Source organism: Actinosynnema sp. NPDC023587 (assembly GCF_040640215.1).
Classification (GTDB): Bacteria; Actinomycetota; Actinomycetes; order Mycobacteriales; family Pseudonocardiaceae; genus Actinosynnema.
On record NZ_JBFABG010000021.1, the window covers coordinates 38,202 to 82,641 of the forward strand.

Consider the following 44,440-nt stretch of genomic DNA (forward strand, 5'->3'; position numbering starts at 1 on the left):
GCACGGCCTGGAGCAACACCGGCGACACCGCGAACCCGTGCCGCCGGTACGCCGCCACCGCCCTCGTGCTGGAGTGCACGGTCACCCGTTCCGCTGGGCCAGGCTAACCAAGGTCAGGTCCGCCCGCCTCACGCCGAACCGAACGACCCTCGTTTCCCGGCACACCCGGCACGGCCTGGAGCAACACCGGCGACACCGCGAACCCGTGCCGCCGGTACGCCGCCACCGCCCTCGTGCTGGAGTGCACGGTCACCCGTTCCGCTGCGATCTCGGTCGCCTTCGCGAGCACGGCGTCGATCAACCGACCTCCGATCCCACCGGAGCGCTCCTCCGGCACCACGTACACGCACTGCACGTCCGCCGACGTCCGCTCGAACGCCAGGGGATGCGGCACCCGAGGCAGAACCGCGAGCCACGCCATCCCCACCGCCCGCCCGTCCCGCACCGCCACGGCGCAGCGGTGCGAATCGACGTGCTCCGCGGCCCACGTCGTGAACCGGTTCACGAACTCGTCCAACGCCATCGGCGGCGGTCCGTGCACCTCTTCCGCCCAATGCCACCGCAGCTCGGCCACGGCGCGCATCCAGTCCGGTCCGGCAGTCACGATCTCGACGGAGTCCACATCCCGATGATGCCGACGCGCCGGTTCCCGGGTCGGTCGCGTGCGCGGATACGACGTGCTGGACGCGTTCACGGACCGCGCCGCTGTCGGCGACTGCCTTCGCCCCGGCTCCGCTGACGGACGCGCTGGGTCGCCGAAAGCCGGATCAGGGCTCCTTGACGGCCAACAACCGCGCCACCGACTCGCAGAACTCCGCTGTCCCGGTCTCGCCGGCCTCCGTGCACCACAACCAGTTGTCGACGGCCCGGTACAACGTCCACAGCCGGGCGCGCTCGGCGTCCAGCTCGCCGAGGTCGCACAACGCCGCCAGCCGCTCCAGCACGCCGCGCTCACCGTCCAGCTCGGCGGACCGGTTCCACAGCAACGGGATCACGCCGAACTCGCGGTCTCCGGCGATCGGTTTCGGGTCGATCATCAGCCACGGCTCGCGGTCGGCGCGGAGCACGTTCTCGTAGTGCAGGTCCTGGTTGGCCAGCGTGTTCCCGGCGGTGGCGGCGAGCTCGCGGCCCAGTTCGCCGGCCAGGCGGATGAACCGCTCCGGGACGACGCCGCCCAGGTTCGCGTTCCCCTCGGCGAGGTCCGCCACCTCGACGCGGCGGAACTCCGGCCCGGCGGGCAGCCGCAGCCGCCGCAGCAGGCCGCCGGTGACCTCCAACGCCTCCTCGATGCACGTGTCCCGCAACGACCGGCGGTGGTCGAGGCGTTCCAGCAGCAGCGCACCGTGCTCGTCGTCGCTGTCCAGCAGGCGCACCACGCCGTCGCCGTCCCACGCCCTGAGCGCCAACGGTTCCTGCCGCGTCTCGTCGTCCAGCCAGGTCAGCTTGAGCACCGCGCCGCTGCCGTCCGCGCGGCGCACCGGGAGCACCACGGCGACGTAGCCGTTCATCAGGTCGCCGTCCGGGGCCAATTCCCAGCGGGCGCAGAACTTCGTGGCCAGTGCGGGCAGGGTGTCCCGCCACGCCAGCACGTCGTCGCCGTGGTCGACGGCGAAGTCCGGGGGAACCGTGATCACGTGAACTCCAAGCGGTAGACCGAATCCCAGGCCGGTGTCGCGTTCAACCGGGCGGTGCGCAGCGCGGCGGCGGTGTCGTCGTCGGGGGTGGTCAAACGGGCGGTGGTGGCCACGGTGACCAGGTGGGAGTGGGTCGACGGCGAGCGCACGGTGAGCGTGCAGCGCGCGCCGTCGGCGAGGCCGGGCACCTGTTGCTCGGTGCCGCCGACCGCGATCAGCACGGTGTCGTCCCGCCACAGCGCCCACACCAGGCGCGCGCCGTGCCCGGCCGGCTCGACCCACACCGCCGCCGCCTTCCGCAGGGCGTTGTCCAGCAGTCGCGTGATCTCCACCGGTTCAGCGTGCCACGGCCTGTGAGCCGGGACTCACGAAATAGCGGCCGATCACCCCGCGTGCCACCCTTCGCGGACGAGAGTCACCGGTCGGTACGAGGAGGTACCCCCAGTGGTCGACCAGCAGCGTCCCCGTCGCTCGTGCCTCGCCGTGCCCGGGTCGAGCCAGAAGATGATCGACAAGGCCCGCACGCTGCCCGCCGACCAGGTGTTCCTGGACCTGGAGGACGCCTGCGCGCCGCTGGCCAAGCCCGGTGCCCGCAAGACCGTCGTGGCGTCGCTGAACGAGGGCGGCTGGGGATCTCGGACCAGGGTCGTCCGGGTCAACGACTGGACCACCGAGTGGACCTACCGCGACGTCACCGAGGTCGTGGAGGGCGCGGGCGCGAACCTGGACTGCGTCATGCTGCCCAAGGTGCAGACCGCGGAGCAGGTGCACGCGCTGGACCTGCTGCTGACCCAGATCGAGAAGACCATGGGCTTCGAGGTCGGCCGGATCGGCATCGAGGCGCAGATCGAGAACGCGCTGGGCCTGGTCAACGTCAACGCGATCGCCACCGCGTCGCCGCGCGTCGAGACCATCGTCTTCGGCCCGGCCGACTTCATGGCGTCGATCAACATGAAGTCCCTGGTGGTCGGCGAGCAGCCGCCCGGCTACGACGTCGGCGACGCCTACCACTACATCCTCATGCAGATCCTGATGGCGGCCCGCGCCCACGACAAGCAGGCCATCGACGGCCCGTACCTCCAGATCCGCGACGTGGACGGCTTCAAGCGGGTCGCGGGCCGGTCGGCCGCGCTGGGCTTCGACGGCAAGTGGGTGCTGCACCCCGGTCAGATCGGCGCGGCGAACGAGGTGTTCAGCCCCAAGCAGGAGGACTACGACCACGCCGAGAACATCCTCGACGCGTACGACCACTACACGTCCGAGGCGGGTGGGCGGCGCGGCGCGGTCATGCTCGGCGACGAGATGATCGACGAGGCGTCGCGGAAGATGGCGCTGGTGATCTCGTCCAAGGGACGGGCGGCCGGCCTGGCGCGCACCGACGTCTGGACACCGCCCGAAGCGTGACCTCCGGTGCCGGGGAAGTCACGGTGAGGTGACCTCCCCGGTGAGCATTCTGACAAATCGCCGGTGGGAGTGGCGATCAAGGGGTGCGGCCGGTGCATGGTGAGCCCATGTCACGTTCCCGTCACGCGAGGCCCCGGATGCGGCTGTTCCGCCGGCGGTCGGCCGACGACCTGCTCCAGCGCAGCTTCCGGACCTGCCCCGGCTGCGCGGCCGACGTCCACGTGTTCGCGGAGGTCTGCCGGCACTGCGGCGGGGCGCTGGAGCTGCTCCGGGCGTGACCGGCGCTGCTCGTCCGGGCTCGGACTCGGTCGCGCCGGATCGCGCCGGGTCGGGTCAGGTGGTGAACGTGATCGTCGAGACGATGTCGTTGCCGTTCTTCACGAGCCAGTAGAAGGCCGCGACCCACAGGATCACCGCGATCACGCCGAGCACCGTGAACACCACCCCGAGGACGAGGCCCGCGGTGGCCAGGCCGCGTCCGTCCTCGCCGGTCCGCTTGATCTGGTTCCGGGCGATGACGCCCAGCGCGATCCCGGCGGGTGCGAAGACGAACGCGCAGATCAGCGCCGCGATCGCCATCCCGTTGGTACGTCTGGGCGGCGGGTGGTAGCCACCCTGCGGGTAGTAGGCCATGGAGCTTCCCCCTCTGGGCAGTGGGCGCACACGGTAACCCGCTGTTTCGGTTCAGCGCGTGGTGGTGAGCACCTTCGTGACGTGAACGCTCGTCAACCGTCCCATACTCGCCGGTAACCTCGGGAGCTGCGAAGGGATCGTGCCATGGCGCGCCTGGCCCGGACCGCCGGACTCACCGACGTCCAGGAGGAGATCCTCTCCACGGTCCGCTCCTTCGTGGACAAGGAGATCATCCCGCACGCGCGGGCGCTGGAGCACGGCGACACCTACCCGCAGGACATCGTCGACGGCATGAAGGAGATGGGCCTGTTCGGGCTCACCGTCCCCGAGGAGTTCGGCGGTCTCGGCGAGTCGCCGCTGACCTGCGCGCTGGTGGTCGAGCAGATCGCGCGCGGCTGGATGTCGGTGTCGGGCGTGATCAACACCCACTTCATCGTCGCCCACACGCTCGCGCGGCACGGGACGCCCGAGGAGAAGTGGGAGTACCTGCCGCGCATGGCCACCGGCGAGGTGCGCGGGTCGTTCTCCCTGTCCGAGCCGGAGCTGGGGTCGGACGTCGCGGCGATCCGGACGCGCGCGACGCGCCCCAGGTCCGGGTACCTGATCGACGGCCAGACGATGTGGCTGACCAACGGCGGCACGTCCAACCTCACCGCGGTCCTGGTGAAGACGGACGAGAGGGTGGAGAAGGCCCACCGGAACCTGACGGCGTTCCTGGTCGAGAAGCCCGAGGGGTACGGGGAGGTCCTGCCGGCCTCACCATCCCGGGCAAGATCGACCTGGCGATCGAGTCCGGATCAACGGCGGGTACGGGTACTCGAAGGAGTACGAGATCGAGCGGCTGATGCGCGAGGCCCCGTTCCTGCTGATCGGCGAGGGGACCGGCGAGATCCAGAAGACCGCCATCAGCCGGGGGCTGCTGCGCGACTACCGGTCGCGGGGCTGACCTGCCGGCTCGTGCTGGTTCCAGCTTGAGGGGTTCAAGAGCGTGGGGTGGGCCGCGCGTCGGGGCGGGGCTGGTGGGGGCCTGGCGGGCGCGTCTCTTCCGACCTGGGTGTTCCGGGGGCCTTTGAGGGGTGTTTTGGCTGGTCGACGCGCTACTGGGTGATCGTTCGAGGGCGGTGGTGGGCCGATCGAGGTCACGGAAGCGTGGAGTTCCTGGTCACCCGTTTCGCGCTGTTCGCCCGCCCTTGGCAGGATGGGGGTGATCAGCAGAAGAGGTGGTCTCCGTGACGAGTTCCTTCTCCGGTCAGAGCCGGCCAGGTGTGCCGCCGCGACTGCCGACGCCGCCCACCGGGTGGCCGATCGGCTCCTACGGCACCTACGAGGAGGCCCAGCGGGCGGTCGACTTCCTCGCCGACGGTGACTTCCCCGTGCAGGAGGTGACCATCGTGGGCGTGGACCTGATGCTCGTCGAGCGGGTCACCGGGCGTCTCACGTGGGGGCGGGTGCTGGGTACCGGTGCTGCCTCCGGGGCCTGGTTCGGGTTGTTCGTCGGCGTGTTGCTGTCCTTGTTCAACACGAACACCGGGGCGAGCTTCGGGCCGATCCTCGTCGGGCTGGTCGTCGGCATCGGGTTCGGGTTGATCTTCGCCGCCGTCGGGTACGGGTCCGCCCGGGGCAAGCGCGACTTCCAGTCCGCCAGCCAGTTGGTGGCCGGGCGCTACGACGTGCTGTGCCAGCCCCGCAGCGCCGAGCGCGGGCGGGACCAGCTCGCCAAGCTGGCCATGCGTCCGGGCGACGCGCCGAAGGAGTAGAGGTTTCACCCCGTTGATCACCGGGTAGTGCCCTTCCGGGCTCCGGTGGTTGCGGCACCTGATCACCGGGCCTACGTTCGTTCCACCGGTCGGCCTCGCGGCCCGCCGGTGGGGCACGACGAGGTGCCGGGCGCTGCGGTCTGGCTCCTCCGCTGTCAAGAAGGAGGCTGGGCCGATGACACGACATCGGTTGGCCGCCGTCGGGTGCGCCGCGCTGGTCGCGGCGTCCGGGCTGGCGGGGTGTGGCTCGGGTGACGGCGGGATCACCATCAACGTCTACAAGTACCCGCAGGAGAGCTTCCAGAAGATCGTCGACCGGTGCAACGAGACCGCGAACGGCTACCGGATCGTCTACCACAAGCTCCCGCGCGAGGCCGACGGCCAGCGGGAGCAGCTCGTCCGCCGGCTCGCCGCCGAGGACGACGGGATGGACGTCCTCGGGCTGGACGTGACGTGGACCGCCGAGCTGGCCAAGGCCGGCTGGATCAAGGAGTTCACCGGCTCCGCCAAGTCCGAGGTCGAGAAGGGCACGCTGTCGACCCCGCTGGAGACCGCCCGCTACGAGGGCAAGCTGTACGGCGCTCCGGACAACACCAACGTCCAGCTCCTCTGGTACCGCAGTGACCTCGTCCCCACTCCGCCCAAGACCTGGGACGAGATGATCGAGATGGGTTCCCGGCTCAAGGCCGAGAACAAGCCCGGCCTGGTCGAGGCGCAGGGCAAGCAGTACGAGGGCCTGGTCGTCCTGTTCAACACGCTGGTCAGCTCCGCGGGCGGCGAGATCCTGAACGAGAACGGCACCAAGGCCGTGGTGGACGACAAGTCCGTCAAAGCGCTCGAAGTCCTGAAGAAGTTCGCCACCTCGGACGTGGCAGACCCGTCGTTCTCGAACTTCGCCGAGGACGACGCGCGCCTGGCCATGGAGGGCGGCAAAGCCGCGTTCATGCTGAACTGGCCCTACGTCTACGCCGCCGCGCAGAAGCTGCCCGACTTCGCGGCGAACTTCAAGTGGGCCCCGTTCCCGTCCATCGACGGCCAGGACGCCAAGGTCACGGTCGGCGGCGTCAACTACGCGGTGAGCGCCTTCACCCCGCACGCCGAGCAGTCCTTCGACGCGGTGACGTGCCTGCGCAGCGCCGAGAACCAGAAGTTCGCGGCCATCAACGACGGTGTGCCACCGACCATCGAAGCGGTCTACGACGACCCGGAGATGGCCAAGCCGTACCCCATGAAGGAAGCCATCCTGGACACGCTGAAGAACGCGAGCGTCCGCCCGCGCACCCCGGCGTACCAGAACGTGTCGACGGTGATCTCCACGATCCTGTCGCCGCCCGGCGCGATCGACCCCCAGGCCACGGCGGACCGGTTGCGCACCGAGTTGCAGGACGCGCTCGACTCCAAGGGGGTGCTGCCGTGAGCCACGCGTTGACGACCGAAGAGGGCGAGCGGGCCTCGGAGGGGCGGCAGAAGGCGAAAGCCGCGCTGAGCGAGGGCAAGAAGGCCGAGCGCCGGCTCGGGTTGCTGCTGTGCGCGCCGGCCGTGCTGGTGATGGCGGGGGTGGCCGGCTGGCCGATCCTCTACTCGCTGTGGCTGTCCCTCCAGCGGTACGACCTGAAGTTCCCGGACCGCAAGGAATTCGTCTGGTTCGACAACTACGTCACCGTGCTGTCGAACTCGTACTGGTGGAACGCGGTGTGGATCACGGTCGTGATCACCGTCGTGTCCGTGGTGATCGAGCTGGTGCTGGGCATGGCCCTGGCGCTGATCATGCACCGCACGCTGGTCGGGCGCGGCATCGTGCGCACGTCGACGCTGATCCCGTACGGCATCGTCACGGTGGTGGCCGCGTTCTCCTGGCGCTACGCCTGGACACCGGGCACCGGCTACCTCTCCGAACTGGTGGCCGGCGGCGAACCGGTGCTGACCCAGAAGATCCCGGCGCTGATGGTGGTCATCCTGGCCGAGATCTGGAAGACCACGCCGTTCATGGCGCTGCTGCTGATGGCGGGCCTGGCCCTGGTGCCGGAGGACCTGCTCAAGGCGGCGGCGATGGACGGCGCGAACGGGTGGCAGCGGTTCACCAAGGTGATGGTGCCGGTGATGAAGCCGGCGATCCTGGTGGCGCTGCTGTTCCGCACGCTCGACGCGTTCCGGGTGTTCGACAACCTGTTCGTGCTGACCGGTGGTTCGCAAGGCACGACGTCGGTGTCGATGATCGCCTACAACAACCTGATCAAGGGCCTCAACCTCGGCATCGGCTCGACCATGTCGGTGCTGATCTTCCTGATGGTGGCGCTGATCGCGTTCGTCTTCATCAAGCTGTTCGGCACCGCTGCTCCCGGCAGCGACAACGGGGGGAGGCGCTGATGGCGGGCATCGGCGGTGCCGAGACCACCGGGCGCAAGGCCCGCTGGGCGGTGCTCAACGTCCTGGTGGTGGCGTACGCGCTGTTCCCCGTGCTGTGGATCGTGTCGTTGTCCTTCAAGACGAAGGAGACGCTGGCCGACGGCAACTTCATCCCGCGCGAGTGGACGCTGGAGAACTACACGTCGATCTTCTCCACCACGGAGTTCGTGCGGGCGCTGGTGAACTCGATCGGCATCGCGCTCATCGCCACCGCCATCGCGGTGGTGTTCGGCACGATGGCCGCGTACGCGATCGCCCGGCTGGACTTCCCCGGCAAGCGGGTGCTGGTCGGGATCTCCCTGCTGGTGTCGATGTTCCCGCAGATCTCGCTGATCTCGCCGCTGTTCGAGATCGAGCGGACGCTCGGGCTGTTCGACACCTGGCCGGGCCTGATCCTGCCCTACATCACGTTCGGGCTGCCGCTGGCGATCTACACGCTGTCGGCGTTCTTCCGGGAAATCCCGTGGGAGCTGGAGAAAGCGGCCAAGATGGACGGTGCGACGCCCGGTCAGGCGTTCCGCCGGGTCATCGCGCCGCTGGCCGCGCCGGGCGTGTTCACCACGGCCATCCTGGTGTTCATCTTCTGCTGGAACGACTTCCTGTTCGCGATCTCGCTGACCTCCACCGAGAACTCGCGCACGGTCCCGGTGGCGCTGTCGTTCTTCACCGGCAGTTCCCAGTTCGAGGACCCGACCGGGTCGATCGCCGCCGCCGCGGTGGTGATCACGATCCCGATCATCCTGTTCGTGTTGTTCTTCCAGCGTCGGATCGTCGCCGGGTTGACCTCCGGTGCCGTCAAGGGGTGAAGCAATGGCCGAGATCGTGCTCGACAAGGTGAGCAAGCAGTACCCCGACGGTGCAGTGGCCGTGCGGGACGTGGACATCGAGATCGCCGACGGCGAGTTCATCATCCTGGTGGGGCCGTCGGGCTGCGGGAAGTCCACGACGCTGAACATGATCGCGGGGCTGGAGGACATCACGTCCGGCGAGCTGCGCATCGGCGGCGAGCGGGTCAACGAGCGCGCCCCCAAGGACCGCGACATCGCGATGGTGTTCCAGTCCTACGCGCTGTACCCGCACATGACGGTGAAGGAGAACATGGCCTTCCCGCTGCGGTTGGCGAAGGTCGACGACGCGACGGTGGAGAAGAAGGTCAAGGACGCGGCCGAGATCCTCGACCTGACCCAGCACCTGGACCGGAAGCCGTCCAACCTGTCCGGCGGTCAGCGCCAGCGGGTGGCCATGGGGCGGGCGATCGTGCGCAGCCCCAAGGCGTTCCTGATGGACGAGCCGCTGTCCAACCTGGACGCCAAGCTGCGGGTGCAGATGCGGACCTCGGTGTCCCGCCTCCAGAAGCAGTTGGGCACCACGATGGTGTACGTCACGCACGACCAGACCGAGGCGATGACCCTCGGCGACCGGGTGGTGGTGATGCGGGGCGGCGCGGTGCAGCAGATCGGCGCGCCGCAGCACCTCTACGACCACCCGGCGAACCTGTTCGTGGCGGGGTTCATCGGCTCGCCGTCGATGAACTTCGTGCCGGGCGGGCTGGAGGGCGGCGCGGTGCGCTCACCGCTGGGCGACATCCCGCTGACCGACCGGGTGCGCGGGCTGCTGTCCGCCGCCGACGCGCCGCGCGAGGTCATCGTGGGGGTGCGGCCCGAGCACTTCGAGGACGCCCGCCTGGTGGACGACGCGGTGCGCGCGCACGGCGTGACCTTCTCCAGCCACGTGGACGTGCTGGAGTCGATGGGCTCCGACAAGTACGCCTACTTCAGCCTCTCGGGTGAGCAGGCCACGTCGGCGGAACTCGCCGAGCTGGCCGCCGACATGGGCGCGTCGGACGTGCCCGGCGACGGCGTCTCGCTGGTCACCCGGTTGTCCACCGCGTCGACGGCCACCGAGGGTGAGCAGGCCGAGATCTGGTTCGACGCCGACAAGGTCCAGTTGTTCGATCCCGGCACCGGGCGCAACCTCACCTATTCCGGCGATTGAGCGGCTGCGGGGGCCGTCCGACGTGCGCGGACGGCCCCCTCAAGCGTAAGTCACGGGGAGTTACTGACCAGTCCGGATCATCGGCAGGGACGAACTCCATAGGCCATTCAGCGCAGCAAAGCCGCATCTCGCCGCTTTTGTACGGCATTCGCTCCTGTCCGTCCCCACGCTGGTCGAAGGCGGGGATGACCCCGATCGACACGTCGGGGCAGGGGAGACCGCCGAGCACAGAAGAGAGCGCGCGATGGGGATTCTTGACGGAAAAGCGGTCGTCATCACCGGTGCGGGGCGGGGGCTGGGTGAGGCCTACGCGATGCACGCGGCGCAGTCGGGTGCCGCGGTGGTGGTCAACGACATCGACGCCGACCTGGCCGAACAGGTCGCGGAGCACATCCGGGGGTACGGCGGACGGGCGGTCGCCAGCACGCACACGGTGGCCGATCCCACCGAAGCGGAGAAGATCGTCGGAATGTGCCTGACCGAGTTCGGTCGGCTGGACGGCTTGGTGAACAACGCGGGGCTGAACTACGAGACCCCGCCGTGGGACGACGACCCCGAATCGGTGCGCCGCACGATCGAGGTCAACCTGTTGGGTGTCATATACACCGGAATCGCCGCGATGCGCGCGATGCGCGAACAGGGCGGCGGCTCGATCGTCAACATTTCGTCCGGGGCGTTCTTCGGGCAGCGCAAACTGGCCACCTACGCGGCGACCAAGGGCGCGGTGGCGTCCCTGAGCGCGTCGTGGGCACTGGATCTGGAGAGCGAGGGAATCCGGGTCAACGCGGTCTGCCCGGTGGCCCACACCCGCATGGTCTGGAAGTCCGAGCGGTCGTTGCGGGCGATCCCCGCCGACCGCACCCCCGGCAAGGTCGCGCCGCTGGTGCTGTTCCTGCTCAGCGACGCCGCCGAAGGCATCACCGGGCAGATCGTCCGGTGCAACGGCCGGCAGCTCCACCTCGTGGGGCACCCGTACTTCAAGCAACCGATCCTGGAGAGCGACTCCTGGGACACCACCTCGGTGAAGCGGGCGTTCGACGGGGTGCTCCAGGCACACCTGGAACCGTTCGGCCTGGAGAAGCGGATGCCGCCGCGCCTGCGGGAGCTGGTGGAACCGGGCCAGACGGCCTGAGGTGACCGGGAAGTGCCCCCCGCGCGGCGGCACTTCCCCCCGGCCAGGTGCCGACCGCGTGAGGGGTGTGGTCGGTACCGGCGCGCCGCCGGTGTCCCGCGAAGGCTCCGGGGACAGTCGTGGGGGTCGGTAGTCGGGTGAATTCCGGCCGAGGGCCGGGAAAAGGCGCTCGATCACTCGGACGGGTGATCGTCGGATTGTCGTACCCCCCTGTCACCATCGACCCATGCCCACGCGCAGGCCGAGGGTCACCGATTGGCGGCTGGTGGTCCAGTCGCGGTTGGACCGCGTCCGGGCGGACCTGGCCGCGCTGGGGCCGCCCGACCCGCTCGACCCGGAGAGCGCGCAGTGGCGGTCCGTGGCCGAGCAGGAGGCGGCCGTCGTGGAGGACGTGATCACCCGCCACGAGTCGCGGTGGCGGTCGGTGGCGTCGTGGTGGTCGGGGTGGCACATCGAGCGCGCGTGGCGCTCGCTGCACGAGGCGGAGATCGCGGTCGTCGCGGCCGGTCCCGGTTTCCTGGGGCGGTTACCGGGGTTGCGGGCGCGGGTCGCGGAGAACCTGGACGACGACGACCCCCGGCGGCTCGCGCTGGAGGAGCTGCGGCCCGGTGAGTTCCCGCTGGTGGTGGAGCGGGAACTGGTGGTCGACGCGCTGCGGGCGTCGTTCGACAAGTCCGACTTCGCCCACGTCGGGTCGCGGGCCCTGCGGAACAAGCTGATCGCGGCGTCGGTGGCGCTGCTCGCGGCCAACACGCTGCTCGGGGTCATCGGGCTGGCCCACCCGGGGATGATCCCGATGTGCGTGGGGTCGGAGCGCCTGCCGACCGTCTGCCCGTCGGGCAAGAACGCGGCCGGGGTGGACGTGTGGCTGATCCAGGTGCTGGGCGCGTTCGGGGCGATCCTGTCGGCGGTGGTGCTGCTGCTGCGCCGCCGGCCGAGCTTGTCGCCGTACGTGATGATCGGCTACCAGGCCACCATCAAGATCCTGCTCGGGTCGGCGCTCGCGGTGATCGGCATCCTGGCCCTGGGCGCGGGCGTGACCACGGGGCTGATCGGCGTGGCGTCGCAGGCGGCGCTGCTGCTGTGGGCCGTGATCCTGGGGTACTCGCAGCAGGTGGCGACCCGCCTGCTGGACAGCTACGCCGACCGGGTGATGGACCAGGCGCGTCCGATGCCCAGGTTCGAGAGGCAGCGGTGAACCCCGGCCACCGGCGGACGGCGGGGCCGCTCCGGGAGGTCGCGGGTGCGCGGCGGCGTCCCTCTGAGGCGTCCCTCTGCGGGGGGAGCCGGCGGTGCCCTGGCCGGCTAGCCGTGGCGGGTGGAGCGGATGGTGTCGATCACGTCCTGGTCCCAGCGGTGGGTGCGGATCAGGCGGTAGCGCTCGGCGGCCACCCACAGGTAGGCCTCGGTCTCCGTGCGGTCGCCGACGAGTTCCGCCTGGCGCAGCATCCCGACCACCGGCACGTACTCCTCGGCGTACCAGCGGTGGGCGACGGTCGGGCGGTCCAGGAAGGTGCCCTCGTCCTGCATCAGCCGGAAGCCCCAGGCCTCGACGTGCTCGCCGAGTTCGGCGTACTCCCACGGGTCGGACAGCAGCACGGCCGTGCGGGCCTCGCCGGCCAGGGGCACGCGCTCCAGGAACAGCCGCCGGTAGTCCTTGACGATCAGGTCGCCCCGGTGGCGGATGCCGTGCGCCGCGATCCGGGTCACGACCTCCGTCACGTACGCGTCGATCACGACCAGGCCGAGCGCGTGGGCGACGGACACCCGGTGGTGGCCGTCCTGGACGAAGTGCAGGTCGCCCACCCGGTACACCTCGATCGGCGGCACCGCCTCGCCCCGGCGGGCGGCCAGCGCGAGGCGCTGCCAGCGCTCCCGCACGCGCGCGGACGTCGGCCGGAACCGCCGGTCGAAGTCGCGGGTGCGGTCGACGCTGCCCACGATCGAGTCCAACCGGACGGTCTGGAGGCCCAGCCGGCGTTCGCCGAGCATCCCCAGGGCCTCCACCACCTCGTGGAACGGCAGCATGATGTTGACGTCGTCGGGCTCGCGCCGCAGCCACGTGGCCAGGCGGGACATCACCTGGCCGCGCCGGGCGCGCAGGAAGTCGTTCTCCGCGTCGGCGGCGGGGAAACCGGTGTCGCGGCGCATCAGCCGTCCTCCTCTCGAACCGGACCGCCCGGGGCTCGTCCGGGCACGTCCAGCACCTTGTAGCCCACCACGTTGACCACCCGCGTGCCCTCCAGCAGGCGGTCGGGCTTGGGCGCGCCGTGCGGGTGGATGTGGCCGTGCAGCAGCAGCGGCGGGCGGAGGCGGTGCACGGCCTCGTGCAGGCACGCGAAGCCCCGGTGCGGCGGGTCCGGTTCGTCGCCGCAGCCCAGCGGCGGCGAGTGGGTGAGCAGGACGTCCACGCCGCGCCCGTCGCGCAGGCCGCGCCACGCGGCCAGCCGCGCCAGCCGGCGCACCCGGCGCGCCTGGTGGCGCTCGGTCCACTGGTTGGGCCCGTCGTTGTAGCGGATCGAGCCGCCCAGCCCGGCGATCCGCAACCCCGCCACGTCCACCACCCGCCCGTCCGCGTTCACCCCGCCCGCCGGGCCGGGCCAGCGGGACGGGATGCCGGCCCTGGTCCACAGGCCGCGCACGTTCGAGTAGCCGCTCAGGTCCGGGTCGTGGTTGCCGGGGACGAACACGCACGGCCGGTCCAGCGCGGACGTCAGGAACTCCAGGTAGTCGAACGGCAGGTCGCCCGCCGCGACGACCAGGTCGACCTCGTGCCGGCGGACCTGCTCGGTCCACAGCCGCTCGACCACCTCGTCCGCCACCGCGAGCACCTTCGGCATCCGTCGAGCCTAGAGCCGGTGCCGGCGGACGACACCTCGCCGGTGAAAAGGGTGAAAAGCGGGATTCGCCCGCTGCCGCACGGCAACAATCGGACTAGCGTCCCGGGTGTGCTCGCCGAGATGTTCCTCGACGCGGCTCACGGCTGTCGTGACCACAGCCCGCTCACCCACACCCTCCTGGTGTCGGCGGCGGGCGATCTCGCGCGCGGTGGGATCACCGCGCGGGTGATGGCGGGTGCCGAGTGCGACCGCAAGGGCACCGTCCCGGGCCTGCGGTTCGCGGGCGCGCTGCACCGGCTGGTTTTGGAGGGCCGCGCGCCCTGCCTGGCCGCGCACTACCCGACCGCGGGCGGCGAGCCGCGCCTGGGCAGCCTGTGGGCCGACGCGGTGCCGGTCCTGCACGACCACCTGGACGAGCTCCGCGCACTGGTCAAGGCGACCGTCGTGCAGACCAACGAGCCCGGCCGCAACGCCCCGCTGTTCGGCGGCCTGCAAACCGCCACGCACCTGGCCGCCGACGCGGTCGGCCGGCGCACCCCGTTCCCGGTGCGGCTGCTGGAGGTGGGCGCGTCGGGCGGCCTGAACCTGCGCCCGCACCGGATCGCGTACCGGGTGGGTGACGAGGTGTTCGGCGACGTCGGCAGCCCGTTCGTGCTCGACACCGGGTGGACCGGCCGTCCCGGGGTGGACCTGGCGCACAACCTCCGGCTGGTGCGCCGGGCCGGCTGCGACCTGAACCCGGTCGACGTGTGCACCGACGACGGCCGGCTGCACCTGTCGTCGTTCGTGTGGGCCGACCAGCGGTGGCGGTGGGAACGCCTCCAGGCCGCGTTGGACCTGGCCGGGCTCGACCCGGTGCCGGTGGACCGGGCGACCGGGCCGGAGTGGCTCGCGGAGCAGCTCGCGCGGCCGGAGCGGGACGTGCTCACGGTCGTGTGGCACTCGGTGGTGTGGCAGTACGTGTCGCCGGCCGACCGCGCCATGGGCCGGGCCATCCTCGCCGACGCGGCGGCCCGCGCGACGCCGATGGCACCGCTGGCCCTGCTCGTGTTCGAGCCGCGCCGGACCCACGAGACGACCCGCTACGACTTCCAGCTCCTGCTGAAGCTGTGGCCGAGCGGGATCTCGCTGCGCCTGGGGTCGGGCGCGGGCCACGGCGTCCCGTTCGTCTGGCACACCCGGCCCTGGAACTGACTTCGGACCCGACCGGCCACGTCGGACACGACCACCGACCGCGCGGGGAAGACCTCCCCTAGTTGCCGGTGGCGATCAGCAGGGTCACCGTGGTCAGCCAGCCGATGAGGAAGGCGAGAATCCAGAACCGCAGGTTGGTGAGCATTCTGGTCATGGGTGGGACATCCCGTCGGGTCGGGGTGGGAGGGGGCTACAGCCAGCGGTTCCGACGGAATATTCGGTACAGGGTGAGGCAGGCGACCAGGATGATCGTGATCACCATGGGGTAGCCGTAGCGCCAGTGCAGCTCCGGCATGAAGTCGAAGTTCATCCCGTAGACGCCGACGACCATGGTCGGCACCGAGATGATCGCGACCCACGACGAGATCTTGCGCATGTCCGAGTTCTGCTGGAGCGTGATCTTCGCGAGCGTCGCGTCGACCAGCGTGGTCAGCAGCTCGTCGAAGTTCATCACCCGCTCCGACACCTCGGTGAGGTGGTCGTCGACGTCGCGGAAGTACGAGCGCACCTGCTCCGGGATCAGCGGCGTGTAGCCCTCGGCCAGCCTGCGCAGCGGCACCGCCAGCGGCATCACCGCGCGGCGCAGCTCCAGGACCTCGCGCTTCATCAGGTAGATCTGGTCCGCGCTGATCCGGCTGCGCGGCGCGAAGACCAGCGCTTCCATCTGGTCGATGTCGTCCTCGATGTGGTCGGTCACCTCGAGGTAGTTGTCCACGACGTGGTCCGCGATCGTGTACAGCACCGCGGCCGGGCCGACCCGCAGCTTCTCCGAGTCCGTCTCCAGCTCCCGCCGCACGGCGGCCAGGCCGGAGTGGTTGCCGTGCCGGACCGTGACCACGAAGTCGCGGCCGAGGAAGACCATGATCTCGCCGCTCTCCACGATCTCGTTGGCCGTGTCCGGGGACGCGTTCTGCACGTACCGCACGGTCTTGAGCACCATGAACAGCGTGTTGTCGTAACGCTCCAGCTTCGGCCGCTGGTGCGCGTGCACCGCGTCCTCGACCGCGAGTTCGTGCAGCCCGAACGTCTCCGCGACGCCCTGGATCTGCTCTTCGTCCGGCTCGTGCAAGCCGATCCACACGAACCCGTCGCCGCGCCGGCGCACCTCGTCCACGGCGTGGGTGTGCGACCACCGGCCGGGCAGCCGCTCACCGTCGACGTACACGCCGCAGTCGACCACGTAGGCCGACAACGGCACCGGGACGGGGATCGCGGGCCGGTCGCGGTCGGGCACGCGGCCTCTCAGGCCGCCGAGCGAGGGCAAACTGGGCACGGGTCCTCCAGACGGGGAGCGTCGACTCGCGAAGAAAGATGACGACGGCACGTCCCCGACCGGACAGCGCTGGGCCTAGCTGTGGGAAGCCGACCCTCCGGGGAGGACGCGCGAGGTACTCGCAGGATGGGGATCGTTGCTCATCGGCGGTCCTCACCTCCTCGGGTCGGCCGGTCGCGGCGGTGGAGTCGCTCACAGACCAGTTGCCGAGGGTACTCCCCCCGCGCTCACACTGTCGTCCCGGTCGTGAGGGCGCTCGATCGCACGCCCCCGCCGCGAGCCAACGGAGGCGTGCCGTGCGGTTCGGGCGTTACCACGAGGAGTTCGAAGTCGGCGCGGTCTACGAGCACTGGCCGGGCAAGACCGTCACCGAGTACGACGACCACCTGTTCTGCCTGTCGACCATGAACCACCACCCGCTGCACCCGGACGCGCACTGCGCGGCGGAGACCACGGACTCCGGGAAGAACGTGGTGGTCGGCAACTACGTCTACTCGCTGCTGCTGGGCATGTCCGTGCCGGCCGTGTCGGGCAAGGCGGTCGCGAACCTGGAGGTGGAGACGTTGAAGCACGTCAAACCCACCTGCCACGGCGACACCATCTACGGTGAGACCGAGGTGCTCGACAAGACGCCGTCGAAGTCGAAAGACGACCGGGGTGTTGTCTCCGTCGAGACGCGCGGGTACAAGCAGGACGGCACGGTCGTCTGCGTGTTCCGACGCAAGGTGATGGTGCCCAAGCGCTCGTACAGCGACAGTCGCGGCGGCGAGCAGCCCGGTCGGCCCGAGCCCGTCACCGGCTGAGCCGCGACGAGGACGAAGGAGTGACGTGACTGCTCTGGACCTGGTGCGGCAGCGACTCGCGGGGTTCGCGCAGCGGGGCGCGCACGGCCTGTCCCCGCTCTACGAGCACCTGGCGTCCCGCGCCGCCGAGGACCCGGAGGTCGCCGGGCTGCTGACCGCCGCCCCGGAGCACTTCGCGCAGCCGACGCTGCTCCTGGCGGCGGCGCACCGGCTGGTGCAGGCCGAGCCGTTCCACGAGCTGTCGAACTACTACCCGTCGCTGGGCGGCACCTACGGCGCGGACGAGCGCACCTGGTCGCTGTTCCGGGCGTTCGTGCTGGAGCGGGCCGACCGGATGCGCGCGCTGATCGCGTCCCGGTCCACCCAGACCAACGAGGTGCGCCGGGCCGCCCTGCTGTACCCGGCGGTGGCGATGGTGAAGGGTCCGGTGGGCCTGCTGGAGGTCGGCTGCTCGGGCGGGCTGCTGCTCGGCTTGGACCAGTACGGCTACCGGTACCAGACCGAGCAGGCCGGGCAGCTCGTCGCCGGCCCGGCCAAGGCCGCGCTCGGGCTGCACTGCGCGCTGGAGCTCGCCCCCGGCGCGGAGCTGCCCAGGATTCCGAAGACCGTGAAGGTGGCGGCGAAGGTCGGCCTGGACCGCGCGCCCGCCGACCTGACCGACGAGGACACCTACGCGTGGCTGGAGGCGTGCGTGTGGGCCGACCAACCGGAGCGGCTCCGGCTGTTCGGGGTGGCCGCCGCCGTGCAGCGCAAAGCGCCGCCCGAGTTCGTCACCGGCGACGCGGTGGCCGACCTGGCCGCCGCCGCTGCCCGGGTGCCCGCCGACCTGCCACTCGTGGTCATCACCAGCAACACGTTGCACCACCTGCCGGGTGACGAGTTCGTCCGCGCGCTGCGGGAGCTGGACCGGCCGGCCTGGTGGGTCAGCCACGAGTCCTACGCGGCGGCCCTGGTGCACGTGCTGCCGGGGCGGTCCGACCTGGAGGCACCGCACGAGGCGGTCGGGGTGCTCGGGCTGACGAAGTTCGAGGGCGGCGAGGTGGTGTCGGCCAAGGCGCTCGCGCTGACCGCCCAGCACGGCCAGCGGCTGGTCTGGCTGCCCTGACCGCAGTGCGTGACCGGGGGCCCGACCTGCCACTATCGGGCGAAGTCGATCACCTCCGGGGGAGCTGACCCCACGCCCGGAGCGTGTCGTGGAGACCGTCGGTGAGCGGAAGTGTGTCCAAGATCGCAGCGGTCGCCCACCGGGCTTCCGAAGCGTCGTCCCCCGCTCGGAGCACACCCGATCGCACCTGGCAGACGTAGTCGTGGATGTCGTAGAGGCCGTCTTCGGCCGGTCGGGTGACACTTCCCAGCAACGCCCCGACGGTTACGGAGAGTCCGGTCTCTTCCCGAATTTCGCGGCTCAGGGCCTCCGCATCTCCCTCACCGGGGGCGACTCGTCCACCCGGTACCGACCACCGTCCCTCACCTGGGTGATTCGCCCTCCGCACGAGTAGTAGTCGCCCGGTCGAGTCATGGACGACGCCGCCGACACAGCGGATCAAGCGGACGCGTTCGGCCGTCACGGTGACCAAGCGTAGTCACACCGGAACGGCGGTGCAGCTCGCTACCCCAGGTGCGGTACAAAACTCCCAAGGTGCCGCGCCGTGCGGTACAACGGTTTTCACTGGCGCCACACGGGTGCGGGTAGCGAACGGGGTTGATCACCGTGAATCTGAAGAAGATTCTCACTTTCGCCGGGGTCGGCTTGGTCCTGTTCTTCCTCATCGCGGAACCCTCACAAGCGGCTCAGCTCGTCCAGAACGTGCTGAACACGCTGAAGGGAGCCGCTGAGGCGCTCATCACCTTCGTGAAACAATTGTTCTGAGTCGCCCGGCTCCGCTCCCACGGCGAAGGGTCAGGTCTGAGGCATGTTCGCACCTAGGGACCCCGACGAGTACCTGCTCCCCACGGAGCGCCGGGTCATCCGGGTCCGCCGGCACTGGAGCAGCCTGCTCTGGGATCTCCTGGAGGCGGCGGCCCTGTTGGCCGGTGCCATGATGATCTCGTACCTGCTGCCCGAGAACGCCGGCGTGGTCCAGAACATCCTCTGGTACGCGGCCCTGTTCGTGCTGCTCAGGCTGGCGTACTTCGTCATGGAGTGGTGGGTGGAGCGGATCGTCGTCACCGACAAGAGGTTCATGATCTCGTCGGGGGTGTTCGAGACCAAGGTGGCCATGATGCCGATCAGCAAGGTCACCGACCTCACCTACGAGCGGACGGTGCTGGGCCGCATGTTCGGCTTCGGCACCCTGGTCGTGGAGTCGGCCGGTCAGATCCAGGCCCTCAACCGGATCGAGTACCTGCCGAACCCCGAGGAGGTCTACGACGCCATCTCGGAGCTGACCTTCGGCGACAAGAAGGCACAGGCCGAGAGGTTCTCGATGATCAAGGCGCAGCGGGCGGCCCGCGGGAAGAAGATGGTCCCGTAGGTCAGACTGGGTGGGTGCGCATCGACCTGCACACCCACTCGACCGAGTCCGACGGCACCGACACGCCCGCGGAACTGGTGGCCGCCGCGGCGGCCACCGGTCTGTCCGCCATCGCGCTGACCGACCACGACACCGCCGCGGGCTGGGCGGAGGCGGCCGACGCGCTGCCTCCCGGCCTCCGGCTGGTGCGGGGCGCGGAGCTGTCCTGCGCGTCGGACGACGGTCGAGGCAGGGTCATCACCGTCCACCTGCTCGCCTACCTCTACGACCCCACCTCGCCCGCGCTGGTCGAGGAGCAGCTCCGGCTGCGCTCCGAACGCCGGCACCGGCTGCGCCGGATGGCGGTGCGGATGGTGGAGGACGGCTTCCCCATCGACCCGGACGAGCTGATGGCGGCCATGCCCGCCGACGCGCCCGCCGGTCGGCCGCACCTCGCCATGGCGCTGATCAGGGCCGGCGTGGTGACGAGCGTGGACGAGGCCTTCGCGCGGTACCTGACGGGCGGGCGGTACTACGTGCCGCGCACCGACACGCCGGTCGCCCGCGCCATCGGGATGATCTCCGACGCGGGCGGGGTGACCGTGCTCGCGCACCCGTTCGCCTCCTCCCGGGGGCCGATCGTGTCCGACGCCGTGGTGGCGGACCTGGCGGGCCTGGGCCTGGCCGGCGTCGAGGTGGACCACCCCGACCACGACTCGGCGACCCGCGACCGGCTGCGCGGGCTCGCGGGCGAACTGGGGCTGCTCATGACCGGCTCGTCGGACTACCACGGCACCAACAAGACCGTGCGGCTCGGTGCGGAGACCACCGCACCCGACGTGCTCGACGCGATCGCCGACCGGGCGACCGGGTGCAAAGTGCTCGTGGGTTAGGCCAACCGCGTGAAGGAGCCCTGCGCCGTCCGCACGCGGTGCCGGGACTGTCGGTCGGCCTCGGTAGTTTGGTGCGGTGCGGGAACAGCTCGGGCTCGACTTCGGCGGGATGCCGAAGAAACTCGTACGGGTGACACCGTCGAAGCTCTCGACGTGGGCGGACTGCCCACGGCGGTTCCGCATGGCCTACGTCGACCGGCCGTCGCCGCCGCGCGGCGGCGCGTGGGCGCACAACACGCTGGGCGCGGTCGTGCACAACGCCTTGAAGGCGCTGTTCGACCTGCCGGCCGAGCGCCGCACCCCGGACCAGGCGGTGGCCCAGTTGCACCGCCAGTGGAAGAACGAGGGCTTCCGCGACGCCGAGCAGGCCGCCGTGTACCGCGGCCGGGCCGAGGGCTGGGTGCGCGACTACGTCGACGAGCTCGACACGTCCATCGAGCCGCTCGGCATCGAGCGCTGGGTGTCCACGCCCACCTCCCGGATCGTCGCGGAGGGCCGGGTCGACCGCATCGACCTGCGGGACGGCGAGCTGGTCGTCGTCGACTACAAGACCGGGCGGCACGCGCTGACCGTGGACGACGCGCGCGGCTCCCAGGCGTTGGCCCTCTACGCGCTGGCGGCCCGGCGCACGCTGCGCAAGCCGTGCCACCGGGTGGAGCTGCACCACCTGCCCACCGGCGCGGTCGCGGTGTGGGAGCACACCGAGGAGAGCCTCGCGCGGCACGTGTCGCGGGCCGAGGAGGCGGCGGACGAGATCGGCCTGGCCGCCGACACCCTGGCGGCCGGCGGCGACCCGGAGATCCTGTACCCGCCCCGCACGGGCAACCAGTGCACCTGGTGCGACTTCCGCCGGAGCTGCCCGGAGGGGCAGCGGGCGGCCCCGACACTCGACCCGTGGGCTCTGCTCGCGCCGTAGGGAGATCCGTGACGAAGGTGGAGACCGAGCCGCGCGTGCTGCGGACGTGGCGGGGGATCGGCGGCTGCGTGGCCGTGGGCCTCGTGCTGCTGGCGCTGGCGCTGATCGGCGTGCAGGTCTACGCGGGCCTCCACGACCTGCCGGGGCCGGGCGTGGGCGTCGTGGCGGGCCACCTGGTGGCCGCCGGCGTGGCCGTGGTGGCGCAGGTGGTCGCCGACCGCCGCACCGGCTGGGTCGCCGGCCTGTGCGGCTTGGCGGTCCTCCTGGCGGGCGCGTCGACCCTGTGGTTCTTCTGGTGGGCGTGACCGGGCCCGTCCTGACCCTGGGGTGCTGAGGGTCAGGACGGGCCAGGCGCTGAGGGTCAGGCGCTGAGCCACGCCCGCCAGGTCGGCAGGAGGGTGGCCAGCAGCGCCTCCGGTGCCTCGGTGTTCGGCGAGTGCCAGACGCCCTCCAGGACCGCGAAGTCGGCGTCCAGGCGTTCGGCCATGTCCCGCTGGGTCGCCGCCGACCACGCGTCGTCCAGCTCGCCGCACACCACCAGGCACGGCGTGCCGGACGAGCGCAGCGACCGGGCCAGCTTCGCCACCAGGTCGGGCTCGGTCCGCAGCGAGTCGCCCATGCCGAGCAGCCCGGCGGCGGTCGAGCGGAGGAACCGCTCGCGGTAGAAGCCCTTGAGCTCCTGCGGGATCAGCGCCCAGCGCGCGGTGCGCGCGGCGCGGGCCGCGGTGAACCGGTGCAACGCCTCGACGCCCTGCGCGCGCAACAGGGGTTCGCCCTGCTCCAGCGCGACGCGGCGGTCGCTCGCCGGCAGCTCGGCCGGCCCGGACGACAGCAGGGTCAGCCCGGTCACCGGGGCCTGGGCCAGGACCGCGCCGCGCGCGACCAGCCCGCCGTAGGAGTGGCCCACCAACAGCACCCGCCGGCCGTCGGCGGTGAGCTCGCCGACCAGCTCGGCCAGCACCGCGCCCAGCGCCCCCGGGCGGTACTCGGACTCGGCGAGCGGGCCCGGCGACTCGTACTGGCCGGGCAGATCGATCGCCACGACCTCCAGGCCGGCGTCCGCGATCGGGTCGATCAGCGGCGCGAAGTCCTCTTTGGACCCGGTGTAGCCGGGCACCAGCAACGCCGTCGCACCGGTGTCGGCACCGGCCGCCGGCGCGCGCAGGGCGGCGACGGGACCTGCCCGGCCGGGCAGGTCGACGCGGTCCGCGCGGTGCGGGCTGAGCTGCGAGTGCACGCCTCGAAGTGTGCCGCACGACGGCCGGGTGCGCGTGGGCGAACCACCGGCGCGCGGACTACCGCAGCGCGACCAGCGTGTCGCCGCGCTGCTCCAGCACGACCGGCCCCTCGGTGCCCATCTGGACCGTCCCGGTGTAACCGCCCCGGTCCACCGGCACGCTGCCGATCTCCTGGCCGGTGACCTGGTCGACGACCTTCAGCCCGTCCTCGACCGGGATCAGCGCGCGACCCGCGAGGGTCGTGCCGGGACCCCGCGAGGGCATCGACCACAGCGGGTTCAGGTCGACCAGCGACAGCGCGACCGTGCGCGAACCGGTGAACCAGTAGGTGTTCGCGGTGCTGGTGGCGGTGTCCACCACCCGTCCGGGCGGGTCGCCGGCCAACTCGTCGGCGGTCACCTCGACCGGGTACTCCAGGATCAGCCCGCCGGTCTCCGCGTCGAACACGATCAGCTTGCCGGGCACGGCCACCGCGACCCGGTTGGCGGTCACCGCGACCACCCGCGCGCCCTTGACGCCGACCAGCGCGGTGCTGATCACCTGCGGCTCGTCGAACTTCTCCGGGTTGGGCTTGAGCACGGTGATCCGGTCGGACGGGTCCTGGCCGTAGCAGCGCTCGATCACCGCGGCCTTGCCGCCGGTCACCGCGAACGACCCGTACTGGCAGCCCGGACGGGGCTGGCGGGTGGCGTTCACGATCGCGCGCAGCGTGCCGTACTCCAGCGACCGCACCAGGTCGTCCCGCCGGTACACCTCGAAGTAGGTCTCACCGGTGACCAGCACGTGCGAGCCCTCGTTGAGCATCCGGGTGTCCAGGGCGGCGTCGCCGTTGCGCTGCGGGCCGCGCTTGCCGGACGCGGCGTCCAGCGTGGTCAGCTCGGAGCAGTTGGTGTCCTTGCGGTAGAGCGCGAACACCTTGCCCCACGCGGTGCTCACCGAGCACAGGGGCCAGTCCCGGCTGTACCGCCAGCGGACTTCGCCGGTCAGCGCGTCCCGGCCGACGACCTCGCCGCCGTCCGCCGTCGCCACGACCGAGTCCAGGTGCACCGGGACCGGCGTGGCGCTGCTCGGGGCGCGCCACAGCTCGCCCAAGGACGGCGGCAGCACGGTCGCCGGCTGGAGCGGCGTGATCTCGCTGGGACCGGTCTGCGAGGTGGTGTTGCGGGCGTCGCTGAACGCCCACACCAGCACCGACGACACCAGCACCGCGACCACGACCAGCGCCAGGGCGATGAAGTCGCCCCGGGTCCGCCAGGTCCGGACGGGACCCACCGGGCCGTCGTCGGTGGTCTCGGGCGGGGGTGCCGCCAGGACGTCTTCGGTGGTCGCAGCGGTCGGGTGGTCGGTGTCGGCGGGACGTTCGACGTCCGTCTCGACCGAACGCTCGGCGTTCGAGTCCACCACGACCTGCCCGTTCGACTCCGCCTGTTCCGGCTGGCCCACTGCCCGGCTCCCGATGGGTTCGGTGATCTGTCCGGCCACATGCTCCCGCATGTGGCCGGAGATCCGTGTGAGGCGTCAGTCTGCCGACGGCAGGGCGTCGGCGGAACCTTCCGTCTCGGTTCGCGTGCGACGCCTGCGGGTGCGGGGGCGCTCGGCGTCCTCCGCGTCCGCGGTTTCCGCCTTGCGCCTGGTCCGGGGGCGGCTCGCCGCTTCCTCGGGCTGCGCGTCGCCGGCCTCGGCCGCCTTGCGGGTGCGAGTCCGCTTGGGCGGGGCCTCCGTCGGCTGTTCGGCCTGGTCAGCCGCCTCGACAGGGGCCGCGGCCTTGCGCGTGCGGGTCCGCTTCGGAGCCGCCTCGACCGCCTCGTCGGCGGGCTTGGCGTCGGCCGGCGCGGCGTCCGCCGGGGCCTCGACGGGCTCGGCCTTCTTCCGCGTGCGGGTCCGCTTCGGCGCTGCCTCGGCGACCGGCCCGGTCTCGGCGACCGGCTCGGCGACGGCCTCGACGGGCGCGTCCGCGGGTTCGGCCTTCTTGCGGGTGCGAGTGCGCTTGGGCGCGACCGCTTCGGCCGGGGCTTCGGCGGCGGGTGCCTCCGGTGCGACCGGTGCGGCTGCGGCGGGCGCTTCGGCGGCGGGTGCCTCCGGAGCGGCCGACGCGGCCTCGGTGGTCGCACCGGCCCGGCTGCGCCGACGGGTGCGGGTGGGCGCTTCGCCGGCCGGGGCTTCCGCCTTCGGCTCGACCGCCGTGCCCCGGACCCCGTCCTCCGGTGCGCCGCTGTCCGCCGAACCGGCCTGTGCCGCGCTGTCCTGCGCCGCGCTGCCAGTCGGTGCGCCGACCTCGGCCGGACCGGTCACGGCCTCGGCGAGCACGCCGGGCGCGGAGCCGTTGGTGTGCGCGGCCTCACCGGACGAACCACCCCGACGGCGGCGACGGCGCGACTTGGTGGGCTCGGTGGAGCCCTCCTCGCCGTGGGCCGCGTGGCCGGGGGAGTCCTGGCCGGGGGAGCTCTGGCCGTTCGGTGAGGTCACCTCGGAGGTGGCCGCGCCTTCCGGCGAGACACCGCCGCGACTGCGCCGCCGGCGGCGGGTCCGCCCGCTCCCGCCCTCGGTGCTGTCCGCGGTCGGCGTGGCCTCGCCGTTCGAGTCGGGAGCACCGGGTGCGTCGCGCTTGCGCCCGCGCTTGCGGGGCTTGCGCTCGCCCTTGAGGTTCTCCTCCGGCTCCGCGTCCAGACCCGCGCGGGTGCGCAGGCCCAGCGGCAGCCGGCCGGTGGAACCCGACGGGATGTCCAGCTCGGCGAACAGGTGGTCGGACGTCGAGTACGTCTCCACCGGCTCCGGCTTGCCCAGGTTGAGCGCGTCGCTGATCGCCTTCCAGCGCGGCATCTCGTCCCAGTCGACCAGCGTGACGGCGACGCCCGTGCGCCCCGCGCGACCGGTCCGGCCGATGCGGTGCACGTAGGTCTTCTCGTCGTCCGGGCACTGGTAGTTGATGACGTGCGTGACGCCTTCGACGTCGATGCCGCGCGCGGCCACGTCCGTCGCCACCAGCACGTCGATCTTGCCGCTGCGGAACGCCCGCAACGCCTGCTCGCGCGCGCCCTGGCCCAGGTCGCCGTGCACGGCCGCCGCGGCGAAACCGCGCTCGACCATCTCGTCCGCGACCTTCTGCGCGGTGCGCTTGGTGCGGGTGAAGATCATGCACAGGCCGCGCTCGCGGACCTGCAACGCGCGAGCCAGCAGCTCGGTCTTGTCCAGCGCGTGCGCGCGGTAGACGAACTGCTCGGTGCGCTCGTGGATCGCGCCGGCGTCGTTCTCCTCGGCGCGCACGTGCGTGGGCTGGTTGAGGAACGTGCGGGCCAGCGTGATGATCGGCCCCGGCATGGTCGCCGAGAACAGCATCGTCTGCCGCTCGTCGGGCACCATGCGCAGGATGCGCTCGATGTCGGGCAGGAAGCCCAGGTCGAGCATCTCGTCGGCCTCGTCCAGCACCAGCCCGCGGACCTTGCCGAGCACCAGGTGGCGCTGCTCGGCCAGGTCGAGCAGCCGCCCCGGGGTGCCGACGATCAGGTCGACGCCCTTGCGCAGGGCCGCGATCTGCGGCTCGTAGGGCCGGCCGCCGTAGATGGCCAGCACGCGGACGCCCAGGTGCTTCGCGGCGTCGGTCAGGTCGTGCGTCACCTGGAGGCAGAGCTCGCGGGTCGGCACCACGACCAGCGCCTGCGGTGTGCCGTCACCCGGCACGGTGATGCGCTGGAGCAGCGGGATGCCGAAGCCCAGCGTCTTGCCGGTGCCGGTGCGGGCCTGCCCGATGACGTCGTCGCCGGCCAGGGCCAGCGGGAGCGTGAGCTCCTGGATGGCGAACGCCCGCTCGATGCCCGCCTCGCCCAGCGCGCGGACGATCTCGGCGCGCACGCCCAGCTCGGCGAACGTGGGGGAGTCGGACCGGACCGGGGCGTTGGCGATCAGCGGGTGGGAGGTGTCCGCATCGGGGACTCCCCGCTCGCTGTGCTCCAGGGTCACCGGGTCCAGGTGCGTCTCTTCATTTGTCGCGGTCAGGATGATCGCCTCTCTCGTACCAGCGCGCACGGCCTGTACGGGCCACTCGACCGCGCCTACCGCCTCACGGCCGAGGGGACGGCCGGGCGTGTGGTGCGGGAGGACCTGCGAGGTATGCGCGCACCCTCTCCTGGCGGCACGGTGCCGCCGTAATCGGCTCTCGGCACCGCTGCGAGCCCCTGCTGGGCCGCGCCGCGCCGGGCGTCGAATGGTAACTCTACCTCCCGACTAGGCCGTTCGGGGCTGAACACCCGTGGTCGCTGCGGAGTCGCGTGCCTGGGATGTAGTGAACGCCACCCCACTAGGCTCGCGCCCATGGGTGACGGAGCGGTGGAGTCCGGCCGAGTGGCCGAAGGTGTGGTCGACCTGCTCGGCGCACTGGCCTACGGCGAGCTGTCCGCGTTCGACCGGTTGGCGGAGGACGCGCGGACCGCGCCGACACTGGCCGGGCGGGCGGACCTGTCCGCGATGGCGGCGGCCGAGATCGGGCACTACACGCTGATCGAGCGGTACCTGGCCGACCAGGGTCACGTGCTGGAGGACGTCATGGACCCGTTCGTGGCGGGCTTCGACGCGTTCCACACCTCGACCGCGCCGAAGTCGTGGCACGAGTCGCTGGTCAAGGCCTACGTCGGCGACGGCCTGGCGGCGGACTTCTACCGCGAGGTCGCGCAGTGGCTGGACCAGCCGACCAAGGAGCTGGTGCTCGCCGTGCTCGCCGACACGGGCCACTCGGCGTTCGCCGAGCGCGAAGTCCGGGCGGCCTGCGAGGTGGACCCGAAGATCAAGGACCGGCTCACGCTGTGGGGCCGCCGGCTGCTCGGCGAGGCGTTGACGCAGGCCCAGTACGTGGTGGCGGAGCGCGACCCGCTCGCCGAGCTGATCGTGCGGGGCTCCGGCGACCTCGCGGGCATCGCCGCGCTGTTCCGGCGGCTCCAGCAGAGCCACACGCGGCGCATGACGGTGCTCGGGCTCGGCTAGGGTTGATTTCGACAGTTGTCTGACCACCGAGTCTGGTGGTCAACGCGTGTACGGAGGTCAGCGTGGAGGTCAGGGTCGGCGTCGCGGACAGTCCGCGTGAGCTCGTCGTGTCGAGCTCTCTGTCCCCCGATGAGGTCGAATCGCAGGTCGCGGACGCGCTGAGGGCGGGTAGCGGCCACCTGACGCTGGTCGACCAGAAGGGTGCCCGCTACGTGGTGCCCGCGAGCCGGATCGCGTACGTGGAGATCGGTCCGAGCGACTCGCGCAAGGTGGGCTTCACGGCGTGAGGACCTCGGTCCCGTCGAGGGATTCAGGGCACGAACGCGGAAGGGGCGTCCCGGTTCGGGACGCCCCTTCCGCGTGTTCCAGCGGTGTTCGGCCGGTTCCGGGGCGCGGTGGCCTCAGACTTCCCCGTCGTTGACGGGTCGCGGTCGGGCGGGCTCCCCGGTGAGGTCGGCGGACAGCGGCGCGTCCGGGTCGAGTTCGACGCCCGCCGACCGGAGCAGGCCGTCGACGGCGTGCCAGATGATCGTGGTCAGGTAGTCGCTCAGGTTCGCCCGGGTCATGGACCGGTGGTCCAGCCACCAGTCGCCGGCGTTCTGCACCAGGCCGACCAGGGCGTGCGCCCACGGCTCGGCCCCGCCCGCGTCCAGGCCGAACCCGCGCAGGCCGTCGCCCAGCAGGCGGGCCAGCGCGACGGTGACGAGCTGCTCGTCCTCCCGCACCGCGTCCTGCTCGACCGGTCGGTCGGCGGACGTCCTGCGCACCACGAACCGGTACAGGTTCGGGTTCTCCTCGACCGCCGCCAGGTAGGCGTCCACGATGCCGCGAATCCGCGCGCGGATCGGGCCGTCCCGGGTGAGCGCCGGGACCATCCGGTCCATCAGCAGCTCGGTACCGCGCTGCCCGACCGCCAGGTACAGGTCGGACTTGTCGGTGAAGTGCCGGTACAGCACGGGTTTGCTCACGCCCGCCGCCGCCGCGATCTCGTCCATGCCGACCTCGGGGCCGTGCGCGGCCACGGCGCGGATCGTCGCCTCGACGAACTCCGCCCGCCGCGCCTCCCGGTGCCCCTTCCAGCGCTCCCGGCGCGCGTCCGTCCCGCCCTGGGCAGTTCGAGCCATGTGACGCACGTTACCAGAAGTAACTGTTACTTCAAGTCGTAGTCAAGCGGCCGGATCGGCGAACCCGGCGGACGAGAGCGGGCAGCCGCCGCGACGACGTCGCGGCGGTTCAGTGCTGGAGGGGGAAGCCGCCGCCGATGCCGCGCCAGGCGAGGTTGGAGATCAGGGAGACCGCGTCCTCCTTGGGCACCTGGCGGTCGTCCGCCAGCCACGCGCGGGCCGTGACCTGCGACAAGCCCACCAGGCCCACGGCCAGCAGCCGGGCCCGGTGCTCGTCGAGCCCGGTATCGGCGGTGATGGTCCCGGTGATCGCGTCCACGCTCTGCGTCGTGGCCCGCTCCACCGCGTGCGCCACCGCCGGCTCGCTGCGCAGGTCCGATTCGAAGACCATGCGGAACGCCTGGCCCTCGCCGTCCACGAAGTCGTAGAACGCGCCGACCGTCGCCTTCACCCGCTGCTTGTTGTCCGCGGTGGACTCCAGCGCGTCGCGGACGCGGTTCACCAGCTCGTCCACGTGGGCTTCCAGCAGGGCCATGTAGAGCTCCAGCTTGCCGGGGAAGTGCTGGTACAGCACCGGCTTGCTGACGCCCGCGCGCTCGGCGATCTCGTCCATGGCGGCGGCGTGGTAGCCGTTGGACACGAACACGTCCTGCGCCGCGGCCAGCAACTGGGCACGCCGGGCGGTGCGTGGGAGTCGGACCCCTCGTCCCGCGCCGCCGTTGTGCCCGACCGTGGTCTGGGCCGTCTCCGTCATGGTGCCTCCAGCCAACCTGTCCATCGCGGAACCGACCAGGGGTTGCCCCGGTCGGCTCGTCGGCAACCTTACTCGCTGGTAGCAGCGTTTCGGCAGAGCTTCCCGTTTCGCAGGACGCCCGAGCAGGCATCCTGGAGGAATGACCGAGACCGTGGAGGCGCGCAGACCCGCCATCACCCACGTGCCCCTGTCCTCCGCGCCGCTGCCCCCGCTGGATTCAACGAGCGCGCCGTGGCCAGGTGACTACGTCGAGGTGGCCGGCCACACGGTGCACGTCCGGCGCACCCCGGGACCGGCCGACGCGACCGCCGTCTACGTGCACGGCCTGGGCGGCTCGGCGACCAACTGGACCGACCTCGCCGGCCAGCTCTCCGGGCACGTCGACGGCCACGCGCTGGACCTGCCCGGGTTCGGCCGCTCCGAGCCGATCCCCGGCTACACCTTCAGCATGGCCACCCACGCGGACGTGGTCATCGGCTACGTCGAGTCGCTCGGCGTCGGCCCGGTGCACCTGTTCGGCAACTCGATGGGTGGCGCGATCGCGCTGATCGCCGCCGCCTCCCGGCCGGACCTGGTGCGCACGCTGACCCTGGTGTCCCCGGCGGTGCCGGACCTGCGGCCCAGCCTGCGCCGGGTGTCCGACCCCCGGCTGCCGCTGGCGTTCCTGCCGGTCGTGGGCACGCGGGTGCGGCAGCGGCTGGCCAGGATGACGCCGCAGGCGCGGACCCAGCAGATGTTGCGGCTGTGCTTCGCCGACCCGTCGCTGGTGCCCGACGTGCGGGTCGAGCAGACCGTGGCCGAGTACGGCGAGCGGTCCGCGCAGCCGTGGGCCGGCACGGCGCTCGACCGGAGCACGATGGCGCTGATCCGGTCGTGGCTGGTGCCGCGCTCCCGGTCGATGTGGTTGCTGCCGCCCCGGGTCGGCATGCCCTCGCTGGTCGTGTGGGGCACCGAGGACCGGCTGGTCAGCGTCCGGAAGGCACCCCGGGTGGCCCGGCTGCTGCCGCGCGGCCGGCTGCTCGTGCTGCCGCGCACCGGGCACGTCGCGCAGATGGAGCGCCCGGAGTCCGTCGCGCGGGCCGTGCTCGGCATGTGGGAGTCCGGTGATGCCTGGTAGACCGGTCCGGCGGGGTGCCGCGGCACGCCCGGCCGACCCCGGCACCGGCGTCCACCGGGCGGGTGCGCTTGTGGCACCCTGGTCGCCGTGAACCGGACATCGCAGGACGGGCGCGACACGGCGTCCGCCTCGGGTGCCCGACCGTCCCCCCCGGACGACCGCTACCGCCGGGGTTCCCGGCGCACCGGGGCAGAGCCGCTGAGCGCGTCCTGGGAGCCGGCGGGTCCCCGGCCCCGCCCGCGCCGGCGCGGGCTCAAGGGCCTGGTCGCGAACTACGGGTGGCGGATCTACGCGGTGCCCGTGCTGGTGGTGCTGACCGCGCTGGTCGTGCTCGACACGGCCACGCCCGCCCAGACCGGCTCCCCGGAGGGGACGACCGCCGCCGAGGCGACCGGGACGACGTCGCCCGGTCCGCCCGTCGCGAGCGAGACCCCGCCGGTGAAGGTGGACCTGGTCGACATCCCGACCGCCGTGCTGCCCGACGGCCCGAAGTTCTCCGAGCAGGGCAGCGGCACGTGGCAGGTCGTCGCGGGCTCGTCCCCGCAGGCGGGCCAGGGCAAGGTCTTCCGGTACGCGATCGCCGTGGAGGACGGGGTGGACGCGGCCGACTACGGCGGCGACCGCGAGGCGTTCGCCCGCACGATCGACGGCATCCTGGCCGACAACCGGAGCTGGATCGGCACCGGCCTGGTCGCGATGCAGCGCGTCGAGCCGAACCAGCCGGTGGACTTCACCGTGAGCCTCACCACCACGTCCACCACGCACGGCATGTGCGGCTTCCAGATCCAGTACGAGTCCTCGTGCTGGCACCCGCCGTCCAAGCGCGTGATCATCAACGCCGCCCGGTGGGTGCGCGGCGCGAAGGCGTTCAGCAACGACTTGTCGACCTATCGCGCGTACGCGATCAACCACGAGGTCGGGCACGCGCTGGAGAACAACCACGAGGGCTGCAAGGAGAACGGGCAGGCCGCGCCGGTGATGATGCAGCAGTCCTTCGGGGTGGCCAACGACTACGTGGCCCGGTTGAACGAGGTGGACTTCTCCAACCGCGGCGTCGTGCCGGCGGACGGCAAGGTCTGCACGCCCAACGCGTTCCCCGTCGCACCGCGCTAAGCCCGCGCGACGGCGCTCGGGCACCCCGGGACGGCCGGGGCCACCCCCGTCCACGCTCTGGGACGGCTTCCCATCCGGGAAGACGGTGGGCCACGCTGGTGTTGTCCGTCGGTACAGGACATGTTTCGTCGAGGAGGATCAGATGGCGCTTCCGCCGCTCGTGGAGCCCGCAGCGGAGCTGACCAAGGAAGAAGTCGCGCGGTACAGCCGGCACCTGATCATCCCGGACGTCGGGGTTGCCGGGCAGAAGCGGCTGAAGAACGCCAAGGTCCTGGTCGTGGGCGCGGGCGGGCTGGGTTCGCCGGCGCTGCTCTACCTGGCGGCGGCCGGGGTCGGCACGCTGGGCGTCGTGGACTTCGACATCGTCGACGAGTCGAACCTCCAGCGCCAGGTCATCCACGGTCAGTCGGACATCGGCAAGCCCAAGGCGGAGTCCGCGCGGGACTCGGTGGCCGAGATCAACCCGTTCGTGAAGGTGAACCTGCACCAGGTGCACCTGAACTCGGAGAACGTGCTCGACATCTTCCGGGACTACGACCTGATCCTGGACGGCACGGACAACTTCGCCACCCGCTACCTGGTCAACGACGCCGCCGTGCTGCTGGGCAAGCCGTACGTGTGGGGTTCGATCTTCAGGTTCGAGGGCCAGGTCAGCGTGTTCTGGGAGGACGCGCCGGACGGTCAGGGCCTGAACTACCGCGACCTCTACCCGGAGCCGCCGCCGCCCGGCATGGTCCCGTCGTGCGCCGAGGGCGGCGTGCTGGGCGTGCTGTGCGCGTCGATCGGCTCGATCATGGTGACCGAGGCGATCAAGCTGCTGACCGGCATCGGCGACCCGCTGCTCGGCCGGCTCATGGTCTACGACGCCCTGGAGATGACCTACCGGACGATCAAGATCCGGAAGGACCCGGCGAGCATCAAGATCACCGAGCTGATCGACTACGAGGCGTTCTGCGGCGTGGTGTCCGACGAGGCGCAGCAGGCCGCCGCGGGCAACACGATCACCCCGCTGGAGCTCAAGCAGAAGCAGGACGGCGGCGACGACTTCCTGCTGGTCGACGTCCGCGAGCCGCACGAGTACGAGATCGTCCGCATCCCGGGCTCGGTGCTGATCCCCAAGGACCGCATCCTGTCCGGCGAGGCGTTCGCCGAGCTGCCGCAGGACAAGCAGGTCGTGCTGCACTGCAAGTCGGGCGCGCGCTCGGCCGAGGCGCTCGCCGCGCTGCACCACGCGGGCTTCAAGGACGCCGTGCACGTCGGCGGCGGCGTGTTGGCGTGGGCGCGCGAGGTGGACCCCTCCCTGCCCACGTACTGAGCACTGTGGCGGGCCGACCCCCGGTCTTCCGGCGATCGAAGTGCGTGGTCGTGGGAAACCGGGGATCGGCCTCCCCGGTGGGCCTCTCGGGGTGTGATGTTCACGATCACCTGAGACCGCAATACTGCGGCTAGTCCGTTCAGGCGCACGCCACACCACAAGCGGCGCAGGGTCCACCAAACACGAGGCTCGTGCGGGTAGCGTGCCGGCGTGACCCCATCTCCGGAGCCGCCGCCGTCGCACGTGCGCGCCGCGTTCGGCGCGCGCGACGCCGAACCGGAGTTGATCGACGCCGGCCCGGTGTGGCGCTGCGGCGACGCGGCGATCCGGCCGGCGGGCAAGCCCGCCGAGGCGACGTGGGTCGCCAAGACGCTCGACACGCTGACCGTCGACAACCTGCGCATCGGCAGACCCCTGCGGTCGACCGACGGCCGCTACGTCGTCGGTGGGTGGGCCGCCACCAAGTACCTGTCCGGTCGGGCCGAGCCCCGGCACGACGAGATCGTCGAAGTCGCCGTCAAGCTGCACGAGGCGACCGAGGGGCTGCCCAGGCCCCGCTTCCTGGACGCCCGCGCGGACGTGTTCGCGATCGCCGACCGGTGCGCCTGGGGGGAGGCCGGGGTCGAACTGGACGACGCGCTCGGCGGCCGGCTGCACGAGCTGCTCAGCGCCTACCGCAAGCCGGTGACCGGCAAGCCGCAGGTGGTCCACGGCGACCTGTTCGGCAACGTGCTGTTCGCGGGCGACGCCGCGCCCGCCGTCATCGACTTCAAGGCGTTCTGGCGGCCCGCCGAGTACGGCGCGGCGATCGTCGTGGTGGACGCGACGTCCTGGGGCGGCGCGGACCACAGCCTGATCCAGCGGTGGTCGCACCTCGCGGAGTGGCCCCAGGTCCTGCTGCGCGCGACCCTGTTCCGCCTCGCGGTGCACGCCCTGCACCCGTTGTCCGGCCCGAAGTCCCTGGTGGGGTTGGAGCGCACGGCCACGAAGGTGCTCGAACTGCTCTGAGCGACGAGCCGCGACCCCGGAGCTTCGCCTCCTCGTCGCGGTGCGATCCGGTCCGGGAATAGTTGAGAACTCAACTAGGTTGATCCCGGCGTGATGGCCCGGAGCCACGGGCCGTTCGCGAAAAACACCCATCAGGGGTTCTTCGACGTGATCGAGGGACTGCCGGGCCGGGCGGGACGCACGTCCCGCACGCCGGCCCGGCGGACGAGGAGCTGGAGACGTGACCGACATCCGTGAACTGCTGGACCTCGGCCGGGAGTTCCGGGCCGCGGGCGACCCGAGCAGCGCCGCGCGCTTCCTGGCGCGAGCCGCGTCGCACGCCCCGACCGACCGCACCGTGCTCACCGAGCTGGCGCTGGCGCACTTCCAGTCGGCGGCGCTGGGCAAGGCCGAAGACGTGCTGCGCGACCTGGTCGAGCTCGACCCGTCCGACGGCTACACCCGGCTGCTGCTCGGCCGCACCCTCAGCCGGCGGAGCCGGCACGCGGAGGCGTTGCCCCAGTTGCGACTCGCCGCCGCGCTCACCCGCGACCCGGAGGTCGAGGCCGAGCTGTCCCGCGTGGAGCGGCGGGTCACCACAGACCGGTCGGCTCGTCCGCTTTCCCCTTGACCGCGTCCTGCCAGCGGTACGTGCGCAGGTCGACCTTCCCGTCGACCACCGCCACGCCCTCCTCGCGCAGCAGTTGGTGCTGCGTGTCGGCGATGTGCGGCGCGCACGTCCCGTTGGCGCGCAACACCCGGTGCCACGGCAGGTCGTGCCCGTCCTGGTTCAGGACCTGGCCGACCAGCCGGGGCGACGGGGCGCGGGAGAGGTCGGCGACGTCGCCGTAGGTGGCGACCCGGCCGCGGGGGATCGACCGCACGACCTCGCGGACCATCTCGTGCAACTGTTCATCCACCGGCACAGCTTTCCACGGTGGGCGACCGGTTCGCCCCCGGGTCAGCCGGTGTAGCCGGCCACGATCTTCGTGAAGTCGTACGTGCCCTGGTTGGTGCCGCTGCAATCGCTGCCGGACGCGCCGCAGTTGCCCCTGTCGCGGTTGGTGGCCCAGAACGTGAAGCGGGACAGGTGCTTCCCGGCCGCCCAGTCGCGGATCGCCCGGAACTGGGCCGTGGTCACGGTTTCCCCCGTGTCGGTGACCCCGTTCATCGAGGACAGCCCGCTGCGCCGGTACGCGGCGTCGTCGGTCAGCCCGAACGTGGCCTTGACGTGGTTCTTCAGCCCGTCCACGGCGGACTTGGTGCCCGCCACCAGGTCGCTCGGCCCGCCGAAGTTGAACGGCATCACCGCCCACACGTCGACCGGCGCGGCCAGCTCCTTGGACCGGGTGACCAGCCGGGTGCCCCACGAGTTCAGGCCGGACCGGTTGGTCGGCATGGTGACCACCGTCTTGATGGCCGGGTTCCGCTGCTTCACGATCTTCAGCGCGCCGAGCACGCGGTCCTGCACGGTCGCGTTCTCGAACTCGTCGGTGTTCTCGATGTCGATGTCGATCGCCTTGAGCTGGTAGGCGTCGATCACCTTCTGGTAGGCCGCCGCGAGCGCCGTCGCCGAGGAGCAGTTCGGGCCGAGCTTGCGGCCGGACCAGCCGCCGAACGACGGGATCACGTCGCCGCCCGCCGCGCGGATGTTGCGGATCAGGGTGGCGTCCGCGCCGGTCAGGGGGCGCTGGCCGTCCCAGGCCGGGTTGCACCCGCCGTCCGAGAGGATGAACGCGAGCGTGAACGCCTTCACGCCCGTCTGGTTCATCACGGTCACCGGGTTGGGTTTCGCACCCCACTGGTACAGGTACGGGGACGCCAGGACGGGGTTCGGCGCGGCCTGGGCGGCGGGTGTCAGGGACATCGCCGCGAGACCGGCCGTGATGGTGATCATCAACCGCCGCAAGGGTTTCATCGTTCCTCCGGGACGCGAGTGGAGCACGCTGCGGCGGCGGAGGGGCGCGTGCGCGGGACGTTCCCAACGTGGCCCGGACCACTCGCGGTTGTCAAGGGCCCGCGCAGAACGGGCGTTCACCGGGCCCGCCCCGGCGATGTCGTACCCCCGTGGTTCCATCGGCACATGGCAGTGAACAGGGCACCGTTGCTGGTGCGCCGGGAGCGGGAGGACCACCCCCGGCGGGACTGGAGCGCGCCCGCGCGGGCGGTGCTCGACCACGCGGGCGGGCCGCTGCGCGTGCTCGGCGGCCCCGGCACCGGCAAGACGACCCTGCTGGCCGAGGTGGCGGCCGACCGGATCCGGCGCGGCGGTGCCCACCCGGAGAGCGTGCTGGTGCTGACCCCGAACCGGCGGGCGGCGGTCGCCATGCGCGCCCACATCACCCGCCTGCTGACCAGCGCGGTCGAGGGCGAGGTGCTGCCCACCAGGCAGGAGCCGCTGGTCCGCACCGTGCACTCCTACGCGTTCGCCGTGCTGCGCACCCAGGCCGTGCGGCGGGGGGAGCCGACACCCCGGCTGCTGTCCGGCCCCGAGCAGGACGCGATGGTCCGCGAACTGCTCGCGGGCGACGTGAGCATGGGCGCGGCGAAGTGGCCGCAGCGGCTGCGCCCGGCGCTGCCGCTGCCCGGGTTCGCGCAGGAGCTGCGCGACCTGCTGCTGCGCGCCACCGAACGCGGCCTGGCCCCCGAGGACCTGGCCGAGCTCGGGCACGCGCACGGCCGGGACGAGTGGGTGGCCGCCGGCCTGTTCGGTGCCCAGTACGAGCAGGTCAACCTGCTGTCCGGGACGGTCCAGGGCGCGGCCCCCTCCTACGACGCGGCCGAGCTGGTGGGCAGCGCGCTGCTCGCCTTCGACACCGAGCCCGACCTCCTGCACGCCGAACACGTGCGCGTCCGGCACCTGCTGGTGGACGACGCCCAGCACCTCGACCCGGTGCAGCACGCGCTGCTGTCCGTGCTCGGGTCGGCCGCGCGGGAGTTCGTCCTCGCCGGAGACCCGGACCAGGCGGTGTTCTCGTTCCGCGGCGCGGACCCGGTGCTGCTGTCCGCCGCCGACGGGCCGACGGTCGTGCTGCGCGAAGGCCACCGGATGACACCGGAGATCCGGGCCGCGGTCGCCCGCCTCGCCGGCCGGCTGCCCGGCGCGTCCCCGGCCCGCGAGGTCGCGCCGGTCGACGGCACCGGCTCGGTGCAGGTGCGGCTGTTCGCGTCGGGTGCGCAGGAGGCGAGCTGGGTGGCCGACCAGTTGCGCCGCGCCCACCTGATCGACGGAGTCCCGTGGTCGGAGATGGCCGTGGTGGCGCGCTCGGCCACCCGGTCCCTGCCCGTGCTGCAACGCGCGCTGCTCGCGGCGGGCGTGCCGGTCGCGGTGCCGACCGACGAGCTGCCGCCGGCGCGACAACCCGCCGTGGCCCCGTTCCTGGCGCTGCTGCGCTGCGCCGCCACCCCCGGCAGCCTCGACGAGGACACCGCCGCGATGCTCCTGGCGTCCTCGCTGGGCGGCGCGGACCCGCTGGCGCTGCGCCGGCTGCGGCGCGGCCTGCGCCGGCTGGAGATGGCCGCCGGCGGCGACCGCCCGAGCGGTGAACTGCTGGTCGAGGTGATCGAGTCCGACGACCGGCTGGCCGCCCTGGAGGACGCCGAGGCCCTGCCCGCCCGGCGGGTCGCGGGTCTGCTGCGCCAGGCCCGCCGGGCCATCGCGGAGGGCCAGAGCGTCGAGCAGGTCCTGTGGGACCTCTGGCAGCACACCGGACTCCAGAACCGCTGGGTCGCCCAGTCCTCGCGGCGCGGCACCGCGGGGATGCGGGCCGACCGCGACCTGGACGCGATCGTCGCCCTGTTCGAGTCGGCGGCGAAGTACGTCGACCGGCTGCCCGGCGCGGGTGCGGACGGCTTCGCCGACTACCTGGCCGCCCAGCAGATCGTCGGCGACACGCTCGCCGCGTCCGCCCCGGTCGGCGAGGCGGTGGCGGTGCTGACCGCGCACTCGGCCGCCGGCCGCGAGTGGACCGTGGTCGCGGTGCCCGGCGTGCAGGAGGGCAGCTGGCCGGACCTGCGGTTGCGCGGGTCGCTGCTGGGCGTGGAGCGGATGGTCGACGTGGTGGCCGGTGTCGGCGAGCAGGTGTCGGCCATCGCGCCGCTGCTCGCCGAGGAGCGGCGGCTCCTCCTGGTGGCCGCGAGCCGTGCCCGGCGCTCCCTGCTGGTCAGCGCGGTGCGCGGCGAGGACGAGCAGCCGTCCCGGTTCCTGGACGAGCTGGAGGAGCTCACCACCGACCAGCCCGAGCGCTCCACCTGCACCCCGGAACGCGGCCTGGTGCTGGCCGAACTGGTCGGCGAGCTGCGCCGGGTGGTGTGCGCCGACGACGAGACCGAGGACCGCCGGACCCGCGCGGCGACCCAGTTGGCCAGGCTCGCGGCGGAAGGCGTGCCGGGCGCGCACCCCGACTCCTGGTACGGCCTGGCCGACGTGACCTCCCAGGACCCGCTGTGGACCGAGGAGCACACGGTGAGCGTGTCGCCGTCGACCGTCGAGGTGCTGGCCAAGTGCCCGGTCCGCTGGGTGGTCGAGCGCCACGGCGGCCAGGACCCGGCCGAACTGGCGTCCGTCACCGGCACCCTGGTGCACGCCCTCGCCCAGGCCGCCTCGACCGGAGCGGACGAGAAGGAGTTGCGCACCAAGCTCGCCGAGGCGTGGTCGGCGGTCGACGCCGGCGCGCCGTGGTTCTCCCGCCGCGAGCGCATCCGGGTCGAGCGGATGCTCGACACATTCCTGACCTGGTTGGCCACCAGCCGCGACCAGCTCACCCAGGTCGCCGTGGAGGAGGAGATCTCGGTCGAGGTCCCGAAGAAGGCCGGCGGCCCGTGGCTGCGGGTCAAGGGCAGGGTGGACCGCCTGGAAACCGACCGCGACGGCCGCCCGGTCGTGATCGACCTGAAGACCGGCAAGTCCCCGGTGACCAAGGAGGAGGCCCGCCAGCACCCGCAGTTGGCGGTCTACCAACTGGCGTCCGCGCTGGGCGGCTTCACCCACCTCGGCCTGGGCACGGATCCGGGCGGCGCGCGCCTGCTGTACGTGGCGAAGGAGAACAAGAAGACCGGGGCCACCGAACTGGAGCAGGCCCCGCTGGACGAGCAGGGCGTCCGCGCGTGGCTGGAAGCCGTGCAGGCCGCCGCGAACTCCAGCGTGGGCCCGAACTACACCGCCAGCGAAACCCCGGACTGCGACCGCTGCCCGGCCCGCACGTCCTGCCCGGTCCACTCCTCCGGCAGGCAGGTCAGCCAATAACGCCGCCCCCGCCCACCTCCCCGGCACCCACCCGGCCCCACGCCGCGCCCGACCGCGCTGCGTCACTGCCCCGTACCGCGAGGCCGGCGTGCACCCCGCCGCCCGCGTGCGAGCTCGGTTCGGCGTGCGAGCCGAGTCCGGCGTGCGAGCTCGGTCCGGCGTGCGGGTTCGGTTCGGCGTGCGCCACGGGGCCGACCTCGCCCCTGGCACTGCCCCCTCGTCACCTGTCGCGGTCGCGCTGTCACCCGGTGATGACGTGAGGCCGGAGTTACCGGCGGGCCGTTTGGCGAAGCCCGCTCGCGTCTGACACAGTCGTGGGCCGCTGAGACCAGGGCAACGCCGCCGCCCGCACCACGTCCACGACCGATCCGGCCGTGCCGCTGCGGGTCGCCGAAGCGTCGCGCGGCGGGAATCGGAGAATGCGAGTCGTGGTGGTGCCGGGTGGTGATCGGAAACGAGCGGGCGGGGTGGCGCACCTGGCGAGCCCGTTCGAGGTCGCCGAAGCGCTCGGCCTGCCCAAACCGACCCCCGAGCAGGCCGCCGTGGTCGCCGCGCCGACCGCCCCCGCCCTCGTGGTGGCGGGTGCCGGCGCGGGCAAGACGGAGACCATGGCCGCCCGGGTCGTCTACCTGGTCGCCAACGGATTCGTCACCCCGGACCGCGTCCTGGGCCTCACGTTCACCCGCAAAGCCGCCCGCCAGCTCGCCGAACGCGTCCGGATCAGGCTCCGCCGGCTAGGCGGCTCACCGCTGCTCGACCGCCTGGACCCGAGCGGCGAGCGCCGCGCCGCCGTCCTCACCACCGAGCCGGTGATCCTCACCTACCACGCCTACGCGGGCCGCCTGGTCGGTGAGCACGGCCTTCGCCTCCCCGTGGAGCCGGGCGTGCGACTGCTCACCGAGACCGCGGCCTGGCAGCTCGCGCACCGGGTCGTCTCGACGTGGGCCGAGGACATCGACACCGACAAGGTCCCGGCCACCGTCACCGGCTACCTGCTGGCGCTGGCCGGCGAACTCGGCGAACACCTCGTCGAACCCACCGACCTGCGCAAGAACGCCGAGTGGCTGACGACCGTGATCGAGTCCGCCCCCAAGACCGCCCGCCAGCGCGACGCGCTGCCGGAGAAGCTGAAGGACATCGTCGACGCCCAGCGGCTGCGGGTGAACCTGCTGCCGCTGCTGGAGGCGTACCAGGCGCGCAAGCGCCGGGAAGCGGCGATGGACTTCGCCGACCAGATGTCCCTGGCCGCCCGCCTGGCCGGCGAGTACCCGGAGGTCGTGCGCGGCGAGCGGGACCGCTACGGCGCGGTGCTGCTCGACGAGTACCAGGACACCGGCCACGCCCAGCGCGTGCTGCTCCGGTCCCTGTTCGGCCAGGGCGAGCCAATGGCCGTCACGTCCGTCGGCGACCCGGCCCAGGCCATCTACGGCTGGCGCGGCGCGTCGGCCGCGAACCTGCCGCGCTTCGTCCAGGACTTCCCGCCCGCCCGCAAGTTCGGCCTGCTCACCAGCTTCCGCAACCCGCCCGAGGTGCTGGCGCTGGCCAACGCCGTCTCCGCGCCGCTGCGCGCGGCCGGCCTGGACGTCGAGGAGTTGCGGGCCCGTCCCGGAGCGGGCCCGGGTGACGTCCGCATCGGCCTGTTCGCCGACGTCCGCGCGGAACTGGGCTGGATGGCCGACACCGTCGCCGCCCAGTGGGAAGCGCACCTGGACTCCAGCGACGAGCCGCCCACCGCCGCCGTCCTGGTCCGCCGCCGCGCCGACATGGCGGCGATCGCCGCCGCGCTGCGCGAGCGCGACCTCCCCGTCGAGGTGGTCGGCCTCGGCGGTCTCCTGGACGAGCCCGAGGTCCGCGACCTGAGCAGCGCCCTGCGCGTCCTGGTGGACCCGCTGGCCGGCACCGCCGCCGCCCGCCTGCTCACCGGCTCGCGCTGGCGGGTGGCCGCCGTCGACCTGGCCGCGCTCTGGCAGCGCGCCCGGGAGCTGGCCGGGGCACCCAGCCGCCAGTCCGTGGCCGACGACCCGCTGGCCGTCCTCGCCGACGCGCTGCCGGGCGAGCACGCCGAACAGGCCGGCCTGGCCGACGCCCTGGACGACCCCGGCGACCCGACGGCGTACTCGGCCGAGGGCTACCGCCGCATCCGCCGACTCGGCGCGGAGCTGTCCGCGCTGCGCCGACGCCTGGACCAGCCGCTCCCCGAGATCGTCGCCGACGTCGAACGCACCCTGCTGCTCGACATCGAGGCCATGGCCCGGCCGGGCGGCGTCGGCCGGGCCCACCTGGACGCGTTCGCCGACGTCGTGGCGGACTTCGCGGCGGCCAGCCCGTCCGCCACCCTGCCCGCCCTGCTCGACTACCTCTACACCGCCGAGCACGCCGAGGACGGTCTGGAACCGGGCGAGGTCGAGGTGGCCGAGAACCGCGTGCAGGTCCTCACCATGCACTCGGCGAAGGGCCTCGAATGGCACATCGTCGCCCTGCCGCACGTGGTGAAGGACGTCTTCCCGGGCCGGAAGAAGACCTCGTGCTGGCTGAAGGCGGTCGCCGAGCTGCCCGCCGAACTCCGGGGCGACGCCGCCGACCTGCCGACCCTCCGCATCCCCGGTGGCAGCAACCGCAAGGAGGTCGAGGAGGCCCTCGACCGCCACGCCGACGACTTCGAGGACCGCCGCCTGGTGGAGGAGCGCCGGCTGCTGTACGTCGCGCTCACCAGGTCCGAGCACTGCCTCCTGGTGTCGGGCCACTGGTGGGCGGAGACCGGCGACAAGCCCAAGGGTCCGTCCACGTTCCTCGGCGAGCTGCGCGAGTCCGTGCTGGCCGCCGACCACCCGCCCGCCGACATCGTCCACTGGGCACCCCCGCCGGCGGAGGACGAGCCCAACCCCCTGGCCTCCCAGGTGAAATCGGCCGACTGGCCCGCCGACCCCCTCGGCAAGCGCCGCGCCGCCGTGGCCGAGGGAGCGGACCTGGTCCTGGCCGCCCTCGACCGCCACCTGTCCACCCCGCGCCACCCCGCCGCCCCGGCCCCCGAACCCGTCCGCACACCAGTCCCCGAGCCCCTTCCCGAGGCACCCGAAGACCTCCCCCCGGAACCCCCGGACGACGACGAACCACCCCCGGAGCCGCCGGACGACTACGACCCCGACCCCGGCCCCGAATCCGACGTGCCCACCGACTTCCCGGACGACCCCGCCGACCTCGCCGACCTCGCCGACCCGGACGAGCCTGCCGACCCTGACGCGCCCGACGGGTCCGCAGATCCGGACGAGCCCGACGAGTCGGCGGACGACCCGGAGGGCTGGGCGCGGGACGTGGACGTGCTGCTCGCCGAACGAGCCGCCGCCGCCGACCGCCGCGAACGGGTTGTGCTGCCCGACCACCTCTCGGTGAGCCAACTCGTCGAACTCGCCGCCGACCCGGACCAACTGGCCCGCCGGCTGCGCCGCCCGCTGCCGTTCCCGCCGAACCCGCTGGCCCGGCGCGGCACGGCGTTCCACACCTGGCTGGAACAGCGCTTCGGCGCGACCCGGCTGCTCGACCTCGACGAACTGCCCGGCGCGGCGGACGAGGGCGCGGCACCCGACAGCGAGCTCGGCCGCCTCCAGGAGTCGTTCCTGGGCAGTGCCTGGGCCGACCGCACCCCGCACGACGTGGAGGTGCCCTTCGAGACCGAGATCGACGGGATGTCGGTGCGCGGACGCATGGACGCGGTATTCGCCGACCCGGACGGCGGCTGGACCGTCGTGGACTGGAAGACCGGCGCGGTCCCGGACGAGGAACGGCTCCCGGCGCTGTCCGTGCAGTTGGCGGCCTACCGGCTGGCCTGGGCCGCGCTGTCGGACACCCCCGTCGAACGGGTGCGGGCGGCGTTCCACTACGTCCGGCACGACCACACGCTGCGCCCCGCGGACCTGCTCGACGCGGACGGTCTGCGAACCCTGATCCGGTCGGTGCCGACCTAACCGGTGCCGACCGGGCCGGTGACCTGGCCGGTGCCGACCACGCGGGCCGGCCAAGGTGCCCGGTGAGCTGTTAGCTGTTCACGCGAGCGTGCGCCGGGACTTCCTTCAGCACCCGGTCGTAGAGCACCTCCAGCAGCCACCGGCCGAACAGCGACGGGCCGAACTCGGTCGACCGGTCCTCCGGCGGCACCATCAGCTCGGCCGTGCCCGCCTCGTCCACGGCCACCACGCCGATCCCGTAGTAGTCCAGCTCCATCAGCGGCCACGACCGCTCACCCTGCGGCGCGGGCAGCACCACGGAGCACGGCGCGAGCGTCATCAGCGTCCCGCACGACTGCAACGCGCGGTCCACCGTGGACTCACCGACCAGGACACCGACCAACTCGACCGCGGGCACCGGCAACTGGTCGTGCGCGGTGGGCTCGAACCAGGAGCGGAACCACGACGGGTCCGCCTGGGGCGGCCAGTTGTTCGCGCTGCGCCACTCGTGCACGTCGGCACGAACCCGCACGACGGCCGACACCTGGTGACCCAGCACGGCGACGTCGGGAACGACGAGGCCGCGCCAACCGAGTGCCGACGCGGCATGGTGGAGGAGCGGTTGCACTCGGGCATCCTAGGGCTGGTTGCGGGTTCGATGACAGATCTCGGGCGCGCTGAGTATCGCACCCAGCGCCGAGAGTGATCAGTGCGCCGAACGGCGGACGCGCAGCGCCCACAGGATGAGCGGCACCTGGAGCGGGAGCCGGCCGAAGGCGATCGCCTTCGCCCCGGGAGACTTCGCCCGGTACGCGCGGGCCATTGTCACGTTCGCCGGGAACACCGCGGCGAAGAACCCGGCCGCCAGCAGACCACCGAGGCCGCGCGTGCGCGGTGCGGCCACTGCGGCGGCCAACGCCACCTCCGCGACACCCGAGACATAAGTCCAGGTCCGAGGCTTGCCCGGGAGCGATCGCGGCACGATCGCGTCGTACGGTCGCGGTCGCGCGAAATGCGTGACGCCGGCCGTGCCGAGCAACCCGGCCAGCGCGAGCGCCGACCAGGAACGGGAACGAGTGGGTTCCATGGGGTTCACCCTGTCATGCCACCCGTGGGCCGGCCCGCCCAGGGTTATCCTCAATGCCGCGTAGTTAGGGCGGTGTGTCGGTTGTCAAGCAGGTGGTGATCGTGATGTGAATGGTGGTGCGGTGGTTGGTGCGGTCGATGGTGCCTTTGGCGCGGTGTTTGGAGATGGCGCGTTTGACCACGCGGGGGCAGGTTCGGCTGCGGCGTGGTGGC

General features: G+C 72.1%; 43 protein-coding genes and 2 pseudogenes. 27 read left to right on the forward strand and 18 right to left on the reverse strand.

Annotated features, from left to right (window positions below; genetic code table 11):
• From AB0G01_RS32820 to AB0G01_RS32835, 4 genes and pseudogenes are all read right to left on the reverse strand, one after another.
• A pseudogene (locus AB0G01_RS32820) lies at positions 1–91 on the reverse strand (GNAT family N-acetyltransferase); the annotation flags it as partial.
• A gap of 12 nt (positions 92–103) precedes the next feature.
• Positions 104–622 carry a GNAT family N-acetyltransferase gene (locus AB0G01_RS32825; RefSeq protein ID WP_360953911.1) on the reverse strand — a complete coding sequence of 173 codons (519 nt, stop codon included), beginning with the start codon at positions 620–622 and terminating at the stop codon, positions 104–106.
• 145 nt (positions 623–767) lie between these two features.
• Positions 768–1,634 carry an aminoglycoside phosphotransferase family protein gene (locus AB0G01_RS32830; RefSeq protein ID WP_360953914.1) on the reverse strand — a complete coding sequence of 289 codons (867 nt, stop codon included), beginning with the start codon at positions 1,632–1,634 and terminating at the stop codon, positions 768–770.
• Complete coding sequence (locus tag AB0G01_RS32835; RefSeq protein ID WP_360953917.1) at positions 1,631–1,966, reverse strand: hypothetical protein; 336 nt, start codon at positions 1,964–1,966, stop codon at positions 1,631–1,633. Before AB0G01_RS32835 ends, AB0G01_RS32830 begins: the two co-directional genes overlap by 4 nt.
• 112 nt (positions 1,967–2,078) lie before the next feature.
• Between AB0G01_RS32835 and AB0G01_RS32840 the strand changes: the two genes are divergently transcribed.
• Together AB0G01_RS32840 and AB0G01_RS32845 are read left to right on the forward strand one after the other, a co-directional pair.
• Positions 2,079–3,038: a CoA ester lyase gene (locus AB0G01_RS32840; RefSeq protein WP_360953920.1), complete on the forward strand. Its 960-nt coding sequence runs from the start codon at positions 2,079–2,081 to the stop codon at positions 3,036–3,038.
• A 107-nt stretch (positions 3,039–3,145) separates the two neighbouring features.
• The gene (locus AB0G01_RS32845; RefSeq protein WP_360953923.1) at positions 3,146–3,316 is read left to right on the forward strand and encodes a hypothetical protein; all 171 of its coding nucleotides are present in this window, start codon (positions 3,146–3,148) and stop codon (positions 3,314–3,316) included.
• A 55-nt stretch (positions 3,317–3,371) separates the two neighbouring features.
• Here the strand turns inward: AB0G01_RS32845 and AB0G01_RS32850 are convergent, their stop codons facing one another.
• Complete coding sequence (locus AB0G01_RS32850; RefSeq protein WP_360953926.1) at positions 3,372–3,671, reverse strand: DUF4190 domain-containing protein; 300 nt, start codon at positions 3,669–3,671, stop codon at positions 3,372–3,374.
• 144 nt (positions 3,672–3,815) lie between these two features.
• Between AB0G01_RS32850 and AB0G01_RS32855 the strand changes: the two are divergent.
• The 8 genes and pseudogenes from AB0G01_RS32855 (at position 3,816) to AB0G01_RS32890 (ending at position 12,159) form a co-directional block, all read left to right on the forward strand.
• Positions 3,816–4,617 (forward strand): annotated as a pseudogene (locus tag AB0G01_RS32855) (acyl-CoA dehydrogenase family protein).
• A 283-nt stretch (positions 4,618–4,900) separates the two neighbouring features.
• Positions 4,901–5,428: a general stress protein gene (locus tag AB0G01_RS32860; RefSeq protein WP_360953929.1), complete on the forward strand. Its 528-nt coding sequence runs from the start codon at positions 4,901–4,903 to the stop codon at positions 5,426–5,428.
• A 175-nt stretch (positions 5,429–5,603) separates the two neighbouring features.
• Positions 5,604–6,845 (forward strand): ABC transporter substrate-binding protein, encoded by a 1,242-nt coding sequence (locus tag AB0G01_RS32865; protein ID WP_360953932.1) that lies wholly within the window; start codon positions 5,604–5,606, stop codon positions 6,843–6,845.
• Entirely contained in the window at positions 6,842–7,795 is a 954-nt protein-coding gene (locus AB0G01_RS32870) for a sugar ABC transporter permease (protein ID WP_360953935.1), read from the forward strand. The genes AB0G01_RS32865 and AB0G01_RS32870 overlap by 4 nt, the downstream gene beginning before the upstream one ends.
• Entirely contained in the window at positions 7,795–8,640 is an 846-nt protein-coding gene (locus tag AB0G01_RS32875; protein WP_360953938.1) for a carbohydrate ABC transporter permease, read from the forward strand. Before AB0G01_RS32870 ends, AB0G01_RS32875 begins: the two co-directional genes overlap by 1 nt.
• 4 nt (positions 8,641–8,644) lie before the next feature.
• A complete protein-coding gene (ugpC, locus tag AB0G01_RS32880; RefSeq protein WP_360953941.1) occupies positions 8,645–9,829 on the forward strand; it encodes a sn-glycerol-3-phosphate ABC transporter ATP-binding protein UgpC in 1,185 nt (394 codons plus the stop codon).
• Positions 9,830–10,073: 244 nt separating this feature from the next.
• Positions 10,074–10,961: an SDR family oxidoreductase gene (locus tag AB0G01_RS32885; protein WP_360953944.1), complete on the forward strand. Its 888-nt coding sequence runs from the start codon at positions 10,074–10,076 to the stop codon at positions 10,959–10,961.
• 226 nt (positions 10,962–11,187) lie between these two features.
• Positions 11,188–12,159 (forward strand): hypothetical protein, encoded by a 972-nt coding sequence (locus AB0G01_RS32890; RefSeq protein WP_360953947.1) that lies wholly within the window; start codon positions 11,188–11,190, stop codon positions 12,157–12,159.
• Between the two features lie 107 nt (positions 12,160–12,266).
• Here AB0G01_RS32890 and AB0G01_RS32895 read toward each other — a convergent pair whose 3' ends face one another.
• Entirely contained in the window at positions 12,267–13,112 is an 846-nt protein-coding gene (locus AB0G01_RS32895; RefSeq protein ID WP_360953950.1) for a chromosome partitioning protein ParB, read from the reverse strand.
• Complete coding sequence (locus AB0G01_RS32900) at positions 13,112–13,801, reverse strand: metallophosphoesterase (protein WP_360953953.1); 690 nt, start codon at positions 13,799–13,801, stop codon at positions 13,112–13,114. The genes AB0G01_RS32895 and AB0G01_RS32900 overlap by 1 nt, the downstream gene beginning before the upstream one ends.
• A 108-nt stretch (positions 13,802–13,909) precedes the next feature.
• Between AB0G01_RS32900 and AB0G01_RS32905 the strand changes: the two genes are divergently transcribed.
• A complete protein-coding gene (locus AB0G01_RS32905; RefSeq protein ID WP_360953956.1) occupies positions 13,910–14,995 on the forward strand; it encodes a DUF2332 domain-containing protein in 1,086 nt (361 codons plus the stop codon).
• A gap of 190 nt (positions 14,996–15,185) precedes the next feature.
• On the opposite strand, the gene corA is transcribed toward AB0G01_RS32905, so the two are convergent.
• Positions 15,186–16,268 carry a magnesium/cobalt transporter CorA gene (corA, locus tag AB0G01_RS32910; RefSeq protein ID WP_360953959.1) on the reverse strand — a complete coding sequence of 361 codons (1,083 nt, stop codon included), beginning with the start codon at positions 16,266–16,268 and terminating at the stop codon, positions 15,186–15,188.
• A gap of 296 nt (positions 16,269–16,564) precedes the next feature.
• Between corA and AB0G01_RS32915 the strand changes: the two genes are divergently transcribed.
• Both AB0G01_RS32915 and AB0G01_RS32920 read left to right on the forward strand, forming a co-directional pair.
• Positions 16,565–17,071 (forward strand): MaoC family dehydratase, encoded by a 507-nt coding sequence (locus tag AB0G01_RS32915; RefSeq protein WP_360953962.1) that lies wholly within the window; start codon positions 16,565–16,567, stop codon positions 17,069–17,071.
• Between the two features lie 25 nt (positions 17,072–17,096).
• Complete coding sequence (locus AB0G01_RS32920) at positions 17,097–18,176, forward strand: DUF2332 domain-containing protein (RefSeq protein WP_360953965.1); 1,080 nt, start codon at positions 17,097–17,099, stop codon at positions 18,174–18,176.
• A 49-nt stretch (positions 18,177–18,225) separates the two neighbouring features.
• On the opposite strand, the gene AB0G01_RS32925 is transcribed toward AB0G01_RS32920, so the two are convergent.
• Complete coding sequence (locus AB0G01_RS32925; protein ID WP_360953968.1) at positions 18,226–18,639, reverse strand: NUDIX domain-containing protein; 414 nt, start codon at positions 18,637–18,639, stop codon at positions 18,226–18,228.
• Between the two features lie 143 nt (positions 18,640–18,782).
• On the opposite strand from AB0G01_RS32925, the gene AB0G01_RS32930 reads away from it, so the two are divergent.
• From AB0G01_RS32930 to AB0G01_RS32950, 5 genes are all read left to right on the forward strand, one after another.
• Complete coding sequence (locus AB0G01_RS32930) at positions 18,783–18,941, forward strand: hypothetical protein (protein WP_360953971.1); 159 nt, start codon at positions 18,783–18,785, stop codon at positions 18,939–18,941.
• A gap of 43 nt (positions 18,942–18,984) precedes the next feature.
• Positions 18,985–19,545, forward strand: a complete 561-nt coding sequence (locus AB0G01_RS32935; protein WP_360953974.1) for a PH domain-containing protein — start codon at positions 18,985–18,987, stop codon at positions 19,543–19,545.
• A 14-nt stretch (positions 19,546–19,559) separates the two neighbouring features.
• Positions 19,560–20,417 carry a PHP domain-containing protein gene (locus AB0G01_RS32940; protein ID WP_360953977.1) on the forward strand — a complete coding sequence of 286 codons (858 nt, stop codon included), beginning with the start codon at positions 19,560–19,562 and terminating at the stop codon, positions 20,415–20,417.
• Positions 20,418–20,493: 76 nt separating this feature from the next.
• Positions 20,494–21,333 (forward strand): PD-(D/E)XK nuclease family protein, encoded by an 840-nt coding sequence (locus tag AB0G01_RS32945; protein WP_360953980.1) that lies wholly within the window; start codon positions 20,494–20,496, stop codon positions 21,331–21,333.
• A gap of 8 nt (positions 21,334–21,341) precedes the next feature.
• The gene (locus AB0G01_RS32950; RefSeq protein WP_360953983.1) at positions 21,342–21,638 is read left to right on the forward strand and encodes a hypothetical protein; all 297 of its coding nucleotides are present in this window, start codon (positions 21,342–21,344) and stop codon (positions 21,636–21,638) included.
• A 56-nt stretch (positions 21,639–21,694) separates the two neighbouring features.
• Here AB0G01_RS32950 and AB0G01_RS32955 read toward each other — a convergent pair whose 3' ends face one another.
• From AB0G01_RS32955 to AB0G01_RS32965, 3 genes are all read right to left on the reverse strand, one after another.
• A complete protein-coding gene (locus tag AB0G01_RS32955) occupies positions 21,695–22,570 on the reverse strand; it encodes an alpha/beta hydrolase (protein ID WP_360953986.1) in 876 nt (291 codons plus the stop codon).
• Positions 22,571–22,628: 58 nt separating this feature from the next.
• Positions 22,629–24,014 (reverse strand): PQQ-binding-like beta-propeller repeat protein, encoded by a 1,386-nt coding sequence (locus AB0G01_RS32960; RefSeq protein ID WP_360953989.1) that lies wholly within the window; start codon positions 24,012–24,014, stop codon positions 22,629–22,631.
• A gap of 75 nt (positions 24,015–24,089) precedes the next feature.
• On the reverse strand, positions 24,090–26,594 hold the full coding sequence (locus AB0G01_RS32965; RefSeq protein ID WP_360953992.1) for a DEAD/DEAH box helicase: 2,505 nt from the start codon (positions 26,592–26,594) through the stop codon (positions 24,090–24,092).
• A 285-nt stretch (positions 26,595–26,879) separates the two neighbouring features.
• Here AB0G01_RS32965 and AB0G01_RS32970 point away from each other — a divergent pair, with 285 nt between their 5' ends.
• Complete coding sequence (locus AB0G01_RS32970; RefSeq protein WP_360953995.1) at positions 26,880–27,545, forward strand: ferritin-like fold-containing protein; 666 nt, start codon at positions 26,880–26,882, stop codon at positions 27,543–27,545.
• 62 nt (positions 27,546–27,607) lie between these two features.
• Entirely contained in the window at positions 27,608–27,832 is a 225-nt protein-coding gene (locus tag AB0G01_RS32975; RefSeq protein WP_015098363.1) for a DUF3107 domain-containing protein, read from the forward strand.
• A gap of 114 nt (positions 27,833–27,946) precedes the next feature.
• Here the strand turns inward: AB0G01_RS32975 and AB0G01_RS32980 are convergent, their stop codons facing one another.
• Entirely contained in the window at positions 27,947–28,669 is a 723-nt protein-coding gene (locus AB0G01_RS32980) for a TetR/AcrR family transcriptional regulator (RefSeq protein ID WP_360953998.1), read from the reverse strand.
• Positions 28,670–28,778: 109 nt separating this feature from the next.
• The gene (locus AB0G01_RS32985; protein WP_360954001.1) at positions 28,779–29,423 is read right to left on the reverse strand and encodes a TetR/AcrR family transcriptional regulator; all 645 of its coding nucleotides are present in this window, start codon (positions 29,421–29,423) and stop codon (positions 28,779–28,781) included.
• A 139-nt stretch (positions 29,424–29,562) separates the two neighbouring features.
• Between AB0G01_RS32985 and AB0G01_RS32990 the strand changes: the two genes are divergently transcribed.
• The 5 genes from AB0G01_RS32990 to AB0G01_RS33010 all read left to right on the forward strand — a co-directional run bounded on the left by AB0G01_RS32990 (position 29,563) and on the right by AB0G01_RS33010 (position 34,586).
• Positions 29,563–30,540, forward strand: coding sequence for an alpha/beta fold hydrolase (locus tag AB0G01_RS32990; protein ID WP_360954004.1), 978 nt, complete (start codon positions 29,563–29,565; stop codon positions 30,538–30,540).
• An 87-nt stretch (positions 30,541–30,627) separates the two neighbouring features.
• On the forward strand, positions 30,628–31,653 hold the full coding sequence (locus AB0G01_RS32995; protein ID WP_360954007.1) for a DUF3152 domain-containing protein: 1,026 nt from the start codon (positions 30,628–30,630) through the stop codon (positions 31,651–31,653).
• Between the two features lie 142 nt (positions 31,654–31,795).
• Positions 31,796–32,968 carry an adenylyltransferase/sulfurtransferase MoeZ gene (moeZ, locus tag AB0G01_RS33000; RefSeq protein WP_360954010.1) on the forward strand — a complete coding sequence of 391 codons (1,173 nt, stop codon included), beginning with the start codon at positions 31,796–31,798 and terminating at the stop codon, positions 32,966–32,968.
• Positions 32,969–33,178: 210 nt separating this feature from the next.
• Complete coding sequence (locus AB0G01_RS33005; RefSeq protein ID WP_360954013.1) at positions 33,179–33,976, forward strand: TIGR02569 family protein; 798 nt, start codon at positions 33,179–33,181, stop codon at positions 33,974–33,976.
• 220 nt (positions 33,977–34,196) lie between these two features.
• Positions 34,197–34,586, forward strand: coding sequence for a tetratricopeptide repeat protein (locus tag AB0G01_RS33010; protein WP_360954016.1), 390 nt, complete (start codon positions 34,197–34,199; stop codon positions 34,584–34,586).
• Here AB0G01_RS33010 and AB0G01_RS33015 read toward each other — a convergent pair.
• Positions 34,549–34,875, reverse strand: a complete 327-nt coding sequence (locus AB0G01_RS33015; protein WP_360954019.1) for an MGMT family protein — start codon at positions 34,873–34,875, stop codon at positions 34,549–34,551. The genes AB0G01_RS33010 and AB0G01_RS33015 overlap by 38 nt on opposite strands.
• 41 nt (positions 34,876–34,916) lie before the next feature.
• Entirely contained in the window at positions 34,917–35,873 is a 957-nt protein-coding gene (locus AB0G01_RS33020; protein ID WP_360954022.1) for a chitinase, read from the reverse strand.
• A gap of 165 nt (positions 35,874–36,038) precedes the next feature.
• Here AB0G01_RS33020 and AB0G01_RS33025 point away from each other — a divergent pair, with 165 nt between their 5' ends.
• Positions 36,039–39,200: an ATP-dependent DNA helicase gene (locus AB0G01_RS33025; protein ID WP_360954025.1), complete on the forward strand. Its 3,162-nt coding sequence runs from the start codon at positions 36,039–36,041 to the stop codon at positions 39,198–39,200.
• 419 nt (positions 39,201–39,619) lie between these two features.
• Complete coding sequence (locus AB0G01_RS33030; RefSeq protein ID WP_360954028.1) at positions 39,620–43,162, forward strand: UvrD-helicase domain-containing protein; 3,543 nt, start codon at positions 39,620–39,622, stop codon at positions 43,160–43,162.
• A 70-nt stretch (positions 43,163–43,232) separates the two neighbouring features.
• Here the strand turns inward: AB0G01_RS33030 and AB0G01_RS33035 are convergent, their stop codons facing one another.
• Positions 43,233–43,769, reverse strand: a complete 537-nt coding sequence (locus tag AB0G01_RS33035) for a hypothetical protein (protein ID WP_360954031.1) — start codon at positions 43,767–43,769, stop codon at positions 43,233–43,235.
• Positions 43,770–43,847: 78 nt separating this feature from the next.
• On the reverse strand, positions 43,848–44,228 hold the full coding sequence (locus AB0G01_RS33040) for a hypothetical protein (RefSeq protein WP_360954034.1): 381 nt from the start codon (positions 44,226–44,228) through the stop codon (positions 43,848–43,850).
• Positions 44,229–44,440: the final 212 nt, after the last annotated feature.

What these genes read in the sequence shown, in the direction of transcription:
- AB0G01_RS32845 (WP_360953923.1), top strand. Translation starts at nt 3,146, where the DNA reads ATGTCACGTTCCCGTCACGCGAGGCCCCGGATGCGGCTGTTCCGCCGG.
- AB0G01_RS32850 (WP_360953926.1), bottom strand. Translation starts at nt 3,671, where the DNA reads ATGGCCTACTACCCGCAGGGTGGCTACCACCCGCCGCCCAGACGTACC.
- AB0G01_RS32865 (WP_360953932.1), top strand. Translation starts at nt 5,604, where the DNA reads ATGACACGACATCGGTTGGCCGCCGTCGGGTGCGCCGCGCTGGTCGCG.
- AB0G01_RS32875 (WP_360953938.1), top strand. Translation starts at nt 7,795, where the DNA reads ATGGCGGGCATCGGCGGTGCCGAGACCACCGGGCGCAAGGCCCGCTGG.
- ugpC (WP_360953941.1), top strand. Translation starts at nt 8,645, where the DNA reads ATGGCCGAGATCGTGCTCGACAAGGTGAGCAAGCAGTACCCCGACGGT.
- AB0G01_RS32885 (WP_360953944.1), top strand. Translation starts at nt 10,074, where the DNA reads ATGGGGATTCTTGACGGAAAAGCGGTCGTCATCACCGGTGCGGGGCGG.
- AB0G01_RS32890 (WP_360953947.1), top strand. Translation starts at nt 11,188, where the DNA reads ATGCCCACGCGCAGGCCGAGGGTCACCGATTGGCGGCTGGTGGTCCAG.
- AB0G01_RS32895 (WP_360953950.1), bottom strand. Translation starts at nt 13,112, where the DNA reads ATGCGCCGCGACACCGGTTTCCCCGCCGCCGACGCGGAGAACGACTTC.
- AB0G01_RS32900 (WP_360953953.1), bottom strand. Translation starts at nt 13,801, where the DNA reads ATGCCGAAGGTGCTCGCGGTGGCGGACGAGGTGGTCGAGCGGCTGTGG.
- AB0G01_RS32935 (WP_360953974.1), top strand. Translation starts at nt 18,985, where the DNA reads ATGTTCGCACCTAGGGACCCCGACGAGTACCTGCTCCCCACGGAGCGC.
- AB0G01_RS32970 (WP_360953995.1), top strand. Translation starts at nt 26,880, where the DNA reads ATGGGTGACGGAGCGGTGGAGTCCGGCCGAGTGGCCGAAGGTGTGGTC.
- AB0G01_RS32980 (WP_360953998.1), bottom strand. Translation starts at nt 28,669, where the DNA reads ATGGCTCGAACTGCCCAGGGCGGGACGGACGCGCGCCGGGAGCGCTGG.
- AB0G01_RS32985 (WP_360954001.1), bottom strand. Translation starts at nt 29,423, where the DNA reads ATGACGGAGACGGCCCAGACCACGGTCGGGCACAACGGCGGCGCGGGA.
- AB0G01_RS32990 (WP_360954004.1), top strand. Translation starts at nt 29,563, where the DNA reads ATGACCGAGACCGTGGAGGCGCGCAGACCCGCCATCACCCACGTGCCC.
- moeZ (WP_360954010.1), top strand. Translation starts at nt 31,796, where the DNA reads ATGGCGCTTCCGCCGCTCGTGGAGCCCGCAGCGGAGCTGACCAAGGAA.
- AB0G01_RS33020 (WP_360954022.1), bottom strand. Translation starts at nt 35,873, where the DNA reads ATGAAACCCTTGCGGCGGTTGATGATCACCATCACGGCCGGTCTCGCG.
- AB0G01_RS33025 (WP_360954025.1), top strand. Translation starts at nt 36,039, where the DNA reads ATGGCAGTGAACAGGGCACCGTTGCTGGTGCGCCGGGAGCGGGAGGAC.
- AB0G01_RS33030 (WP_360954028.1), top strand. Translation starts at nt 39,620, where the DNA reads ATGCGAGTCGTGGTGGTGCCGGGTGGTGATCGGAAACGAGCGGGCGGG.
- AB0G01_RS33040 (WP_360954034.1), bottom strand. Translation starts at nt 44,228, where the DNA reads ATGGAACCCACTCGTTCCCGTTCCTGGTCGGCGCTCGCGCTGGCCGGG.